This window comes from Actinoplanes nipponensis, assembly GCF_016862275.1.
Lineage (GTDB): Bacteria > Actinomycetota > Actinomycetes > Mycobacteriales > Micromonosporaceae > Actinoplanes > Actinoplanes nipponensis.
In genome coordinates this window covers 1-57,671 of the sequence record NZ_BOMQ01000004.1, presented here as the reverse complement: position 1 = coordinate 57,671, position 57,671 = coordinate 1, and the positions used below count along the sequence as shown (strand labels likewise).

44 protein-coding genes, 1 pseudogene and 1 riboswitch (1 of these 46 running past the window's edge) are annotated in these 57,671 nt (G+C 73.5%); of the genes and pseudogenes, 8 read left to right on the top strand and 37 right to left on the bottom strand.

The features are described from left to right. From dnaE to Ani05nite_RS00350, 26 genes are all read right to left on the bottom strand, one after another. On the bottom strand, positions 1-1,692 hold the 5' end (the start) of the coding sequence (gene dnaE / locus Ani05nite_RS00475) for a DNA polymerase III subunit alpha (protein WP_203762624.1). Its footprint begins 1,845 nt before the window's first position; only the first 1,692 of its 3,537 coding nucleotides appear in the window; the start codon lies at positions 1,690-1,692; its stop codon lies beyond the left edge, outside the window. 83 nt (positions 1,693-1,775) lie between these two features. Then, positions 1,776-3,350, bottom strand: a complete 1,575-nt coding sequence (locus Ani05nite_RS00470; protein ID WP_203762621.1) for a MinD/ParA family ATP-binding protein — start codon at positions 3,348-3,350, stop codon at positions 1,776-1,778. A 211-nt stretch (positions 3,351-3,561) separates the two neighbouring features. Then, positions 3,562-4,593 carry a hypothetical protein gene (locus tag Ani05nite_RS00465; protein WP_203762618.1) on the bottom strand — a complete coding sequence of 344 codons (1,032 nt, stop codon included), beginning with the start codon at positions 4,591-4,593 and terminating at the stop codon, positions 3,562-3,564. 27 nt (positions 4,594-4,620) lie between these two features. After that, complete coding sequence (locus Ani05nite_RS00460; protein WP_203762615.1) at positions 4,621-5,547, bottom strand: RluA family pseudouridine synthase; 927 nt, start codon at positions 5,545-5,547, stop codon at positions 4,621-4,623. Continuing rightward, the gene (gene lspA, locus Ani05nite_RS00455; RefSeq protein WP_377880057.1) at positions 5,544-6,155 is read right to left on the bottom strand and encodes a signal peptidase II; all 612 of its coding nucleotides are present in this window, start codon (positions 6,153-6,155) and stop codon (positions 5,544-5,546) included. The genes Ani05nite_RS00460 and lspA overlap by 4 nt, the downstream gene beginning before the upstream one ends. Next, positions 6,128-6,550, bottom strand: a complete 423-nt coding sequence (locus Ani05nite_RS00450; protein ID WP_203762612.1) for a TraR/DksA family transcriptional regulator — start codon at positions 6,548-6,550, stop codon at positions 6,128-6,130. The genes lspA and Ani05nite_RS00450 overlap by 28 nt, the downstream gene beginning before the upstream one ends. Positions 6,551-6,838: 288 nt before the next feature. Further along, a complete protein-coding gene (locus tag Ani05nite_RS00445) occupies positions 6,839-8,350 on the bottom strand; it encodes a potassium/proton antiporter (RefSeq protein ID WP_203762609.1) in 1,512 nt (503 codons plus the stop codon). Beyond that, positions 8,347-8,610: a DUF167 domain-containing protein gene (locus Ani05nite_RS40745; protein ID WP_239129067.1), complete on the bottom strand. Its 264-nt coding sequence runs from the start codon at positions 8,608-8,610 to the stop codon at positions 8,347-8,349. The genes Ani05nite_RS00445 and Ani05nite_RS40745 overlap by 4 nt, the downstream gene beginning before the upstream one ends. 235 nt (positions 8,611-8,845) lie before the next feature. Continuing rightward, on the bottom strand, positions 8,846-9,889 hold the full coding sequence (locus Ani05nite_RS42320; protein ID WP_377880058.1) for a hypothetical protein: 1,044 nt from the start codon (positions 9,887-9,889) through the stop codon (positions 8,846-8,848). A 44-nt stretch (positions 9,890-9,933) separates the two neighbouring features. Beyond that, the gene (locus tag Ani05nite_RS00430; RefSeq protein WP_203762603.1) at positions 9,934-10,749 is read right to left on the bottom strand and encodes a DivIVA domain-containing protein; all 816 of its coding nucleotides are present in this window, start codon (positions 10,747-10,749) and stop codon (positions 9,934-9,936) included. Positions 10,750-10,806: 57 nt separating this feature from the next. After that, positions 10,807-11,112: a YggT family protein gene (locus Ani05nite_RS00425; protein ID WP_203762600.1), complete on the bottom strand. Its 306-nt coding sequence runs from the start codon at positions 11,110-11,112 to the stop codon at positions 10,807-10,809. 23 nt (positions 11,113-11,135) lie between these two features. Continuing rightward, entirely contained in the window at positions 11,136-11,828 is a 693-nt protein-coding gene (locus Ani05nite_RS00420) for a cell division protein SepF (protein WP_203762597.1), read from the bottom strand. Positions 11,829-12,049: 221 nt separating this feature from the next. Further along, a complete protein-coding gene (locus Ani05nite_RS00415; RefSeq protein WP_203762594.1) occupies positions 12,050-12,769 on the bottom strand; it encodes a YggS family pyridoxal phosphate-dependent enzyme in 720 nt (239 codons plus the stop codon). 4 nt (positions 12,770-12,773) lie between these two features. After that, a complete protein-coding gene (gene ftsZ / locus Ani05nite_RS00410; RefSeq protein WP_203762591.1) occupies positions 12,774-13,904 on the bottom strand; it encodes a cell division protein FtsZ in 1,131 nt (376 codons plus the stop codon). Between the two features lie 290 nt (positions 13,905-14,194). Beyond that, on the bottom strand, positions 14,195-14,986 hold the full coding sequence (locus Ani05nite_RS00405; protein ID WP_203762588.1) for a cell division protein FtsQ/DivIB: 792 nt from the start codon (positions 14,984-14,986) through the stop codon (positions 14,195-14,197). An 86-nt stretch (positions 14,987-15,072) separates the two neighbouring features. After that, positions 15,073-16,491 (bottom strand): UDP-N-acetylmuramate--L-alanine ligase, encoded by a 1,419-nt coding sequence (gene murC, locus Ani05nite_RS00400; RefSeq protein ID WP_203762585.1) that lies wholly within the window; start codon positions 16,489-16,491, stop codon positions 15,073-15,075. A gap of 43 nt (positions 16,492-16,534) precedes the next feature. Beyond that, the gene (gene murG, locus Ani05nite_RS00395) at positions 16,535-17,644 is read right to left on the bottom strand and encodes an undecaprenyldiphospho-muramoylpentapeptide beta-N-acetylglucosaminyltransferase (RefSeq protein WP_203762582.1); all 1,110 of its coding nucleotides are present in this window, start codon (positions 17,642-17,644) and stop codon (positions 16,535-16,537) included. A gap of 65 nt (positions 17,645-17,709) precedes the next feature. Then, positions 17,710-19,137, bottom strand: coding sequence for an FtsW/RodA/SpoVE family cell cycle protein (locus Ani05nite_RS00390; protein WP_239129042.1), 1,428 nt, complete (start codon positions 19,135-19,137; stop codon positions 17,710-17,712). Positions 19,138-19,201: 64 nt separating this feature from the next. Continuing rightward, the gene (gene mraY / locus Ani05nite_RS00385) at positions 19,202-20,308 is read right to left on the bottom strand and encodes a phospho-N-acetylmuramoyl-pentapeptide-transferase (protein ID WP_203762576.1); all 1,107 of its coding nucleotides are present in this window, start codon (positions 20,306-20,308) and stop codon (positions 19,202-19,204) included. Beyond that, on the bottom strand, positions 20,305-21,702 hold the full coding sequence (locus tag Ani05nite_RS00380) for a UDP-N-acetylmuramoyl-tripeptide--D-alanyl-D-alanine ligase (RefSeq protein ID WP_203762573.1): 1,398 nt from the start codon (positions 21,700-21,702) through the stop codon (positions 20,305-20,307). Before Ani05nite_RS00380 ends, mraY begins: the two co-directional genes overlap by 4 nt. After that, positions 21,699-23,213 carry a UDP-N-acetylmuramoyl-L-alanyl-D-glutamate--2,6-diaminopimelate ligase gene (locus Ani05nite_RS00375; protein WP_203762570.1) on the bottom strand — a complete coding sequence of 505 codons (1,515 nt, stop codon included), beginning with the start codon at positions 23,211-23,213 and terminating at the stop codon, positions 21,699-21,701. The genes Ani05nite_RS00380 and Ani05nite_RS00375 overlap by 4 nt, the downstream gene beginning before the upstream one ends. A 54-nt stretch (positions 23,214-23,267) precedes the next feature. Beyond that, positions 23,268-25,814: a peptidoglycan D,D-transpeptidase FtsI family protein gene (locus tag Ani05nite_RS00370; protein WP_239129041.1), complete on the bottom strand. Its 2,547-nt coding sequence runs from the start codon at positions 25,812-25,814 to the stop codon at positions 23,268-23,270. A 3-nt stretch (positions 25,815-25,817) separates the two neighbouring features. After that, positions 25,818-26,396, bottom strand: a complete 579-nt coding sequence (gene ftsL, locus Ani05nite_RS00365; protein WP_203762567.1) for a cell division protein FtsL — start codon at positions 26,394-26,396, stop codon at positions 25,818-25,820. A gap of 8 nt (positions 26,397-26,404) precedes the next feature. Next, a complete protein-coding gene (gene rsmH / locus Ani05nite_RS00360; protein ID WP_203762564.1) occupies positions 26,405-27,463 on the bottom strand; it encodes a 16S rRNA (cytosine(1402)-N(4))-methyltransferase RsmH in 1,059 nt (352 codons plus the stop codon). Positions 27,464-27,714: 251 nt separating this feature from the next. Further along, positions 27,715-28,146, bottom strand: a complete 432-nt coding sequence (gene mraZ / locus Ani05nite_RS00355) for a division/cell wall cluster transcriptional repressor MraZ (RefSeq protein ID WP_203762561.1) — start codon at positions 28,144-28,146, stop codon at positions 27,715-27,717. Between the two features lie 453 nt (positions 28,147-28,599). Next, a complete protein-coding gene (locus tag Ani05nite_RS00350) occupies positions 28,600-29,403 on the bottom strand; it encodes a C40 family peptidase (protein WP_239129040.1) in 804 nt (267 codons plus the stop codon). A 6-nt stretch (positions 29,404-29,409) separates the two neighbouring features. Further along, positions 29,410-29,589, bottom strand: a riboswitch (cyclic di-AMP (ydaO/yuaA leader). Positions 29,590-30,051: 462 nt separating this feature from the next. Between Ani05nite_RS00350 and Ani05nite_RS00345 the strand changes: the two genes are divergently transcribed. Genes Ani05nite_RS00345 through Ani05nite_RS00335 form a run of 3 tightly spaced genes read left to right on the top strand, consistent with a single transcriptional unit; the run spans position 30,052 to position 32,832 of the window. Continuing rightward, positions 30,052-31,272 (top strand): Mur ligase family protein, encoded by a 1,221-nt coding sequence (locus tag Ani05nite_RS00345; RefSeq protein ID WP_203762944.1) that lies wholly within the window; start codon positions 30,052-30,054, stop codon positions 31,270-31,272. A gap of 32 nt (positions 31,273-31,304) precedes the next feature. Continuing rightward, positions 31,305-32,018, top strand: a complete 714-nt coding sequence (locus Ani05nite_RS00340) for a type 1 glutamine amidotransferase (RefSeq protein WP_203762558.1) — start codon at positions 31,305-31,307, stop codon at positions 32,016-32,018. Positions 32,019-32,076: 58 nt separating this feature from the next. Then, entirely contained in the window at positions 32,077-32,832 is a 756-nt protein-coding gene (locus tag Ani05nite_RS00335) for a TVP38/TMEM64 family protein (protein WP_203762555.1), read from the top strand. A 22-nt stretch (positions 32,833-32,854) separates the two neighbouring features. Here the strand turns inward: Ani05nite_RS00335 and aroA are convergent, their stop codons facing one another. Then, on the bottom strand, positions 32,855-34,111 hold the full coding sequence (aroA, locus tag Ani05nite_RS00330; RefSeq protein WP_239129039.1) for a 3-phosphoshikimate 1-carboxyvinyltransferase: 1,257 nt from the start codon (positions 34,109-34,111) through the stop codon (positions 32,855-32,857). 112 nt (positions 34,112-34,223) lie between these two features. Next, complete coding sequence (gene leuS / locus Ani05nite_RS00325) at positions 34,224-37,058, bottom strand: leucine--tRNA ligase (RefSeq protein ID WP_203762552.1); 2,835 nt, start codon at positions 37,056-37,058, stop codon at positions 34,224-34,226. A 376-nt stretch (positions 37,059-37,434) separates the two neighbouring features. On the opposite strand from leuS, the gene Ani05nite_RS00320 reads away from it, so the two are divergent. Genes Ani05nite_RS00320 through Ani05nite_RS00310 form a run of 3 tightly spaced genes read left to right on the top strand, consistent with a single transcriptional unit; the run spans position 37,435 to position 42,260 of the window. Continuing rightward, positions 37,435-38,484, top strand: coding sequence for an AAA family ATPase (locus Ani05nite_RS00320; RefSeq protein WP_203762549.1), 1,050 nt, complete (start codon positions 37,435-37,437; stop codon positions 38,482-38,484). Position 38,485: 1 nt separating this feature from the next. Further along, entirely contained in the window at positions 38,486-39,775 is a 1,290-nt protein-coding gene (locus Ani05nite_RS00315; protein ID WP_203762546.1) for a DUF58 domain-containing protein, read from the top strand. Positions 39,776-39,788: 13 nt separating this feature from the next. Next, entirely contained in the window at positions 39,789-42,260 is a 2,472-nt protein-coding gene (locus Ani05nite_RS00310) for a transglutaminase TgpA family protein (protein WP_203762543.1), read from the top strand. A gap of 1,103 nt (positions 42,261-43,363) precedes the next feature. Here the strand turns inward: Ani05nite_RS00310 and Ani05nite_RS00305 are convergent. The 4 genes from Ani05nite_RS00305 to Ani05nite_RS00290 all read right to left on the bottom strand — a co-directional run bounded on the left by Ani05nite_RS00305 (position 43,364) and on the right by Ani05nite_RS00290 (position 47,106). Further along, complete coding sequence (locus tag Ani05nite_RS00305; RefSeq protein ID WP_203762539.1) at positions 43,364-43,750, bottom strand: SCO2097 family morphological protein; 387 nt, start codon at positions 43,748-43,750, stop codon at positions 43,364-43,366. Between the two features lie 92 nt (positions 43,751-43,842). Further along, positions 43,843-45,138 carry a DNA polymerase IV gene (locus Ani05nite_RS00300; RefSeq protein WP_203762536.1) on the bottom strand — a complete coding sequence of 432 codons (1,296 nt, stop codon included), beginning with the start codon at positions 45,136-45,138 and terminating at the stop codon, positions 43,843-43,845. Between the two features lie 37 nt (positions 45,139-45,175). Continuing rightward, positions 45,176-46,363: an alkaline phosphatase family protein gene (locus tag Ani05nite_RS00295; RefSeq protein ID WP_377880051.1), complete on the bottom strand. Its 1,188-nt coding sequence runs from the start codon at positions 46,361-46,363 to the stop codon at positions 45,176-45,178. Beyond that, positions 46,360-47,106: a methyltransferase domain-containing protein gene (locus Ani05nite_RS00290; RefSeq protein ID WP_239129037.1), complete on the bottom strand. Its 747-nt coding sequence runs from the start codon at positions 47,104-47,106 to the stop codon at positions 46,360-46,362. Before Ani05nite_RS00290 ends, Ani05nite_RS00295 begins: the two co-directional genes overlap by 4 nt. 129 nt (positions 47,107-47,235) lie before the next feature. On the opposite strand from Ani05nite_RS00290, the gene Ani05nite_RS00285 reads away from it, so the two are divergent. Continuing rightward, the gene (locus Ani05nite_RS00285) at positions 47,236-47,667 is read left to right on the top strand and encodes an ester cyclase (protein WP_203762530.1); all 432 of its coding nucleotides are present in this window, start codon (positions 47,236-47,238) and stop codon (positions 47,665-47,667) included. Then, a complete protein-coding gene (locus Ani05nite_RS00280; protein ID WP_203762527.1) occupies positions 47,664-48,377 on the top strand; it encodes a TetR/AcrR family transcriptional regulator in 714 nt (237 codons plus the stop codon). The genes Ani05nite_RS00285 and Ani05nite_RS00280 overlap by 4 nt, the downstream gene beginning before the upstream one ends. On the opposite strand, the gene Ani05nite_RS00275 is transcribed toward Ani05nite_RS00280, so the two are convergent. The 5 genes and pseudogenes from Ani05nite_RS00275 to Ani05nite_RS00255 all read right to left on the bottom strand — a co-directional run bounded on the left by Ani05nite_RS00275 (position 48,364) and on the right by Ani05nite_RS00255 (position 57,040). Further along, complete coding sequence (locus tag Ani05nite_RS00275) at positions 48,364-48,744, bottom strand: SSI family serine proteinase inhibitor (protein WP_203762524.1); 381 nt, start codon at positions 48,742-48,744, stop codon at positions 48,364-48,366. The two genes, Ani05nite_RS00280 and Ani05nite_RS00275, sit on opposite strands and share 14 nt — an antisense overlap. Before the next feature lie 86 nt (positions 48,745-48,830). After that, the gene (locus Ani05nite_RS00270) at positions 48,831-52,172 is read right to left on the bottom strand and encodes an error-prone DNA polymerase (protein ID WP_203762521.1); all 3,342 of its coding nucleotides are present in this window, start codon (positions 52,170-52,172) and stop codon (positions 48,831-48,833) included. Positions 52,173-52,181: 9 nt separating this feature from the next. Further along, complete coding sequence (locus tag Ani05nite_RS00265; RefSeq protein ID WP_239129035.1) at positions 52,182-54,014, bottom strand: Y-family DNA polymerase; 1,833 nt, start codon at positions 54,012-54,014, stop codon at positions 52,182-52,184. 436 nt (positions 54,015-54,450) lie between these two features. Then, positions 54,451-54,922: pseudogene (gene imuA' / locus Ani05nite_RS00260) on the bottom strand (DnaE2-dependent mutagenesis accessory factor ImuA'); the annotation flags it as partial. A 1,629-nt stretch (positions 54,923-56,551) separates the two neighbouring features. After that, a complete protein-coding gene (locus Ani05nite_RS00255; RefSeq protein WP_203762935.1) occupies positions 56,552-57,040 on the bottom strand; it encodes an SAV_6107 family HEPN domain-containing protein in 489 nt (162 codons plus the stop codon). Positions 57,041-57,671 lie beyond the last annotated feature (631 nt).

Below are 57,671 nucleotides of genomic sequence, written 5' to 3'. Positions count from 1 at the left end.
CGTGATGATCGCGCCGTCGGCCGGGCGCCGCATCAGCGGGATGTGGTCGATGATCGGCTCGGCGCTCATGATCACCCCGGCCGCGTGCACGCCGGTCTGCCGGATCAGGCCCTCGATGCCGCGGGCGGTGTCGATGACCTTCTTGACGTCCGGGTCCTGCTCGTACAGGGCGCGGATCTCGCCGGCCTCGCTGTAGCGCTTGTGCTCGGAGTCGAAGATGCCGGACAGCGGGATGTCCTTGCCCATCACGGCGGGCGGCATGGCCTTGGTGATCCGGTCGCCCACCGCGTACGGGTAACCCAGCACCCGGGCCGAGTCCTTGATCGCGGCCTTGGCCTTGATCGTGCCGAAGGTGGCGATCTGCGCGACCTTGTCCTCGCCCCAGCGCTCGGTCACGTACCGGATGACCTCGCCGCGCCGGCGCTCGTCGAAGTCGATGTCGACGTCCGGCATGGAGACGCGCTCGGGGTTGAGGAACCGCTCGAAGATCAGCCCGTGCGGCAGCGGGTCCAGGTCGGTGATGCCCATCGCGTACGCGATCAGCGAGCCGGCGGCCGACCCGCGGCCCGGGCCCACCGCGATGCCGTTGCGCTTGGACCACTGGATGAAGTCGGCGACCACCAGGAAGTAGGACGGGAAGCCCATCTGGATGATGATCCCGAGCTCGTACTCGGCCTGCTTGAGGTGGGTCTCCGGGATGCCGCCCGGGAAGCGGGCCTTGAGCCCCTCGAACGCCTCGTGGCGGAACCAGGACTCCTCGGTGTGCCCGTCCGGGACCGGGAAGCGGGGCATCAGGTTCTTGAAGGTGAACATGCCGTCGGTGTCCACCCGCTCGGCCACCAGCAGGGTGTTGCGGCAGCCCTCGAGCCAGGCGTCGGACGAGTCGACCGCGCGCATCTGGTCGGCCGACTTGACGAAGTAGCCGGCGCCGTCGAAGCGGAACCGGTTGGGGTCGGCGACGTTGCTGCCGGTCTGCACGCAGAGCAGCACGTCGTGCGCCTCGGCCTGGGCCTCGTGGGTGTAGTGCGAGTCGTTGGTGACCAGCGGCGGGATGTTGAGCCTGCGGCCGATGTCGAGCAGGCCGTCGCGGACCCGCTTCTCGATCGACAGGCCGTGGTCCATGATCTCGAGGAAGTAGTTGTCCCGGCCCAGCGCCTCCTGGTACGCCGCCGCGGACTTCAGGGCCTCGTCGAACTGGCCCAGCCGCAGCCGGGTCTGCACCGCGCCGGACGGGCAGCCGGTGGTGCCCATGATGCCCTCGGCGTGCTCGGCGATGATGTCGAAGTCCATCCGCGGGTACTTGCCGAGCTGGCCCTCGATGGAGGCCCGCGAGTTGAGCCGGAAGAGGTTCTTGAGCCCGACCGCGTTGCGGGCCCACAGGGTCATGTGGGTGTACGCGCCGTTGCCGGCGACGTCGTCGCCCTTCTGCTCCGGGCGGCCCCACTTGATCCGGCTCTTGGTCAGCCGCGACTCGGGGGCGACGTACGCCTCGACGCCGATGACCGGGGTGACCCCGGCCGCGGTGGCCTGCTTGTAGAAGTCGTACGCCCCGTGCATGTTGCCGTGGTCGGTGATCGCCGCGGCCGGCATGCCCAGGCGGTTGGCCTCGGCGAGGAGCTCCTTGACCCGGGCGGCGCCGTCGAGCATCGAATACTCGGTGTGCACGTGGAGATGCACGAACGAGTCAGACACCCAGGGCCCCCTTTGCCGCGGCGTTTCCGGACTCGCCAGAGCCTAGTCCGGGGCGGCCCCGCGAGGCACCGCTGACACCCGATCTATTCGGCGAATGGCTCGATCATCACAGCCGCCGCGCGCAGCCACGCCTGGCGGGTCTCCGGCTGCAGCACGCTGTACTCGATCGATGACCCGACCTCGAGCGCCGGGTCGTACGGCACCACCGCGACGGCCCGGGTGCGGGTGGCGAAGTGCTTGGCGAGATCGTCGAGCAGCGGCAGCTTGCCGGGCGACGGGCAGGAGATCAACGTCACCGCGTTGGCGACCAGGTCCTCCATGCCGGTCTCGTTGAGCACGTCCAGCATCCAGTCGGCGGTGAACGCGGCGTCCTCGCGCGGCACCGTGGTGATGACCAGCTGGTCGGCGCTGCGCATCACGGTCTGCCAGTTGACGCTCTCGACGTTGTTGCCGGTGTCCACGCAGATCACGTCGTGGGTGCGGCGCAGCAGGTCCATCACCCGGCGCACCGTGCTCTGGTCCAGCCGTTGGGCGAAGCGCGGGTTCTCCTCGCCGGCCAGCACGTCGTACGAGCCGTCGGAGGCGTGCCGCAGGAAGTCGTCGAGGTGCGAGAGCATCTGCTCGCCGTGCATGTTCTCGATCTCGAGCAGCTCGCTGACCAGGTGCCGGATGGTGCGGGCGTGCCGGGCGCTGCCGGCCCGCAGGCCCAGCGTGCCCCGCAACTCGTTGTCGTCCCAGGCCAGCACGCCCCGGCCGCGCACACTGCCGATGGTGGCCGCGGCGAGCACCGTCGCGGTCGTCTTGTGCACGCCGCCCTTGGGGTTGGCGAACGCGAGCACCCGCGGCTTGCCGAGCTTGCGGCGCAGCACCGAGACCGCGCGGTCCTCCTGCTCGGGCCGCGCCTGGCGCCACTCGATCCGGGCCGGCGCGGGCGAGGTCGGCGCGGGAGCGCTGGTCACGGGCGGGGCGGACGGCGCCGGCAGGCCGGGCGGCAGCAGCCGCGCCGGCGGCGGGGCGGGGGCCACCGGCGGCGGCAGGACGGATGCCGAGCCGACCGAGGCGGCGCCCCGGGTCGGCGGCGCCTGCTCCGGCGCGACCCGGCCGATCGACGACGGCACGGCGCGGGTGGACGGGTTGAAGAAGCTGTGCGGCTCCTCGGCGGCGGCCGGGCGGGCCTGGAAGCCCTCGCCGATCCGGGACTGGCGGCGCGCCTCGGCCAGCGGGTTCACCGGGCGCGGGTCGAGCGGGCGGGGCTCGCCGGGGCGCGCGTCGAAGGCCCGCGGGTCCATCGGGCGGGTCTCCGGCGGCGGCGCCAGCGGTTCCGTCTGGCCCAGCCGCTCGCCCAGGCCGGCCCGGCCCGGACGCCGGTCCAGCGGGTTGACCGGGCGGCGCTCCGGCGGGCGCTCGTACCCGCCGCGGGCCGGGTCGCTGTGCCGGGGGTCGCTCTGCCGGGGGTCGAGCGGGTTGAACGGCCGGCCGGGCCGGCCGGGCAGCGCCGGGCCGCCCGCCGCGCGGCGGGCCTCGACCTCCGGATCCTCGCGCTCGGTCTCGGCGGCCTCGTCGGCCGCCCGGGAACCGTGCCGGGCACGGTCGAGCAGCGCCCGCCAACGCGGGGCTGGTTCCGCAGGCCGGCCCCAGCCGGTCTCGGTCCCATCCACGGCTCGTCCTCCCAGCGACTACTCGATGTGCCTACGCGATGCCTGCCCGATGTCCCGACGGGCCTCTCGTCCTGGACAGGCTACGGACGCCAACCCTATTCAGGCCACACCCGAAGCCCGCAATTGCCACGCGGTCTTGATCACCCATCGGCACAAACAGCGTGCACGTGCACCTACCCGTACGCACTACAGGACCTGGTCGTTCAGGATGTCAACGCCCGGAAGCGTCGCGAGATGCTCCCGGAGCGGTCGAGGGCTGGTCGGGACCCGGGCCCACGGGTGACGCGTGGCCGCCGGCAGTGCTCTCCTGACCTGCCGCAGCAGAAGGACCGGACCCCACGGCGGAGCCGTCGGATGAGGCAGACGTCACAGCAGCCCCGGTCGATGAGGGTAGTGGCGGGGCGGGGGCCGGGGCAACAGTCTGCGACCGCGAAGGCACAGTGGGCGCACCCGACTCGTCGTCCTCGGGCACCGTGGTGGTCTGCTCGGGCAGCACCGGGCGGAACTCGGTGCGGTCCAGGCTGCGGACCTCGGGCGCGGGGTCGACCACCCGGACCTCGGCGCGGCCGGCGAGCGCCGCCAGCACGGGAGGGGCCGCCCGCACCACGGCGGCGAAGACACAGGCGCAGTGCGCCCGGTAGGCGGCGGCTTCGAGGGCGGCGGTCCGGGCGGCGCTGTCGTACGCCCGGCGCAGCCTCAGCTCGTTGAGGCCGTCGCCCTCCAGTTCGTCACCGAGCTTGCGGTAGTCGGCCTGTTCCTGGTCCCGGGCCAGGGCGGCGTTGAGCATCCCGGCCACCACGTCCCCGGGCATCCGGTAGACGGGGATCTTGACCACCTGGGTGCGTACCCCCGGCAGCGGCGCCCGGGCGTAGACCTCGGCCACCGCCGCGCCCTGGAGCGCCGCCTGCAGTGGGTCCGGCGCGAGATAGCCGGTCAGGCTGACCAGCGCCCACGTCTCCCCCGCGACCGGCGAGCCGGAGGCGGGCAGCAGCGCGGCCAGCTCGCCGCGGCTGGAGCGCAGGTAGCCGGAGACGGACTGGCCCTCGACCACGCCGACCCGGACCAGGTCACCGGCCGGGCCGGGCGCGTCGGGCCCGTGGTCGGCCGCCCAGACCACCGCGATCAGCAGCGCGGTCGCGGACGCCACGGCCAGCCCGGTCAGGATGCGCATCCGGGACGGGGCCGTGCCGATGCGCGACAGGCCGCGGGTCAGCGGCGGCAGCATCCGTGCCCCGGGCCTCATCGAGGTCTCCCCCTCGGACGGCGGTGGTCAGCTCGCGTCGCGGAGCACGTCCAGCGCGTACCCCAAGTCGTCAGGGTAGTCGCTGACGAAGCGAACCTCGTCCTGCGTACGCGGGTGGATGAAGCCGAGTTCCCGCGCGTGCAGCCACTGGCGGCCCAGCTTGAGCCGGGCGGACAGGGTCGGGTCGGCGCCGTAGGTGACGTCGCCGACGCACGGGTGCCGCATCGCCGAGAAGTGCACCCGGATCTGGTGGGTGCGCCCGGTCTCCAGCTTGACGTCGACCAGGCTGGCCGAGCGGAACGCCTCGAGCGTGTCGTAGTGGGTGACGCTCGGCTTGCCGCCGTTCATCACCGCGTACCGGTAGTCGGCGGTGGGGTGCCGGTCGATCGGCGCGTCGATCGTCCCCCGCAGCGGGTCCAGGTGGCCCTGTACGACCGCGTGGTAGCGCTTGTCGACCTCGCGCTCCTTGAACGCCCGCTTGAGCGCGCTGTAGGCCAGCTCGCTCTTGGCCACCACCATCAGCCCGGTGGTGCCGACGTCGAGGCGGTGCACGACGCCCTGGCGCTCGGCGGCGCCGCTGGTCGCCACGTTCTGGCCCATGGCGGCCAGCCCGCCGATGACCGTCGGGCCGGTCCAGCCCGGGCTCGGGTGCGCGGCCACCCCGACCGGCTTGTCCACCACGACGATGTCGTCGTCGCTGTAGACGATCTTCATCCCGTGCACCGGGGTGGCCTCCAGCACCGGCGCGGTCACCGGCGGCGGCAGCGTGACCTCCAGCCACGAGCCGGCGGTGACCTTGTCGGACTTGGGCCGCGGGATGCCGTCGACCAGCGCGTCGCCGGACTCGACCAGGGTCGCGGCCGCCGTGCGGGACAGGCCGAAGATGCGCGACACGGCCTGGTCGAGACGCATGCCGTCCAGACCGTCCGGTACGGGCAGGGAACGGGAGGTCATGCGGTCTCGGCTTTCCTGGAGGACGCCCGGCCGCCGTCGCGCTGGCGCCCGGTGAGCTCCAGCAGCACGGCCAGGACCACGCCGACGGACAGACAGCTGTCGGCGATGTTGAAGACCGCGAAGTATTCCCCGTACGGCCCGAACAGACTGATCATGTCGACGACGTGCCCCTGGAACGGCCCGGGGGCCCGGAACAGCCGGTCACCCAGGTTGCCCAGCGCGCCGCCGAGCACCAGCCCCAGGGCGATCGCCCACGGCACCGAGCGCAGCTTGCGGACCATGAACCCGATCCAGCCGACCACCACGAGGGTGACCAGCGGGAACACCCAGGTGTAGCCGCTGCCGAGGCTGAACGCGGCGCCGCTGTTGCGCAGCAGCGAGAGGTAGACCAGCCCGCCCAGGATGCGGACCGGCTCGCCCTCGGTGAGGCCCTTGGTGCAGAGCTCCTTGACGATCTGGTCGACCACGACCGCCAGCAGGGCGGTGGCGGCGAGCACCGCCACGGCACGGCGCGCGAACCCGGGACGCGGCCCCGGGCCGGGCGCGGTCGCCGTGGTGCCACCCGCGGGCTCGTCGGCGTTCAGCGTCGTTCCTCCAACTGCTTGCAGGACACACAGAGGGTCGCGACCGGGAACGCCGCCAGCCGTTCGACGGGGATGGCGTTGCCGCACCGCTCGCACCAACCGTAGTTGCCCTCGCCGAGGCGGTCGATGGCGCGTTCCACCTGTGTGATCCGGTCGAGGAGATTGTTGGCCAGAGTGATCTCCTGCTCGCGTTCCCCGGTCTTGGTGCCGCGGTCGCCCTCGTCGTCGCCGGCGGAGTCGGTGAGCCGGTCGCGCTGCAGCTCGGTGATCTCGCTGAGCGTCTGGTCGTACTCAGCCTGGAGCTCGTCGCGGCGCTCCACCAGCGCGGTGCGGATCTTCTCGGTCTCCGCCGCGCTGCGCGCCTTGGCGGGCGCGGCCTTCGCGGTCGACGCGGACCTGGTCTCGGTTGCCTTGGCCATCGTCGCTCCCCTGAGCCGCGCTGCACGCGGCGAATCGGCGGTCTTCCAGCGGTCATGCGGAACGCGCTCGGCCAGGCGTCCCGCATCGGCTCTCCGGCCGCGCCCCCACGCGACCCGTGCACCGTCCCCCAGGTGCACAAACGGCGCGGCCCACGATCGCCGCGCACTCCGGAGGCTGGCAAGGATACGGAACGTGAAGAGCGGCGACAACACGGCGCACCGGTCCGGTGACCCGATAACCGGGACGAAGCCGGACGAACGGCAGCGTCGGATACCCGACCGCGCGGCTCAGGACCGGTCCCGCCCGTCCTCGCCGAACCAGCGGGCCAGGCGCCCGCGCCGGCTCACCGCCCGCAGCCGCCGCTCGGCCACGTCCCGCGCGGCGGCGGTGGTCACGATCAGCAGGCCGTCCCCGGTGCGCAGCCGGGTGTCCGGCCCCGGCACGAAGCCGGCGCCGTCGCGCACCACCAGCGTGACCACCGCGCCCACCGGCAGCCGCAGCTCGTCGATGTGCACCCCGGCCAGCCGCGACCCGGGCGCGACGTCGAGCTGGAGCAGGTCGGCGTGCATCTGCTCGAGCGGCGCGGTCTCCACGTGGATCTCCACGGCCTCGGCCGGCGCGGTGATGCGCAGCAGCCGGGCGACCGGCGCCAGCGTGCCGGCCTGCACCAGGGTGAAGATGATCACGAGCACGAAGACGGCGTCGAAGAGGTTCTCGGCGCCGGGCGTCCCGCTGGACAGCGGGATGGTGGCCAGCACGATCGGCACCGCCCCGCGCAGGCCGGCCCAGGACAGGAACGTCTTCCCGGTGAGGCCGAGCTGCCGGGAGCTGCGGCTGACCAGCGCCGAGAGCCAGACCGACAGCGGCCGGGCCAGCAGCACCAGCGCGCACCCGACGACCAGCGCCGGCACCAGCGCGGCGCCCAGCCGGCCCGGCGACACCAGTAGCCCCAGCAGCACGAACAGCCCGATCTGGGCGACCCAGGCGAGCGCGTCGGCGAAGCCGAGGATGGCCTGGCGGTGCGGCAGCCGGGCGTTGCCGATCACCACGCCGGCCACGTAGACGGCGAGGAAGCCGGAGGCGTGCGCGACCGCGCCGGCGGAGTAGGCCAGGAAGGTCAGCGCGACCGCCGCGATCGGGTAGAGGCCCGCGGACGGCAGGGCGGCGTGCCGCAGCAGCCAGCGCCCGGCCGCGCCGACGGCCAGCCCGATCGCGGCCCCCGCGGCCAGCTCGTAGCCGACCAGCAGCAGCTCGTACCACCAGGGGTGGGCCGCGGCGACGGTGCTGGAGAGCAGCACCACCAGCAGCACCACCGGGGCGTCGTTCATGCCGGACTCGGCCTCGAGCGTGGCCACCAGCCGGGGCGGCAGCCGCAGCACCCGCAGGGTGGCGAAGACGGCGGCGGCGTCGGTGGACGAGAGCACCGCGCCGTAGAGCAGGGCCAGACGCCAGTCCACGTCGAGCACCAGGTGCGCGGCGACGCCGACCACGGCGATGCTCACGGCCACCCCGAGGGTGGCCAGCGCGGCCGAGAGGCCCAGGACCGGGCGCAGGGTGCTCCAGCGGGCGGTCAGCCCACCCTCGGCGATGATCATGATGAGGGCGCAGAAGCCGAGGGTACGGGTGAGCTCGGCGTCGTCGAACCGGATGCCGAACCCGGCCTCCCCGATGATCACGCCGATCAGCAGGTAGACCAGCAGGCCGGGCAGCCCGAGCCGGGTGGAGATGCGGACGGCGCCCACGGCGACCAGCAGCACCGCGGCGCCGACGAGCAGCGCGAGGTCGAGCCCGCCCGTCATGGGCTGCCGTCGCGCAGGGCGGCCAGCCGCGGCCCGGCGTCAGCGGGGACGGTGAACACCTTGTCGCGGCTGGTGGCGCCGAGCTTGAGCACGACGTCGCGGGCCTTGACGCCCAGCGCGGCGGCCAGGGCCTGCCGGACGGCCTCGGTGGCCTTGCCGTCGACCGGGGGCGCCCCGACCGCAACGATCAGCGCCGGGCCGTGCGGGCCGTCGTAACGCCCTCCGACCCGGGTACGCCCCGCTCCCGGCCGGACCCGCACCGCGACGGAACACCCGCCGGACGACCCCGGCTGGCCGGGCGACCCGGTCCCGGCCGGCCGGGCGGCCGGTTCGGGAAGTCGCGCGGCCCCGCCCGGGGCGCGATCGGGCCGGGCGGCCGGATCGGGTGAGGAAACGCGCCGCTTGGCCATGCCCCATTGTGCCGATCATCGGCGGCGGCCGAATCGGGTGGTCCGCCGATGACCGACGGTAACCAGGCCGGCCGGCGGCGGGAGGTCAGCGGCGAACGCCCGCCGCGACCAGACGGTCCACCGGACGGCACAGCCCGCACGGGCTGAAGCCCAGCTCGACCGCCTCCGCGACCGGCAGCCCCTCGGTCAGCCGGCCCACCAGATGCGGGCAGTCGGCCAGGTGGTACCGCGGACGCCCGTCCACGACCAGCACCTCCGCGTCGAGGCGGGCCACCCGCACCGCGTCCGCCGGGCGGACCGCCTGGGGCAGCGGCTCGTCGTCCGGGTCGTCCGGGTCGGGCTCGTCGAACTCCTCCGCCGCGCCCGCGTCCCGGGCGTGCTCGTCGCGCGCCGCCGCCGGGACGTCCTCCGGGGCGGGGAGCGGGTCGGCGTCGTCGCGCCAGGGGTCACGCTCGGTGGCGCGGGCGCCGCCGATGACCGTCGCGGCCTGGTCGTAGTCCGCGTCGCCGGCGGTGTCGGGGGCCTCCGTCGGCGCTGGGCCGGCCGCCTGACCCGAGGAAGTCCGGCCGGCCGCAGCGTCGTCGTCGTAGAGGTCCGCTTCCGGCCGCACCCGCTGGGTCGCGTCCGGACCCGTCAGGCGCTCCTCCGTGTCCTGGCGGCCCGCGGCGTAGGCGGCGGACCGGTCGGCGTCGTCGCCGGCCTCGGCGCCGGCCCCGTCGTGGGCTCCGGCGCCGTCGAGGTCGTACTCCCCCTCGCGGTCGTAGGCGCCCACGCGGACGTCGTCCCCGTCGCGGTCGTAAGTGCCGGCACGGGCGTCGTCCCCGTCGCGGTCGTAGGCGCTGACGTCGTCCTCGTCGCCGGCGAGCGGAGCGTCGCGCGGGGCGTACTCCGGCTCGGCCAGCGGCTCGCCGCCCACCCCGGGACGGCGGGGCACGCGGGCCGGGTCGCCGGCCGGGGCCGTGGCGGCGCGCCGGGCGGCCGCGGCCTGCCGGGCGCCGATCACCAGGGCCACCGCGGCCAGCAGGCTGGCGACGATGGAACTGATCAGCAGGGTGCTCGACCCGCCCGCGAGGCCGAGCACGAGCAGCGTGACGGCGACGAGGATGAGCAGCAGACTAACAACGATCATGGCTCATCCCCGCCGCTGTGGAACCGGGCCGCACAAGCCGAGGCTCAGCGGCCGGTCTCGATGGAGTTGGCGCGGCTGCCGCCGTACGAGCCGGCGAGACCCGCGGCGGCCAGGCCGCCCGAGCCGCCGACCGAACGGTTGGCGTCCGCGCGGGTCATCTCGGCCTCCAGGCCCTGACCGCGCCCGTCGAGGTCGCGCAGCTGGCTCTCGAGGTACGCCTTCAGCCGCGTGCGGTACTCCCGCTCGAACTGCTTGAGCTCCTCGATGTGCTTCTGCAGCGCCGACCGCTTGGCGTCCAGGCCGCCCATGGCCTCCTGGTGCCGCTGGCGCGCGTCGCGCTCCAGGGCGTCCGCCTTGGCGCGGGCCTCGCGGGTGACCTCCTCGGCCTTGGAGCGGGCGTCGGAGAGGAGCTTGTCGGCCTCGCGGCGGGCGTCCGACACGTGGTCGTCGGCCGTGCGCTGGGCCATCATCAGCACGCGCAGGGCCTGCTGCTCGCCGTCGGCGCCCGTGGGCGCGCCGGCGCCGGCCGGACCCTGGGCCCGGACCTGCTCCAGCTCGGCCTGCATCTGCCGGGCAGCCTGCTCCGCGGCGGACTTGTCGCGCTGCACCCGGTCGAGCTGGGCCTTCATCTCGTTGAGCTCCGCCGCCATCCGCGGGTCGGCGCCCGGGCCGGCTGGTGCGCCACCCCGACCGCCGCGCTCCACCTGGGCGCGCAGCTCGTTGTTCTCCTCGATCAGACGGGCGAGTTCGCGCTCGACCTCGTCCAGGAAGGCGTCGACCTCCTCCTCGTCGTACCCCCGCTTGCCGATAGGGGGTTTCTTGAAGGCGACGTTGTGCACGTCCGCCGGGGTCAGCGGCATCGAAACTCCTCGGGTCAGTTGCGGCCGCGTGGGGCGCAGTCGATCAGGCGGACGCTGTCACGCGAACGCGATGATCAGACGCGCTAACACGAAGTTCAAAAGCACGAACAGGATAACCAGCAGGACCAGGGACGCCAGGTCCAAACTCACGGTACCAATTCGAAGCGGTGGGATCACACGCCTCAACGCCTTGAGGGGTGGATCAGTGACGCTCCACACCGATTCGAGTGCCGCCGACGCCCCTCGGCCCGGCTGCCACCGACGCCCGTACTGCAGCACCGCACCCAGGACGAACCGGGCCAGCAGGGTCAGGAAGAACACATAGAGCAGCAGATAGATGATCTGAAACACGATCGACAGCACGTCAGGCGGGTCCCTCGTTAGGGTCAACTCTGGTTGAAGAAACCGCCCTCAGCGATCTTGGCCTTGTCCTCTGCCGTGACCTGGACGTTGGCCGGTGAGAGCAGGAATACCCGGTTGGTCACGCGCTCGATCGTACCGCGCAGCCCGAAGGCCAGCCCGGCGGCGAAGTCGACCAGCCGGCGGGCATCGCCCTCGTCCATCTCGGTGAGATTGATGATCACCGGTACGCCGTCGCGGAAGTGCTCGCCGATCGTGCGCGCCTCGCGGTACGTGGTCGGGTGCAGCGTGGTGATCTGGTACCGCTGGTCCTCCTCGACCACCCGCTGGTGCACCTGCGTCTGCGGGGCCAGGGCGAGGTTGTCGCGGGTGGAGTAGGCGGGTTCCGCGACCGGCGCCGGCGGCCGGGTGATCGAGCGCACGCTGGCGCGCTCCTGGCGCTCCGGCCGCTCGTGCTCGTCCCGGTCGAGGTCGAGGCGGGCGGCGGCGCGCTCCAGGCGGCCGCTGCGCTCCTGCCGGGCCCGCGGCAGCGGCGCGGGCGCCTCCTCGACGTCGTCCTCCTCGTCGGCGAACTCGTCGGCGTAGCGGTAACCGGAGTCGCGGTCCCGGTCACGGTCGCGGTCCCGCTCGCGGTAGCCGCCGTCGCGGTAGCGGTCGTCGTACTGGTCGTCCTCTTCCACGAGGCCGAGCCACACGCCGGCCTTGCGCAAAGCGCTCATGACTTCACCAGCCCCTGCTCGGCGCCGAACCGCTCGTCCATGCCCCCACCTCCGTCCGCTGTGCGGCCCGCGCCCCCTCGGCGTGCCGCGTCCCCCCTTACACGGATTCCGCGATCTTGAAACATGACCACGGCCCGCTGCGACGCTGCGTCGTCCGGGCGCGTCGGCCGAGGCACGTCGCGCGTAAACAACACGTATGTAGTTTGCTGCCCGCCGCAAGGCTACCGCAGCGTGTTTCGCATCCCGAGCAAAGAAGTGCCGATCCGCACGTGTGTCGCGCCGTGCCGGACGGCCTCCTCGAGGTCGCCGCTCATGCCCGCCGAGACGGCCGTCGCGCCCGGATGATCCGCGCGCAGCCGCTCGGCCAGGGCGGCGAGTTCCGCGAACGCCCGGGCGGGCTCCCAGCCCCGGGGCGCCACCGCCATCACGCCGCCCAGCCGCAGGCCCTCGGCCTCCTCGACCGCGGCCGCCACCCGCCACAGGTCCCGGTCGGGGTCCGCGCCGGCCGCGACCGCGCCGCCGCGGGCCGGGTCGCCGTCGATGCTCACCTGCACCAGCACGTCGAGCGGCCGCTCGCGGAGCCGCCCGGCGGCCGAGGAGAGCGCCCCGGCCAGCCGCATCGAGTCCACCGACTCCACCACGTCGGCGTACGTGACCACCGACTTGGCCTTGTTGCGCTGCAAGTGGCCGACGAAGTGCCAGCGCAGCGGCACGTCCACGGCCGCCGCCTTGGCGGCGGCCTCCTGGTCCTTGTTCTCCCCGACGTCGGTGACGCCGAGCCCGGCGAGCAGCACCACGTCGCTCGCCGGGTAGGTCTTGGTCACCGCGACCAGGGTCACCGACCCCGGGTCACGGCCGGCCGCCGTGCAGGCGCGCCCGATCCGCCGGCGCACCTCGTCCAGCGAGGCCGCCAGCTCGTCGCGGCGCGCCGCTCGGTCCAACCGCTCAGGAGCCGTTCTTCAGGAAGTCCGGCACGTCCACGTCGTCGAAGAGCACCCGGCGCGGCGGCGGGGTGGTCGCGGCGGGCGCCGGCGGCGTCACGGGCACCGGCGAGGTCGGCGCGACCGCGGGCGGCGCCGTGGGCTGCTGGACCACCTTGCGGGCGGTCTCGGCCGGCTTGTACGAGGGCGTGCCCCCGTCGAAGCCCGCCGCGATGACCGTGACCCGCACCTCGTCGCCCAGCGCGTCGTCGATGACCGCGCCGAAGATGATGTTGGCGTCCGGGTGGGCCGCGTCGGTGACCAGCTGGGCCGCGTCGTTGATCTCGAACAGGCCCAGGTCGGAGCCGCCGGCGATGGAGAGCAGCACGCCGCGCGCGCCGTCCATGCTCTGCTCCAGCAGCGGGCTGGAGATCGCCTTCTCGGCCGCCTCGACCGCGCGGTTGTCGCCGCGCGCGCTGCCGATGCCCATGAGCGCGCTGCCCGCGCCGCTCATCACGCTCTTCACGTCGGCGAAGTCGAGGTTGATCAGGCCCGGGGTGGTGATCAGGTCGGTGATGCCCTGCACGCCGGAGAGCAGCACCTGGTCGGCCTGGCGGAACGCGTCCATCATGCTGATGCCGCGGTCGCCCAGGGCCAGCAGCCGGTCGTTCGGGATCACGATGAGCGTGTCGCACTGGTTGCGCAGCTCGTCGATGCCGGCCTCGGCCTGCACCTGGCGGCGCTTGCCCTCGAACGAGAACGGCCGGGTGACCACGCCGATGGTCAGGGCGCCCAGCTTGCGGGCGATGTTGGCGACCACGGGCGCGCCGCCCGTACCGGTGCCGCCGCCCTCGCCGCAGGTCACGAAGACCATGTCGGCGCCCTTGAGGACCTCTTCGATCTCGTCGCGGTGGTCCTCGGCGGCGTTCTTGCCGACGTCCGGCTGCGCGCCGGCGCCGAGGCCGCGGGTGAGCTCGCGGCCGACGTCGAGCTTGACGTCGGCGTCGCTCATCAGCAGCGCCTGGGCATCGGTGTTGATCGCGATGAATTCGACTCCCTTGAGCCCAACCTCGATCATGCGGTTCACGGCGTTGACGCCGCCGCCGCCGATGCCGACGACCTTGATGACCGCAAGGTAGTTGTGCGGAGGTGTCATCGGGCTCAGCCTTCCCTTCAGGGTTGTGGGTGTCGAGGGCCCCAGCGGTCCGGCCAAGAACCGCCATCGATACCCGCGCCGTACAAGGGAGGGCGAGGAAACCCTCACCCTCTACTAGAGGCTTAGTGTTATGTCAACTACTCGAACCTCTCGGGGCAACGTAAGCGGCGGACCGGCGACAACCAAGGACCGACGCGGCGTGTCGGCGCCCGCTTACGTGGCGGTTATCCGACTCGGCCGTAACCTTGGCGAGAATGTGCCGTTCGTGCCCCTTTGTCCGGTTGACCGCCTCAGCGGATGGTCACGACATCCGGGGCGCTCACGTCGATCGTGTCGCCCTTGCGGCCGAGCAGCGCGGTGGCCACCTGAGCCTTCGTCTCGCTCTGCGTCTCGTCGCCCCAGAACACCGTCCGGTCCTTGCGCAGCCCCAGGCTGACCTGCGCCGGCGCCGGCACCGAGATCGACACCAGCTGCTCGCGCAGCTCGGCGGTCAGCGCGGCCAGCACGGTCAGGGCGGAGCGGGTGTTGATGTCCTTCGGGCCGGGCGCGGCGAGCCGCGCCACCGGCAGGCCGGCCGGGCGGCGCGAGACGGTGCGGTAGGCGACGCCCTCGGCGTCGATCAGGACAAAGGTCTCGCCCACCGGTACGGCGGCCACGGGCGTCCGCTCCACCACCTCGATGTGCACAGCCGAGGGCCAGCCGCGCGACACCACCGCCCGGTCGACCGCGGGCAGGCCCTCGACCCGGCCGCGGATCCGGTCCAGGTCGACGCCGGCCAGCGGCTGGTTCATCCGTACGGCCGCGGCCTGCTCGATCTCCAGCGGGGTGAGCGAATCGGTGCCGACCACCTCGACCCGGCGCACGCCCAGCACCGCCGTGCCGTACACCACCCAGACCAGCGCGCCCACCACCAGCACCGCCCCGGCGGTCACCGCCCACGGCAGCGCCGCGCGCAGCCGGCGCCGCCGGGCGCGGGCCATGAACCGCCGGACCGAGGCCGGCACGGCGTCCGTGTCCGCCCGCACCAGCCGCCAGCTCCGCCCGCCCCCGCCGCCGTCGCCCACTGTGCCTACCTTTCGCATGCCCTTCTGGCCCTCACCGTCGAGACCGTCTCCGACGCACGCAGGCGAGGTTCGGTGCAGGCGGTCATGCCAGTTCCCCCGGTTGGTCAGGCCTCGGCCAAGGCGGCCAGCAGCTCGTCGCCCATCATCGAGATCGGCGGCGCGCCCATGGTCACCACGACGTCGCCGGGCCGGCTGCGCCGCAGCACCTCGGCCGGCACGTCCTCCCAGGACGGCACGAAGACCTTGTGCTCGGCCGGCAGGTCGATGGCCGCGGTCAGGGCGACCCCGCCCTCGCCGGGACCGCGCTGCTCGCCGGGACCGAAGACCTCCATGACGATGACCTCGTCGGCCAGGGCCAGCCCCTCGGCCAGCTCGGCCTGCAGGTCACGGGTGCGGTAGACCCGGTACGGCTGGAAGACCACCACCAGCCGCCCGTCCCCGGCCACCTCGCGCAGCGTGCGCAGCGCCGCCTTCACCGAGGTCGGGTGGTAGGCGTACTCGTCGTAGACGCGGACGCCGGCCACCGTGCCCTTGCGCTCGAATCGCCGCCGCACCCCCGGGAACGACGCGAGCGCCTCGGTGATCTTCTGCAGCGGGATGCCCAGGCGCAGCGCGGTCAGCACGGCCGCGGCGCCGTTGAGCCCCATGTGCCGGCCGGGCAGGGCCAGTGCGATCTCGCCGAGCGGCTTGCCGTCGAGCGTGGCCTGGTAGCGCACGCCCTGCACGGAGGAGACCACGTCGGTGACCCGCAGGTCGGCGCCGGAGGACTCGCCGTACGTGTAGACCGTGCGCCCGGCGGCCCGCAGCGCGGCGATCAGCTCCTGCACGCCCGCGTCGTCGGCGCAGGTCACCACGAAGCCGTCCGGGTCGGTCAGCTCGGCGAACTCGAGGAACCCGGCCTTGAGCCCGGCCAGGTCACCCCAGTTGTTGAGGTGGTCGCCCTCGATGTTGGTGATGATCGCGACGTGCGGCCGGTAGATCAGGAACGACTTGTCGCTCTCGTCGGCCTCGGCCACGAAGTAGCCGCCGGAGCCGTGGTGGCCGTTCGAGCCGGCCGCGGAGATCTCGCCGCCGATCACGAACGACGGGTCCTCGCCGGCGTGCTGCAGGATCACCGTCATGATCGACGTGGTGGTGGTCTTGCCGTGGGTGCCGGCCACCGCGATCGTGCGGCGCCCGGTCATCGCCGCGGCCAGCGCCTCGGAGCGGTGCAGCACCCGCAGCCCGCGCCGGCGCGCCTCGACGATCTCGACGTGGTCCTGCGGGATCGCCGTGGAGTAGACGACCGTGTCGACCCCGTCGAGGTTGGACGCCTCGTGCGCCATGTGCACCGTGCCGCCGAGGGCGCGCAGCGCGGCCAGCGCCGGCCATTCCCGCAGCTCGCTGCCGGAGACCGGCACGCCCCGGGTGAGCAGCAGCCGGGCCAGGCCGCCCATGCCCACGCCACCGATGCCGATGAGGTGGACGGTGCCCAGCTCCTCGGCGGTCAACTCGCCGGCCGGCGTCAGCTCCGCCGTGTTCACAGCACCACTCCCCTACTCTCTCGGTCCGCCGTCGTCCGGCGGCTCATCGGCGGGCCACTGCCTCGCACACGAAGTCCAGCAGTGCCTCGTCACCGTCGCGACGGCCGTGGCCGCCGGCGGCGGCACCCATTGTGGCGAGCCGCCGCGGGTCCCGCGCGAGCGGGATGACCGTACGCTCGATCCACTCCGGGGTCAGCTCCCCGTTGTCCACCAGCAGGCCCCCGCCGGCCTCGACCACCGGCCGGGCGTTGCGCTCCTGCTCCTGGTTGCTGAACGGGTACGGCACGTAGATCGCCGGCATCCCGATCGCAGTGGTCTCGGCGACCGTGATCGCCCCGCCGCGGCACAGCATCAGGTCGGCGGCGGCGTACCCGAGCTGCATGTCGGACAGGTACGGCACCACCACGTACGGCACCGGCAGGTCGCTGGGCACCTCGAACGGGTCGTTGCGCCCGCCCTGCACGTGCAGCACCTGGATGCCGGCGTGGGCCAGCTTCTTGGCGGCGCCGGCCACGGCCAGGTTGATCGTGCGGGCGCCGGAGGAGCCGCCCGACACGAACAGCACCGGCAGGTCCGGGCGCAGCCCGAAGTGGGCCAGCGCCTGCGGGCGCAGCGCGTGCCGGTCCATCCGGGTGATGGCGGTGCGCAGCGGCACGCCGACCACCCGGGCGTCGCGCAGCGACTCGGCCTGCTGGGGCTGGGTCGGGAAGCCCACCGCGATGTTCCTGGTGAACTTCATGCCCATCCGGTTGGCCACCCCCGGCGGCACGTTGACCTCGTGGATGACGATCGGCAGCTCGCGCCGCCAGGCCGCCAGGTACGCCGGCACCGAGACGTAGCCGCCGAAGCCGACCACCACGTCCGCCTGGACCTCGTCGAGGATCTGCCCGGCCGCGTGGGCCGAGCGGTACATCCGGTCCGGGGTGCGCAGCAGGTTCAGGTTGAGCGAGCGGGGCAGCTGGAACGCCGGGATCACCCGCAGGTCGTAGCCGGCCGGCGGGATCAGCTCGTTCTCCATGCCCTTGGGGCTGCCCAGCGTGGTGATGCGCACCTCGGGGAAGTGGCGGCGCAAGGCGTCGGCGAAGGCGAGCAGCGGATAGATGTGACCGCCGGTGCCTCCCCCGGCGAGCACGACCGACCGCAGCAGACCCATCACCGTCTCCTTCCCTCCCCCGCCGGATCGGTGCCCGGGATGCCCGGGGGGTCCGGGGCGCCCGCTCACCGGGTGGGTGGGCGCGACGAACCGCGCCGCCGCGGCGGGGGGAGCGGCGGCAGCGGGGCCCAGAGTAGCCGCACCCATCGCGCGGGCGGACGGGCGTGCAGGGCCCGGGCGGCGTCCGGCTCGGCGCGGGCGAAGGAGGCCAGGATGCCGATCGCGGCCAGCGTCACGACCAGGGCGCTGCCGCCGGTGGAGATGAACGGCAGCGGCAGGCCGGTGATCGGCAGCAGGCCCACCACCCCGCCGATGTTGATGACGGCCTGGGCGACCAGCCAGGTGGTGATGCCGGTGGCGGCCAGCCGGCGGAACGGGTCGTCCACCCGGCGCGCGATCCGGAAGCCGGTGTACGCGAGCACCGCGAACAGGGCCAGGATGACGGCACAGCCGACCACCCCGAGCTCCTCGGCGACGACCGCGTAGATGAAGTCGTTGTCGGCGGCCGGCAGCCAGTTCCACTTCAGGGCGCCCTTGCCCAGCCCCACGCCGAACCAGCCACCCTCGTAGATCGCCGAGCGGCCCTGCACCATCTGGTAGCAGAAGTCCGAGTGGCAGTCCTCGAGCGGCTTGAACAGCACGGTGATCCGGGCCAGCCGGTAGTTGGCCTCGCCGACCTCGCCCGAGCCCGCGCCCCGGGAGGCCGCGGCGATCAGCAGGCCGATGCCGGACAGGCCGAGCACCCCGAGCGCGGCGAAGACCCGCAGCCGCACCCCGGCCGCCCACAGCAGCCCGATCACCAGCGAGAGCAGCACCAGCATGGTGCCCAGGTCGTTGTAGCCGACCAGGACGAACAGCAGGCCGACCATCGGGAACAGCGGCATCGCCAGCTCCCGCCAGTGGCCCAGCGCCGCGCCCTTGCGGGCGATGATGTCGGCGCCCCACAGCACCACGCCCAGCTTGGCGATCTCCGAGGGCTGGATGCCGATCGGACCGAGGTACAGCCACAGCAGGTCGGCGCGCAGCGGTCCCAGGCTGACGCTCTCGGTGCCAGGGGTCACGTGGACCAGCCCGACCGCCCGCATGGCCCGCAACGTGGCCAGCACGGCGAGCAGCACGATGGCCGTGCCGAGCACGTACTTGCCGAGGAACCGCAGCGTGCTCGCCGGCAGCCGCTGGCAGACCCAGAAGCCGACCAGGCCCAGCACGGCGAAGACGAGCTGGTTGCGGATCGCGGAGAAGGCGCTGCCGTCCTCGGCGTACGCCTTGACGCTGGTCGCCGAGAAGACCATGGTCAGCCCGATCAGCAGCAGCAGGCCGGAGCTGGCGAGCAGCAGGTAGTACGAGGACAGCGGCCGGGCCAGCAGGCCGTGCACCGCGGGCAGCAGCTGCTGGCTCAGCGACTTGGGCCGGGCGGCGGGCGCGGCGGGCTGCACGGTGGCAGCCGGCGACACGGTCGCCGCGGGCCTGGTGTCTACCTTGTCCTCCCCCATGGTGACCATCATGGTGGCGCGACACGCCAGCCCCGGGATGCGGGACAGGCGTGTCGCGAGAGATCTATCCCATGACCGCCAGGAAGTCGCTGTAGAACAGGCCGAGGCCGATGGCCACGCAGATGCCGGCCACGATCCAGAACCGGACCACGATGTTGACCTCGCTCCAGCCGGCCAGCTCGAAGTGGTGCTGCAGCGGCGACATCCGGAAGACCCGCTTGCCGGTGGTCTTGAACGAGATGATCTGGATGACCACGGACATCGTGATGATGACGAACAGGCCGCCGATGATGATCGACAGCAGCGTGGTGCGGGTGGCCATGGCCAGGCCGCCGATCAGGCCGCCCAGGCCCAGCGCGCCGGTGTCGCCCATGAAGATGCGGGCCGGCGAGGTGTTCCACCACAGGAAGCCGACACACGCGCCGGCGGCCGCGGCGGCGATCAGCGCCACCTCGAGCGGGTCCCGCACCTCGTAGCAGTAGTTGGACGGGTTCGCGGCGTACGTCGTGTCACCGCACCAGTGCCGGTACTGCCAGAAGCCGATCAGCGCGTACGCGCCCAGCACCAGGATCGACGCGCCGGTGGCCAACCCGTCCAGGCCGTCGGTGAGGTTCACGCCGTTGGACATCGACATGATCACGAAGACGAACACCAGCACCGAGCCGACCTTGCCGACGTCGAGGAAGCTGATGTCGCGGATGAACGAGATGTGCTCGCTGGCCACGGTCTGGCCGTTGGTGCTGGGCACGTACAGCGCGGCGACGCCCAGGCCGCCGCCGACCAGCAGCTGGCCCAGCAGCTTGCCCTTGGCGCTCAGCCCGCCGGAGTGGCGCCGGCGGACCTTGATGAAGTCGTCGAGGAAGCCGACCGCGCCGCAGAAGACGAAGAGCCCGAGCAGGACCAGCGCGGTCATCGTCGGCTGGACCTGGGCGATCTGCTCCGACGGCAGCGTGGTCAGCGCGATGTGCCCGGCCACGTAGGCCAGCACCGTGGCGAAGATGAACGCCACCCCGCCCATCGTGGGCGTGCCCTTCTTGCCCTGGTGGGTGGCCGGGCCGACGGCCCGGATCGGCTGGCCGGCCTTCAGCGCGGTGAAGACCCGGATCGCCAGCGGTGTGCCGAACAGCGAGATGATGAACGCGACCGCGGCCGCGACGATGACTGCCCTCACGGGCTTACCTCCTGCTGGGCCGCATTCGCGCGGAGCGCGTCGGCCACCTCCCACGTCCGGTACCGCGAACCCTTGACCAGCACGACGTCGCCCGGCCGCAGGTCGCCCCGCAGCACCGCGACGGCCGCCGCCTGGTCGGCCGCGCGGACCGCCTCGCCCTGCCAGGCGGGCACCGTTGCCGCGCCGTCGAGGATCGGGGCGGCGTTGTCCGCGACCGCTATCAACCTGTCCACTCCCAGCTCGGCGGCGAGCCGCCCGACCTCCTCGTGTCCCGACGTCTCGAAGGCGCCCAGCTCGGCCATGTAGCCGAGCACGGCTGTGGTCCGCCGGCCCGCGCCCAGCGCGGCCAGGGCCCGCAGCGCGGCGGCGGTCGACGACGGATTGGCGTTGTACGAGTCGTCGATGACCGTCACGCCCTCCGCCGTGTCGAACACGTCCATCCGGCGGCCGGAGACGATGCCGGCCTCGCCCAGCGCGGCGGCCACGGCGGCCGGCGTCATCCCGGCCTCCAGCGCGACGGCGGCGGCGGCGAGCGTGTTGCCGACCTGGTGGCGGCCGGTCACGGCGAGCCGCACCGGCGCCGATCCGGCCGGGGTGAGCAGCGTGTACGCCGCCCGCCCGCGCTCGTCCAGCGTCACGTCGGCCGCGCGTACCGTGGCGGCCGCGGACTCGCCCACCAGCACCACCCGGGCGCCGGTCCGGGCGGCCATCGCGGCGACCAGCGGGTCGTCGGCGTTGAGCACCGCCACCCCGTCCGCGCCCAGCGCCTCGACCAGCTCGCCCTTGGCCTGCGCGGTCCCCTCGACGGAGCCGAACTCGCCGATGTGCGCCGCGCCGACGTTGAGCACCACCCCGATCCGGGGCGCGGCCACCTCGGCCAGGTGGCGGATGTGCCCGATCCCCCGGGCGCCCATCTCGAGCACCAGGAACCGGGTCTCCGGGGTCGCCTTCAGCACCGTGTACGGGAAGCCCAGCTCGTTGTTGAGCGAGCCGGCCGGCGCCACCGTCTCGCCGAGGCGTTCCAGCAGCTGGCCGATGTAGTCCTTGGTCGTGGTCTTGCCGGACGAGCCGGTGAGCCCGACGATCGTCAGCTCCGGCAGCCGCCGCACCACCACGGCGGCCAGCGCGGCCAGCGCCTTCAGCGGATCGTCGACCACGATCCCGGGGCGGCCGGTGTCGCGGGTGCCGAGCACGCCCACGGCGCCCGCGGCCACGGCGGCCTCGGCGAAGTCGTGGCCGTCGACGCGTTCGCCCGCGAAGGCGACGAAGAGCGCGCCCGGACCCAGCCGGCGGGTGTCGTACTCGACCGACCCGGTGACGGTCACGGCCGGATCGGCGTTGACGAGGTGGCCGGAGGTGATCGCGGCGATCTCGTCCAGGGTCATCCGGATCAAGCGGCACCGCCCGCGCGTGCGGCCAGCGCCGCGGCCAGCTCGATCCGGTCGTCGAACGGCAGCACCTGGCCGTCCACCTCCTGGCCTCGTTCGTGTCCCTTGCCCAGCACCGCCACCACGTCACCGGGACCGGCCAGGCGTACCGCCTCGTCGATCGCGGCCCGGCGGCCGGCCACCTCGATGATCTTCGCCGCCGTGGCGGCGTCCTCGGCGCCCCGGCGGACCGCGGTCCGCACCCCGGCCGGATCCTCGGTGCGCGGGTTGTCGTCGGTGATCACGACCAGGTCCGCGCCGCGCGCCGCGGCCGCGCCCATCAGCGGGCGCTTGCCGCGGTCGCGGTCGCCGCCGGCGCCGATCACGCACACCAGGCGCCCGCCGCGGGCCGTCGCCAGCTCGCGCAGGGCGGCCAGCGCGGCCACGATCGCGTCGGGCTTGTGCGCGTAGTCGACCACCCCGAACACGTCGCCGGGCGAGTCGACCCGTTCGAGCCGGCCCGGCACCCCCGGGCAGGCGGCGATGCCGTCGGCCGCCACCTGGGCGTCGATGCCGGCCGCCACCAGGCCGGCGAGGGCGAGCAGGGCGTTCGCGACGTTGTGCCGGCCGGGCAGCGCCACGCCCGCCCGCACCGCGCCGCCCGGGCCGTGCGCGGTGAAGCGCTGGCCGAAGGCGTCGCCCGCGATGTCGCCGGCCCACCAGGTCGCCGAGGTGTCCCCGGCGGCGGAATAGGTGATGGTGGCCGGCTTGCGCAGCGGCCGCAGGGCCGGCTCGTCGGCGTTGAGCACCTCGAAGCGGCACCGGCCGTCGAACAGCTTGGCCTTGGCGGCGAAGTAGTCCTCGGCGTCGGCGTGGAAGTCCAGGTGGTCGAGGCCGAAGTTGGTGTAGCCGCCGACGGCGAAGCGGACCCCGCCGACCCGGCCCATGGCCAGCGCGTGGCTGGACACCTCCATCACCACGGCGGTGACGCCGCGTTCCAGCGCGGCGGCCAGGATCGCGTGCAGGTCGGTGGCCTCGGGGGTGGTGCGCACGCTGGGCACGACCAGGTCGCCCAGGCGGGTCTCGACGGTGCCGATCAGCCCGGTGGTCAGCCCGGCCGCCCGCAGCCCGGACTCGACCAGGTACGCCGTGGAGGTCTTGCCGGCCGTGCCGGTGAGCCCGATGACGGTGAGCCGCTCGGTGGGGTCGCCGTAGATCCGCGACGCGGCGGCGCCGAGGACGGCGCGGGGGTCGGCCACGACGAGAACCGGCAGCCCGGCGGCGACCGCGGCGTCGCGGCCGGCCGGATCGGTCAGCACGGCGACGGCGCCCGCGGCGGCGGCGGCCGCGGCGAACTCGGCGCCGTGCCGGCGGGCGCCCGGCAGCGCGGCGTAGAGATCACCGGGATGCACCTCGCCGCTGGCGTGCGTGATGCCGCCGACCTCGGTGTCGGCGCCGACCAGGGCGGCGCCGATCAGCGCCGCGAGGTCGGCCAGCCGCGAGGGCCGGACTGTCTGGGGACGGGGAATGCCGGACACGGCGTCAGACCCTACCCGGTGGCCGGCATCCGACTGCGCACGCCATGGTCGGCTCTACCCCTTCAATTTGAAGGTCGGCTCCGGGTTACCCGACGGCGGCACCCGGTAGTGGCGCAGCGCGGAGGACATCATCTCGCTGAACGCGGGCGCGGCCACGTCGCCGCCGGTGCCGTCGGGCACGTCGGCGAAGACACCGATGACGAACTCCGGGTTCTCCGCCGGGGCCATGCCGATGAAGGAGCCGGCGTTGTGCTTGGTGTACTGGCCCTCGACCAGCATCTTGCCGGTGCCGGTCTTGCCCGCGACCCGGTAGCCGTCCACCGCGGCCCGGCTGCCCGTGCCGCCCTCGGCGTCGACCACCGACTCCATCATCTCGCGCAGCTGCCGGGCCGTGGTGGCGCTGAGCACCCGGTGGGTCTCCGGCTGCGGCGCCGGGGCCACCGAGCCGTCGCGGCCGGAGATGGTCGCCTTGATCAGGTGGGGCTGGACGTAGGTGCCGTCGTTGGCGATGGCGCCGTACCCGGCGGTCATCTGGATCAGGGTGGCGTCGACGCTCATGCCGATCGGCACCGAGCCGGACGCCGACCCGCTCCACTCGTCGGGCGCCAGCAGCCGGCCGGTCGCCTCGCCCGGCATGCCCTCGTTGGTGGCCTTGCCCAGGCCGAACCGCTGCTGGTACTCGTAGAGCTTGGCCTTGCCGAGCTTGTCGGCGATGCGGATGGTGCCGACGTTCGACGAGTAGGCCAGCACCCCCGGGATGGTGAGCCGGGTGCCGGCCGGCTGCCGGTGCGTGTCCACGAAGTCGTAGCCGCCGCGCTTGAGCCCGGGCCCCACCGTGATCAGGGTGTCGGGGGTGATGACCCCCTCCTCCAGGGCCGCGCCGATGGTGAACGCCTTGTGCGTCGAGCCCGGGTCGGCGATGACGCTGGTCGCCACGTCCTCGCGGTCCTTGGGCTTGAAGTCGCCCGGCTTGGCGGCGTTGTAGGCCGGGTAGCTGGCCTGGGCCAGCACCTCACCGGTCCGGGCGTTGAGCACGACGGCGGCCGCCACGGTGGCGTTGTTCTTCTCGCCCTGCTGGCTGAGCACCCGCTGCACCTCGAACTGCAGGTCGCGGTTGATGGTCAGCTGGATGGAGGAGCCGGGCGAGGCGTCGGTCTGGCGGTGGTAGCCGCCCGGGATCTCCTTGGCCAGGTCGCCCCGGCCGATCTCGAACACCCGCTTGCCGTCGGTGCCCCGCAACAGCTCGTCGTAGCGGGCCTCGAGGCCCTCCAGGCCGGTGTGGTCGTCGCCGGTGAAGCCGATCAGGTTGGCCGCGAGGTCGGCGCCCGGGATGTCCCGGCGCTCGTCGCGGTCGGAGTTGATGCCGGGGATCCGCATCGCGTGGATCTTGTCGGCGACCGCGGTGTCGACGCCCCGGGCGAGGTACTCGAAGCGCGAGGCGCCGCCGCCGGGCCGCTTCTTCTTGGCCATGAGCTGGATCAGCCTCGAGGCCGGGATGCCCAGCTCCGGGGAGAGCTTGGCCGCCGCGACCACCGGGTCCTTGATCATCTCCGGGTCGGCGTAGATGTAGCGCGCCTCGACGCTGTGCGCGAGCACCGCGCCGGAGCTGTCCAGGATGCTGCCGCGCGGGGCCGGCAGCACGACCTCGGTGAGCCGGTTCTGCCGCTGCTTGAGCAGGCTCTCGGCGGACGCGGTGGTGCCGCCGACCTGGAGCACGACCAGCCGCACGCCGATCGCCACGAACAGCGTCAGCGCGAGCACGGTGCCCAGCCGCAGCCGGCGGGTGCCGTTGGCGAGCCGGGGCGGCTCGGCCGGGATCAGCGGGGCGGGCCGCCGGGCGCCGGGCCGGGCGGCGGCCGCCGGGCGCGCCGGACGGCGGGGTCCGGGCGGGGCCGCAACCTTGCGCTCGCGGGTGGTCCGGGCGGCTGCCTCGGTACGGCCGGCAGCAGCGCCCCGCCGCGGGTTGGCCGTCGAACGAGACCGCACCGCACCCGCCGTGGCCCGGCCGCCCCGGCGGGGCGCCTCGTCCCAGTCGTCCTCGTCGCTGCGCCGCTGCGCCGCCCGGTCCTGGGCGGTACGACCCTGGGCGGTACGACCCTTGACCGCGCGGGTCTCCGCGTCGGCCCGGCCCTGCGCGGCGCGGCCCCGGACAGCCCGCTCCCCGGCGGTCCGGTCCTCGGCGGTCCGGTCGTCGGCGGCGCGGCTCCGGACCGCCCGGGCCTCGGCGGCGCGTACCCGCGGCTCCCGGGCCGGCTTCTCCGGACCCTCGTCCTTGGCGCGGCCACGGCGGGCCGGCGGGCGGGGCTCCGGCTCGTCCTCGGCCTCGCGGCGGCGCTCCCGGGCCGGCCGGCCGCCGTCCAGCACCTGCAGCGCGGGACGGAACGGATCGGTGTTGCGGCCGGTGCGCGGCGACCGGGTCCGCTGGTCGCCCTCGCGCACGGTCCGGCCGCGCGGCGTGTACGCCCGCGCGTCACCGATGCCGCCGAAGCCGCGCGCCCGGTCGTCGTCGCGCCCGGAGCCGTCGGCCGGCGGCAGGTCAGGAGACGCGCCGCGCCGGGGCTCCTGGCCCCGGCGCGGTGTCCCGTCGGCGCGGGGCGGCACGCGTTACCGCCCGGTCGCCGCGGTGGCGGAGTCCTGCGCGGTCACGGCCACCTCGCCGCGGCCCGGCTTCGGCACCCCGAAGACCTTGCCGTCGGGCAGCCGGATGTACGCCGGGTCGCCCTTGACCAGGCCCAGCCGGCGGGCGGCCGCGTCCAGGCTGCCCGGGCTGTTGTAGGCGGCGATCGCGTTCTCCAGGTCCTGCTGCTGGGAGTCCAGCTTGGCCTGCCGCTTCTGCAGCGAGTCGATCCGGAACGAGTTCTCCGCCGTCTTGGTGTTGATCAGCAGGATGCCGAGCACCCCGACCACGACGACCGCCACCACGAGCGCGATGAAGGGCGCGCGCGGGGCGTTGATCGGCGCGGGCGGCGCGACGCGCAGGCGCGGCGCCGCGATCGGGTCACGCTGCTGCTCGGCGGTGAGCTTCAGGGCGGCGCTGCCCTGGGTGGCACCGGCCACGGGGTAGTGACGCGCCCCCCGGGCGCCACCGCCCGTCGTGGTGCCCGTCGTCGTGCCGGCCGGCTTGCGCCGGCCCTTGCCAACCTGCTCCGTGGTCCGGCCCCCCGACCGCGGCGCAGTGGTCATGCGCTCGCTCAATGCCCCTCCCCCTCCTGGCGTTCCCCCGGGCGTAACCGCCCTTGTCCCCCGTGCGTTGTAGACAGTCGGGGCCGTTCGCGGGCGGCCCCGGGTGCCTGGTCGTGCTGGTCGATCCGTTCCACCGCGCGCAGCTTCACCGAAGCCGCCCGCGGGTTCTCCGCCACCTCCGCCGCGCTGGGCGGCTCCGACCCGCGGGTCAGCAGCCGCACCGAAGGGCCCGTTCCGGGCAGCTCGACCGGCAGGTCGATCGGCCCGGTGCTGCGCGCCCTCGCGGCGAAGGCGCGCTTGACGATCCGGTCCTCCAACGATTGATACGACATCACCACAAGGCGCCCTTTCGGGGCCAGGTGGTCCAGGGCCGCGGGAACCGCCGCCTCGACCGCGGCGAGTTCCGCATTTACCTCAATACGTAGCGCCTGAAACGTTCTTTTCGCGGGATTTCCACCCGTTCGCCGCGCGGCGGCCGGGATGGCGTCCCGGACCAGGTCCGCGAGCCGGGCCGAGGAGACGATCCGCTCCTGGGCCCGCTGCTTCACGATCGCCGAGACGACCCGGGTGGCGAACTTCTCCTCGCCGTACACCCGCAGGATGCGGACCAGCTCGCCCGGCTCGTAGCCGTTGACGACCTCCTCCGCGGTGATCCCCTGCGACTGGTCCATCCGCATGTCGAGCGGGGCGTCCCGGGCGTAGGCGAACCCGCGGTCGGGCTCGTCGAGCTGCAGCGAGGAGACGCCCAGATCGAACAGGCCACTGTGGAAGGCGCGGTGACCGAGGTCGGCCAGCACCGCCGGCAGCTCGTCGTAGACCGCGTGCACGAGATGCGTGCGGTCGGCGAACCGGGCCAGCCGCCGCCGGGAGTGCGCGAGCGCCTCGGTGTCCCGGTCGAGTCCGATGAGGACCACCCCGGGGTGCCGCTCCAGCACCGCCTCGGCGTGCCCGCCCAGGCCGAGCGTGAAGTCGACGTGCACCGCACCCGGCGCCGCGAGGGCGGGGGCGAGCAACTCGAGGCAGCGCTCGAGCAGCACCGGCACGTGCGTGCCGCGAAGCTCCCCCATGTCCACCCCCATTGCCTGCTCTTTCCGCGCTCACCCGGGCCGGCCGGCACCGTCCCCCGGCACCGGCACACCCACTCGTCTGTCCGTACCGCCAGATCCCCATCCGCTCGTGCCCGTTGCCATCGGGCGCGCCCGCGAAGGACACACGCCTGGCACCGGGGAAGAGGCGCCAGGAGCGGGAGCGGCTGGAGATCTCGCAGTACGGCGGCAGCGACGTCCGGGCCGTTGCACGGGCCCACAGGTGCCACGCCTCACAGTCCGCCGGGCAGCACCCCCTCCTCGATGTCGGCGAAGTCGTCCTCGCTCGCCGAGAGGTACTGCTCCCAGGACTGCTTGTCCCAGATCTCCACCCGCGTGCTCGCCCCAATCACCACGAGCTCGCGGTTGAGCCCCGCGTACTCCCGCAGGTGGGCCGGGATGGTGACCCGGCCCTGCTTGTCGGGGATCTCGTCGTGCGCGCTGGCGAAGAACACCCGGCTGTAGGCCCGGGCGGCCTTGTGGGTGACCGGCTGTTCGCGCAGCTGGCCCGCGATCCGCTGGAACTCCGGCATCGGGAACACGTACAGGCAACGCTCCTGCCCCTTGGTGATCACGACACCTCCCGCCAGTTCGTCGCGGAACTTCGCCGGAAGGATCAACCGGCCCTTGTCGTCGAGGCGCGGGGTGTGCGTGCCGAGGAACATCGGCGCACCCCCTGCCCCTCAGCGGTCGCGGACCGCCTGTCGTCGGGCCGGCAATCCCCTCGGATTCAGCTCCTCCTCAGGCCCTGCCACTGCGCTCCACTCTACTCCACTTCCCTCCACTCGCAACAAGAATGAGCGCTTCCGCGAACCCGACTCGCGGATGTATCCGCACGTCAGAGCGGGTGGGGTGGATGTGGAGGGCCGGGCGGGCCGCACCATGGTCCACTTTCCGACATGCCGCCCACGCGGGCACGAAAGTCCCCCGAAATCGGGCGTTGGGGAAGGCTCCGGCGCCCTTCGGCCGCGCGGCGGGGAGCGAAGTGGAGGGAAATTGGGGCGGACACGACAGTGGGGCGCGACCCGAACCGGGTCGCGCCCCACTGAACTGTCGTACTGCTCTTACTGGTGTTGCCGTTCTTACTGGTGTTGCCGTGCCCTACTTCCGGGTGACCCTCAGACGAGGCGCCGCACGACGTAGTTCTTGCCGTAGATCTTCTGCTTCTTGACCCGGTCGCCCGTGTGCGGGGCGGCCCACATGTAGCCGCCACCGGCGTAGATGCCGACGTGGGTGCCGTACGAGCCGGAACGGAAGACCAACAGGTCACCGGCCTTCTTGCTGCCCTTGCCGACGGCCTTGCCGTACCGCTGCTGCGAGTTGGCCTTGTGCGGCAGCTTCTTGCCGGCGGCCTTCTTGTAGACGTACATGGTGTAGCCGGAGCAGTCGAACCGGTTCGGGCCGGAAGCGCCGAACCTGTACGGGGCGCCCTTGTGCTTGGCCGCCTCGGCCAGCACCTTGGCCGCCTTGTTCCGCACGGTGATCTTCGCCTGGCTGCTGCGCACCTGGGCGAAGCCCTTGGTGCCGGCGAAGACGGTGCGGTAGTACATCGACGAGCCGGGCTTGGTCAGGAACGAGACCACGCCCTTGGAGTTGCTGGACTTGGTGACCCAGGTCTTCCACGACTTGTTGCCCCGGATCTGGAGCTTGACCTTGCCGCTGGTGACGGCCTTGCCGGTCCTCGGGTTGATCAGCTTCGCGGTCACCTTGACCGTCGAGCCGTAGGACACCGTCCTCCTGTTGTAGGAGTTGGTGAGCTTGGGCTTGACGGTCGCTGCCGCGGCCGCCGTGACGGGGGCGGGAGCGGCGGACGCTGCCGGGGTGGCGACCAGCTGGCCGGCACAGAGGCAGAGACCCAGGGACAGAGCGACGGAACCGGTGCCCATGGTGCGACGGCGCCGGTGCGAGGTGCGTTCGTGCACGGTAGAGATATCCCTCCGGCACGCCTGCGAGGTTAGCTGTCGGGTTCGGGCGGGAAGGTTGCCCGGCCACCGCTGGTGGCTTCACCCCAAGGTCCGCGGGAGGACGCCGCGAGCGGCGTTCCCCGTGGGACCGGAAATGGGTCCCCCGTCCCTGCCCCCGTATGCCTGTGTCGTCGTACGCAATCGTGGTCGTGCCGCCCGGACCGGGGCAGGGCTCGGCGTGGTCCGTGGCGGTACGAGCGGCGAGCGGTCGCTCACCGGCTCACCCTTGCTACCCGATTTCCGAGCCGACCGTCGGGTCCGGCTTGGCTACGCAGAGTATTTGGCACACGCGAGCCTGTCCGGTTTGTAACCGCGCTGTGACAAATGCCGATGCTTGTCGTGATGGTTCGATCACCGTACGTCGAAGGTTACGGGTGAAACACAACACACAAAAAGCCTCACCGGGGTCGATCATGGGCTCCCGTCAGGTCGGGAGAATGCGGCGGTAAACGCGCTCAGCGGCGCAAACTCGGCACCGGGTGGGGTAGTGGAGATCATCCGTTCGGCGGAGGCGGCGACCGTGGTCCGGCCGGTGGCGGCCGGACCCCGGGGCCACTCGACGTAGTGTCCGTTTCCGGTACCCTCGTCGCCGTGACGGACGGGAAGATGCCCCTACGGGCCAAGGTCGCGACCTCCGTGTCGCGAACCGCTGCGGCGCTCTCACGGGCGGCCGGCCGCGGCGACGGCTCGGTGATCGGCGGCTGGATCGGTCTCAAGATCGATCCCGACCTGCTGAAGAACCTGGCCGCCGGCCGGGCGATCGCGCTGGTCTCGGGGACCAACGGCAAGACGACCACGACCCGGTTCACCGCGGCCGCCCTCGGCGTGCTGGGCCCGGTCGCCACCAACTCCTTCGGCGCCAACATGCCCACCGGGCACACCTCGGCCCTGGCCAAGGCCGGCGCCACCCCGTTCGCGGTGCTCGAGGTCGACGAGCACTACCTGGCCCGGGTGATCGACGAGACCACGCCGCGCGTGGTGGCGCTGCTCAACCTCTCCCGCGACCAGCTCGACCGGGCCAAGGAAGTCGCCATGATGGCGCAGATGTGGCGCACCGCCCTGGCCGCCCACCCGGACGTGCACGTGGTCGCGAACGCCGACGACCCGATGGTGGTCTGGGCCGCGGTCAACACGGCCCACGTCGTCTGGTTCAGCGCCGGCCAGCGCTGGCACGACGACTCGTTCGTCTGCCCCGAGTGCGGCTCCCCGATCGAGCGGGCCGACGGCGACTGGCGCTGCACCGGGTGCCCGCTGCGCCGCCCGCAGGCCCAGTGGACCGTCGAGGACGACGGCGTCATCGACCCCCGCGGCGACTGGCACCTGGTCAAGCTCCAGCTGCCCGGGCACGTCAACCTGGGCAACGCCGCGACCGCGCTGGCCGTCGCCGCCGAGTTCGGGGTCCGGCCGATAGAGGCCGTCCCCCGCCTGGCCGGGGTCGCCTCGGTGGCCGGCCGGTACGCCCAGGTCGAGCGGGACGGTCGCAACATCCGGCTGCTGCTGGCCAAGAACCCGGCGAGCTGGCTCGAGGCGTTCGACATGGCCGAGGTGGCCCCCACGCTGCTGTCCATCAACGCCCGCGACCCCGACGGTTTCGACACGTCCTGGCTCTACGACGTCGACTTCTCGCCGCTGCGCGGCAGGCAGGTGCTGATCACCGGCGACCGGGCCTACGACCTCGCGGTCCGGCTGGAAGTGAACGATGTCGCCTTCCGGCACGTGCATACCTTCGACGAGGCGGTACGCGCGAGCCCGCCGGGCCGCCTCGAAGTGATCGCGAACTACACGGCGTTCCAGGACATCCGAGCGGAGTTGGACCGTGTCAACTGAGCCTGCCCGCGGCGGAGAACCGAGGAAGAACCATGAGTGAGAGCACCCTGCGGATCGTCTGGATCTACCCCGACCTGCTGTCGACGTACGGCGATCGGGGGAATCTGCTGATCCTGGGCCGCCGGGCCGCGCTGCGCGGGATCCCGGTGGAGACCTACGAGGTCCGCTCCGACCAGGCCATGCCCACCACCGCCGACATCTACCTGATCGGCGGCGGCGAGGACGGCCCGCAGGCGCTCGCGGCCCAGCGGCTGATCGCCGACGGCGGCCTGCACCGGGCCGTGCACCAGGGCGCGGCCGTGCTCGCCGTCTGCGCCGGTTACCAGCTCTTCGGCAGCTCGTTCTTCGCCAAGGGGGCCAAGTGCGCCGGGCTGGACCTGCTGGACCTCAGCTCTGACCGGGGTGAGACCCGCGCGGTGGGCGAAGTTCGCGGCGACATCGATCCCCGGCTAGGGTTGCCCCCGTTGACCGGTTTCGAGAACCACGGCGGCCGGACCCACCTGGGCCCGGGAGTGGCGCCGCTGGCCCGGGTGACCGCCGGCATCGGCAACGACGGGCAGACCGAGGGCGCCTGGCACGGCAAGATCCTCGGCACCTACGCGCACGGCCCCGCGCTCGCCCGCAACCCAGCTATAGCCGATCTGCTACTGCGCTGGGCGATCGGCGCGGATAGCCTTACACCGCTCGACGACACCTGGGCCGACCGGCTCCGAGGCGAGCGGCTCGCCGCAGCGGGCGCCGCCTGAGCTCTCCGGCGCCCGACCAGCTGACCTGGACCGACGAGATTTTGAGGGGTACGCCTGCATGACTGACACCCTGATCGCCCCGCGGGGCATCGTTCCCGCCACGGACCCTCAGGTCAGCACGCAGCACCCGGCGCACCCGGCGAGCCCGCGTCACCGGCTCGCCCGCTTCGGCATCCTGGGCGTGGTCGTCGCCGCCCTCGGCGTGGCCGCCGCGGTCCTGCCGCTGCAGGCCATCGCCGACTCGGTCGTCGCCCTCGGCCCGGCCGCCGCGGTCGCCATCGCGGTGGTGGGTGGCCTGCTCCTGTCGGTGCTGGTGCCGCGGACCGCGATCACGCTGGCCTGCGGCGCCCTGCTCGGACCGGCCACCGGCGCGGCCACCGCGCTGGCCGCGGCCGTCATCGCGGCCGTGGCGACCTACTACGCGGGCCGCTGGGCGGGCCGAGGCGCGCTCGGCGCCCGGGCCGGCGGCCGGCTCGACCGGCTCGACGGCTGGCTGAACCGCCGCGGCCTGGCGGCGGTGCTGCTGGTCCGCTTCCTGCCGCTGGCGCCGTTCGGCCTGATCGGGTTCGCCTACGGCACCACCTCGGTGTGCCGCAAGCGCTACCTGCTCGGCACGACGCTGGCCGCGGTGCCGTCGGCGGTCTCGTACGCGGTGATCGGCGCGGCGGTGGCCTCCCCCGGCTCGATGAACCCGCTGACGCTGGCCCCGGCCGTGATCGGCTTCGCCCTGACCACGACGATCGTGCTGCGCTGGCGCCTGGCCGCCCGCCGCGACGCGGCCGCCGCCGCCCTGGTCACCCCGACCGCCGCCTGACCCGACCGGTTCCCGGCCGGCCTCAGCTCAGCCGGGCGAGGTCCGTGAAGAAGTCCGGGTAGGTCTTGGCCACGCAGCCCGGGTCGGCGATCTCGATCCCCGGCGACCGCAGCCCCAGCAGCGACAGGCTCATCGCCATCCGGTGATCCTCATAGGTGGCGAACCGGGTCGGCCGCGGCCGACCCGGGTGGATCGTGAAGCCGTCCTCGTCCTCCACCGCGTCGATCCCGGCCCGGCGCAGCTCGGTGACCACCGCCGCTACCCGGTCGGTCTCCTTCCGGCGGATGAAGCCGATCCCGCGGACCCGGGTCGGGGAGTCCGCGTACACCGCCACCGCGGCCAGCGTCTGCGCCGTGTCCGAGATGTCGGCCATGTCGACGTCCACGCCGTGCAGGGCGCCGCCCGCGCTCACCGTGAGCGAGTCGGCCGAGCGGGTCACGGTGGCGCCCATCCGGGCCAGCACGTCGGCGAACGCGACATCCCCCTGCAGGCTGCCGGTCCCCAGCCCGCGCACGGTCACCCGACCGCCGGCGACCGCCGCCGCGCCCAGGAAGTACGAGGCCGCGCTGGCGTCCGGCTCGATGGCGTAGTCCGTGGCCCGGTAGCCGCCCGGTGCCACGGTCAGGCCGGCCACCTCGACGCCGAAGGCCGCCATCACCGCCCTGGTCATCTCCACGTAGGGCACCGAGACCAGCGCCGACGTCAGCTCCACGGCCAGGCCGCCGGTCATCAGCGGGCCGGCCATGAGCAGCCCCGACAGGAACTGGCTGGAGATGTGGCCGCTGACGCGGACCGGGCCGCCGGGCAGCGGGCCGCGCACGGTGGCGGGCAGGAAGTCGCCCGGCGAGACCTCCGCGCCGGCGTCCCGCAGGGCGGCCAGGACCGGCCCGAACGGCCGGGCGCGCAGCTGCGGCGAGCCGTCCACGACGGTACGACCGGGGCGCAGCGCCGCCGCGGGCAGGACGAACCGGGACGTCGTGCCGGACTGCTGCGCGTCGACCGTGGCGTCCGCCGTGCCGAGCCGCGGGTCCACGCCGGTGACCGTGACCGTCGCGGCGGCGGGGTCGGCGTCGACGGTGGCGCCCAGGGCGGCGACCGCGCCGAGCATGGCCCGGGTGTCGTCCGCGAACAGGGCGCCGGTCAGCGTCGACGTTCCCGGGGCCAGGGCCGCGCACAGCAGCGCCCGGTTGGTGATGCTCTTCGACCCCGGCGGCCGCACACTCGCGTCCGGGGGCGAGCTCAGCGGGTCGATGGTCAGCACGTCCGGGAGATCAGCCACGACGGGGATCCTCCCGGACACCCGTGGCCCCGCGCACCCGGGTTTCCCGAACGGCGCCGGCCCGCCGCGCGAGGCGACGGGCCGGTGCCGGGACTTCACTTCGGGGACGGGCTCAGACGACGACGCTGACCAGCCGCCCCTTGACCACGATCACCTTGCGCGGCTCCCGGCCGGCCAGCGCCTCGGCGACCGACTCCAGCGCTGCCGCCCGTACCGAGTCCTCGGTCGTGTCCGGCGCGACCTCGACCCGGCCGCGGACCTTGCCGTTCACCTGCACCGGGTAGGTGATCGACTCGGCCACCAGCTGGGCCGGGTCGGGCACCGGGAAGTCGGCGTAGGCCAGCGTGCCGTCGTGGCCCAGCTTGCGCCACATCTCCTCGGCCAGGTGCGGCGCGAACGGCGACATCATCAGCACCAGCGGCTCGATCGCCTCCCGGGAGGTGGCCGCCAGCGGGGTCAGCGTGTTGGTCAGCTGGATCAGCTTGGCGATGGCCGTGTTGAAGCGCAGCTCGTCCATGTCCTCACGGACGCCGTCGATCGTGCGGTGCAGCACCCGCCGGGTCGCCGGGTCCAGCGGCTCGTCGGTGACGCGGACCGCACCGGTCTCCTCGTCCACCACCAGCCGCCAGACCCGCTGCAGGAACCGCTGGGAGCCGACCACCGCCCGGGTGTCCCAGGGGCGGGACACGTCCAGCGGGCCCATCGCCATCTCGTAGACCCGGAACGTGTCGGCGCCGTACTGCTCGCTCATGTCGTCCGGGGTGACCACGTTCTTCAGCGACTTGCCCATCTTGCCGTACTCGCGGGCCACCTCCTGCTCGCCGAAGTACCACTTGCCGTCGCGCTCGACGACCTCCTCGGCGGGCACGATGACGCCGCGGGCGTCCCGGAACGCGTACGCCTGGATGTAGCCCTGGTTGAACAGCTTGCGGAAGGGCTCGAAGGACGAGATGTGGCCCAGGTCGTACAGCACCTTGTGCCAGAAGCGGGCGTACAGCAGGTGCAGCACCGCGTGCTCGACGCCGCCGACGTACAGGTCGACGCCGCCGCAGTCGGCCGCGTCCCGCGGGCCCATCCAGTAGGCCTCGTTCTCGGGGTCGACCAGCACCTTGTCGTTGTGCGGGTCCAGGTAGCGCAGCTCGTACCAGCAGGAGCCGGCCCACTGCGGCATGGTGTTGGTCTCGCGGGTGTAGGTCTTGGGCCCGTCGCCTAGGTCCAGCTCGACCGTCACCCAGTCCTTCTTGCGCGACAGCGGCGTCTCCGGCTCGCTGTGCTCGTCGTCGGCGTCGAAGGTGCGCGGCGAGAAGTCGTCGGTGTCCGGCAGCACCACCGGCAGCATCTCGTCGGGCAGCCCGACCGGCAGGCCGGTCTCGTCGTAGACGATCGGGAACGGCTCGCCCCAGTAGCGCTGCCGGCTGAACAGCCAGTCGCGCAGCCGGAACGTGGTGGCGCCGCGGCCGTGGCCGTGCTCCTCCAGCCAGGCGATCATCGCGGCCTTGGCGTCGGCCACGCCCATGCCGTTCAGCCAGTCGCTGTTGATCGCCGGGGCGTCGCCGGTGAAGGCGCCCTCGAACCCGTCCGGCGCCTGCACCGTACGGATGATCGGCAGGTCGAAGACCTCGGCGAAGGCCCAGTCGCGGGCGTCCTGGCCGGGCACCGCCATGATCGCGCCGGTGCCGTAGCCGGCCAGCACGTAGTCGGCGATGAAGACCGGGATGCGCGCGCCGTTGACCGGGTTGGTGGCGTACGCGCCGGTGAAGACGCCCGTCTTGACCTTGCCGTCGGCGGTCCGCTCCTCCTCGGTCTTGGCCGCGGCCGCGGCCCGGTACGCCGCCACCGCCTCCGCCGGGCTCGCGTGCCCGCCGGTCCAGGCCGGCTTGCTGCCCTCGGGCCAGGCGGCCGGCACGATCGTGTCGACCAGGGTGTGCTCGGGCGCCAGCACCATGTACGTCGCGCCGAACAGCGTGTCCGGGCGGGTGGTGAAGACGGAGATTACGGACTCGCCGGCAGATCCGGAAACCTCGACGGGGAAGTCGACGTTCGCACCCCGGGAGCGGCCGATCCAGTTGCGCTGCATCAGCTTGACCGGCTCGGGCCAGTCCAGCGTGTCCAGGTCGTCGACCAGGCGGTCGCCGTAGGAGGTGATGCGCATCATCCACTGCTTCAGGCTGCGCTTGAAGACCGGGAAGTTGCCGCGCTCGCTGCGCCCGTCCGGCGTGACCTCCTCGTTGGCCAGCACCGTGCCCAGCCCCGGGCACCAGTTGACCGGCGCCTCGCTGACGTACGCCAGGCGGTAGTCGTTGATCACCTGCCGGCGCTCGACGCCGGACAGCTCGGCCCACGGCCGGCCGTCGGGGGTCCCGCGCTCGCCGGCCTCGAACTGCGCGACCAGGATCTCGATCGGCTTGGCCTTGGCGTCGGACGGGTCGAACCACGAGTTGAAGACCTGCAGGAAGATCCACTGGGTCCAGCGGTAGTACTCCGGGTCGGTGGTGGAGAAGCTGCGCCGCTCGTCATAGGCCAGGCCCAGCCGGCGCAGCTGCCCGCGGTAGCGCTCGACGTTGGCCTCGGTGGTGATCCGCGGGTGGGTGCCGGTCTGCACCGCGTACTGCTCGGCGGGCAGGCCGAAGGCGTCGAAGCCCATCGGGTGCAGCACGTTGTAGCCGGCCATCCGCTTGTAGCGGGTGTAGCAGTCCGTGCCGATGTAGCCCAGCGGGTGCCCGACGTGCAGGCCGGCGCCGGACGGGTAGGGGAACATGTCCTGCACATGCAGCTTCGGCGCCCCGGCCCGCGGATGGGACTCATCGGCCAGCTCACCGGTGGGGTTGGGCGCGTGGAACGTGCCGTGGGCGGACCAGAAGTCCTGCCAGCGGGGCTCGATCTCCGCGGCCATGGCCGCCGTGTAGCGGTACGGCGGGACGTCCGCGTTGGTCTCGGACTCGCTCATCGTCACCATCTCGTTCTTTCGAAAAGTCAGTCGACCGGGATCACCTACTTCAGGGCACAAAAAAGCCCCTCTCGCAGGAGGGGGCGCCGCGCTGTTCTCTGCTAAGAGATCAGCACGGCCGGCTAAGAAGCAGGAAGGACCGAGCCATGACTGCATGATACCGGGCGTCCGGTTCCCGCGGCGACCGGTATCAACCGGGCCGATTCGTAACCCATCCGATATGCGTGTCCAGTTGACCACAAGCCGTCACTAGCGTTAGCACCGGCTCGGCAGGTTGCTGTGACCGGGCTAACCTGTGGAGACGGGCGGCGAGCGCCGGAGGCCCACGGACCGCCGGCCGCCCGCGAACCTTCGGTTGAATTCATGGAGGAGGCCCGTGACAACGCCAACCTGGGACCAGCCCGGCGGTCCCCTGCCGAGTGATGAGTTCCTCGCCGCGAGCGGGGCCATCATGGCCAACATCGAGCAGGTCATCGAGGGCAAGAGCGCGACGGTCCGGCTGGCTCTGGCCGTGCTGCTGGCCGAAGGCCACCTGCTGATCGAGGACGTGCCGGGCGTCGGCAAGACCAAGCTCGCCAAGGCGCTGGCCCGCTCGATCGACTGCTCGGTCCGGCGCATCCAGTTCACCCCCGACCTGCTGCCCAGCGACGTCACCGGGGTCAGCGTCTACAACCAGGAGACCCGCGACTTCGAGTTCAAGCCGGGCGCGGTCTTCGCCAACCTGGTGGTCGGCGACGAGATCAACCGGGCCTCCCCGAAGACCCAGTCCGCCCTGCTCGAGTGCATGGAGGAGCGGCAGGTCACGGTCGACGGCACCACGTACGAGCTGCAGGCGCCGTTCATGGTCATCGCGACGCAGAACCCGATCGAGATGGAGGGCACCTACCCCCTCCCCGAGGCGCAGCGCGACCGCTTCACCGCCCGCATCGCGATGGGCTACCCGGACCCGCGGGCCGAGATGGCGATGCTCAACGGCCACGGCGCCCACGACCCGCTGAACGACCTGCGCGCCGTCGCCGACGCCGCCCTGGTCCGCCGGCTGATCGCCACCGCGCGCGACGTGCACGCCGCCGAGGCCGTCCAGCAGTACGCGATCGCGCTGGTCACCGCCACCCGGGAGGCCCCGGAGATCCGCCTCGGCGCCTCGCCGCGGTCCACCCTCCAGCTCATCCGCACCGCCAAGGCCGTCGCGGCGCTCGAGGGCCGCGACTACGTGCTGCCGGACGACCTGCAGACCCTGGCGGTGCCGGTGCTCGCCCACCGCATCATCCCGACGGCGGACGCCCAGCTGAACAGGCGCACCACCGACGCGATCGTCGCGGAGATCGTGCACCGGCTGCCGCTGCCGCACGACCGCAACCGCTCGCCGTACGACACCCGCGCCGTCGGCGACACCCGCGGGCAGTACGAGTCCCGGGGGCGCTGACATGCGCGAGGCCCTGCGGGGACTGACCACCCGCGGCCGTTCCTTCCTGGCCGCCGGCTCGGCCGCCGCCATCTCCGCGTTCATCCTCGGGGAGAAGGACCTGCTGCGGGTGGCGATCCTGCTGGCCATGCTGCCGCTGCTGGCCGCGGCGTACGTCGGCCGCAGCCGCTACAAGCTGGCGTGCACCCGCTCGCTGGAGCCGGGCCGGGCCCCGGTCGGCTCGAGCGCCCGGGTCATCCTGCGCCTGCAGAACATGTCCCGGCTGCCCACCGGCACGCTGCTGCTGGAGGACCGGCTGCCGTACGCCCTGGGCAGCCGGCCCCGGGTGGTGCTGGAACGGCTCGGCGCGCACCAGGCCAGCTCGGTGGCGTACACGGTCCGGGCCGACGTGCGCGGCCGCTACCCGGTCGGCCCGCTGGTGATCCGGCTGACCGACCCGTTCGGGCTGTGCGAGCTGACCCGCTCCTTCCCCAGCGTCGACCGGCTCACCGTCATCCCCCAGGTCGTCCCGCTGCCGGCGGTACGCCTGGCCGGCGAGTACGCGGGCACGGGCGACAGCCGAGCCCGTTCGGTGGCCGTGCACGGCGAGGACGACGCGGCGACCCGGGAGTACCGGCGCGGCGACGACCTGCGCCGGGTGCACTGGCGCTCCACCGCCCGTACCGGCGAGCTCATGGTGCGCCGCGAGGAGCAGCCCTGGGAGAGCCGGGCCACGGTCGTGCTCGACACCCGGCTGGCCGCGCACCGCGGTGAGGGCCCGACGGCCAGCTTCGAGTGGGCCGTCTCGGCGGCCGCCAGCATCGCGATGCACCTGCGCCAGGCCGGCTACAAGCTGCGCCTGGTCACCGGGGCCGGGGTGGACGTCGACGCCACCGAGATCGGCGGCGAGGGCGCCATCCTGGACACCCTGGCCGACGTCAAGCTGACCCCGGCCGGCGACATCTCGGTGCTGGTCGACCAGGTCCGGCGGCGCTCCGACGGCGGCCTGGTGATCGGCCTGTTCGGCACGCTCAGCACGGCCGAGGCGGAGGTGCTGACCGGGCTGCGCGGCAACGGCGCGACCTGCATCGGGTTCGCGATCGACAGTTCCACCTGGGTGAACATGACACCCGGGGACCGTACCGAGGCCGACCGGGCGCACGGCTCGTCGGCGCTGGCCCTGGTCCGCAGCGGCTGGCGTTCGGTGGCGGTGGCGCACGGCGACTCGCTCGCCGCGCTCTGGCCGGCGGCCGGCCGGGGCTCGCAGGGCTTCGCCTACCGCGCGGCCATGGCGGAGACGGTCGGACGATGAGGGGAGTTCTCCGGTGACCGGGCGACGACGACTGGGGCTCGTGGCGGCGGCCGCGACCCTGCTGGCGGCGGCACCGCTGTCGGCGATCTTCGAGACCTGGACCTGGCTGATGCAGTGCATCCTGGCCGTCGGCCTGGTCGCCGGGGCGGCGGTGCTGACCCGGACCCTGCGCTTCCCCACCTGGGCGCAGGCGCTCGGCATGGTCGTCGTGCTGCTGCTGACGCTGACCTGGATGTTCCCCAGCGGCGAGGAACTGCTCTCGCTGATCCCGTCGCCGGCGACGTTCGAACACTTCGGCGCGCTGTTCAGCGACGCCGGCAACGACACCCGCTCGTACGGCGTCCCGGTGCCGGACCGCGAGGGCCTGCTGTTCGTCGCGGTCCTCGGCATCGGCGCGGTCGCCGTGGCGGTCGACCTGCTCACCGTCGTGGCCCGCCGGCCGGCCCTGGCCGGCCTGCCGATGCTGGCCATCTACTCGGTCCCGGTGGCCGTGTACGTCGACAGCGTCCCGGTGCTGCCCTTCATCGTCGGCGCGACCGGCTTCCTGTGGCTGCTGGTCGCCGACAACGTGGACCGGGTCCGCCGCTTCGGCCGCCGCTTCACCGGCGACGGCCGCGACGTGGACGTGTGGGAGCCCTCCCCGCTGGCCGCGGCCGGGCGCCGGCTCGCCGTCATCGGCGTGGCCACCGCCGTGCTGCTGCCGCTGATCGTGCCCGGCCTCAACACGGGCCTGCTCAACTCGCTGACCCAGGTCGGCAGCGGCACCGGCGCGGGCGGCCCGGGCAGCGGCGGCAGCGGCCGGATCAACCTGTTCGCCTCGCTGAGCGGCCAGCTCAACCAGGCCCAGGTCACCAACTACGTCCGGGTCACCACCACCGAGCCGGACCCGTTCTACCTGCGCTTCGGCGTCGCCGACGTGCTCACCTCCGACGGCTTCAGCAACCGCGCCCCGAACGGCCGCCCGCTGTCGCAGGGCCTGGGCGACCCCCGGCAGAGCGCCGCCTCGGCCGAGGCCCAGTACCGCCAGTACCGCGCCGAGGTGGAGATCACCAACGACTTCGGCCAGAGCCTGGCGCCGGTCTACGCGACCACCATCGACACGGACGGCCTCGACGGCGCCTGGTCGTACGACCCCAACACGCAGGTCGTCTACTCCAACCGCACGACCACCAAGGGCAAGAAGTACTCGTTCGACTACCTGCGGGCCAAGTACACGCCGGCCGAGCTGCGCACCGCGCCGGCGCTGGCCCGCGACAACCCGCTGCGCACCCAGTTCACCACGGTGCCGGACGACGCCAAGGTCGACAAGCTGGTCGGCGACCTGACCCGCAGCGAGGACACCGAGTACGACAAGATCATGGCGATCTACCGGTACTTCTCCCGGGACAACGGCTTCTCGTACAGCCTGCAGACCGCGGACCCGAAGGCCGGCGCGTCGGCGATCACGGCGTTCCTGGCCGGCAAGGCGGGCTACTGCCAGCAGTACGCGGCGGCGATGGCGTGGATGGTGCGCAAGGCGGGCATCCCGGCCCGGGTGGCGTTCGGCTTCACCCGCGGCAGCACCCGCGACGGCAACGCGTACATCCTGACCAACCGCAACGCCCACGCCTGGACCGAGGCCTACCTGGACGGCTTCGGCTGGGTCCCGTTCGACGCCACCCCGGCCGCCGCGGTGGTCGGCTCGACCCGCTCGGACTGGGCGCCGGACACGGACGCGGTCGAGGCCCCGTCCCCGACGTCCTCGGCGTCGCTCGCCCCCGGCGCCAACCCGTCGGCGGCCCCGGGCGCGGCGAACCGCCCGGACCGCGACCTCAACGCCGGCGGCCTCGACGCGAACGACCCGGCGAACCGGTCGGGCAGCTCGACGCGGGCGCTGCTGACGGTGGCGATCATCGCGCTGGTCCTGGCGCTGCTGGCGGTGCCGGCCCTGCGCCGGATCCTGGTACGCCGGCGCCGGCACGCGGCGACGGCCCCCAAGGTGACGGCGGTGGCCGCGGCGACCGGCCCGGCCCCACCGGGCAGCCGCGACATCGTGGTGACCACCGAGGCGGTCCGCGCCCGCGAGGACGCCCACGCGGCGTGGGACGAGCTGGTGGACACGATGGTCGACTACCGCGTACCGGTGGACCCGACCGAAACCCCCCGGCACACGGCCCAGCGGCTGGTCCGCGAGGCCGACCTGACCGACGGCCCGGCGGAATCGGCGGCCCTGCTGGGCCGGGCCGAGGAGCGCGCCCGGTACGCCCGGCAGCCGCTGCAGGGCGGCGAGCTGACGGTGGCGTTGCAGCAGGTCCGCAAGGGCCTGGCGAAGACGGCCACGCGGCGCACCCGGCTGACCGCGATCGTGCTGCCGCCGTCGGTGATGCTGCGCTGGCGGATGGGGGCGGGAGACGTGTCGGCCCGCTGGATGAGCGGTTTGAGCCGGGGGCGGGACCTGCTGGTGCGTTTCAGCCCTCGGCGCCTGCTGGCCGGCCGGGCCCGCTGACGGCACGACCGTCGCCGCCCGCCCGGAGCGGCGACGGTTCTCTGCTTGCCAGAACGGTCGGGAGGGTCCGCCGGGCGCGGCCGGGCCGGTGGCGGGCGCGGTCGGGTTAGTGGCGGGCGCGGCCGAGCCAGTGGCAGGCTGCGATGCGGTCCGGTCGTTGGTCGTTGGTCGTTGGTCGTTGGTCGTTGGTCGTTGGTCGCTGGTGCCTGGTGACTGTGGGCTGGCTGTCCATGGTTCAGGCGGGTGGCGCGGTCGCTGACCACGCCGTCGCAGACCGGCGCCATCGGCTTCGCGGCTGCTCAAGCGCCGCCACAGCCCGATCTCGCCACGCCTGCATCCCCGGACCCGACCTCGCCCCTACAGCGTCCACACCCCGATCTCGCCACACCTGCCTCGGAACACCCGACCTCGTCGCGCTCGGTCGCAGCACCCCGACCTCACCGCACCTACCCCGCCCACACCCCGAGTCCGCCGCGCTTTGCCACTTCGCCGTGACCGCGAAGCGCTTTGCACCAATGAACCCATTCCACCCGCGAATCTTGATGCGCCCTGACATCGACGCTTTGCCGAGCGCAACTCACCCCGGCCGCCCTCAGCCCTGGTGCACTCCGCCCTGGCGCACTCCGCCCTATCGCACCAAGATCGGGAGGCTGCGGTCCGAGCGGCCGCCGGCGTCAGCTGTGGCAAGGTCGACGGGTCGGCGCCGACGGCCGGCCGGTTAAAGCCTCTCCCGAGGTCGTTGCGCCGGCAGGCCGGGCGGGCTAAGCGGACCAGCCCGGCAACGGGCAGGGCCGTGGCCGGACGAATCGCCCGGACGCCCTCGACGGCCAAGGTGGCCCGACCAGACCGGCCCTGCAGATGGCCAAGGCGCCACCACCAGGCCGGCCCCTGCAGATAGGCCCAGGTGCCATCAAGAAGATGGGCCACTGCGGATAGGCCAAGGTGTCGTCAGGATCGCCCGCCGCGAAACGACCAGGACACCGTCTCCAGCCCGGGCGTAGCAATGAGCGGCGTCCCACCCAGGACGCCGCTTTCGTCTTCCACCTGCGGATACGGCGATGGCGGCCGGATGGCCGCCATTCGTTGCCGCTGAGTTGTGCGGGCTAGCGGTGGCCCTCGGGACGCTGACGCCAGCGGTCCTCGAGCCGGTCGATGAAGCCCGCTTTCCGGGTCTGCCGGGTGCGGCGGGTCGCGGTGCCACCGACGGCGTGCAGGTCGGGCGCCTGCCCCTTCCGGCGGCTCTGCATCGCGAACGCTGCCGAGGCCAGCATGACCACGAATCCCGCCACGCCGAGCGGCGTATTGCTGCTCACCGTGCCGTAGACAACCAGTGCGAGTCCAGCGACGATCACGAACGCGGCGACGACGAGTCGGCGCCGGGCGTGGAAACGCGGGTCGCTGGCCCGCACAGCCGAGGCGAACTTGGGGTCCTCGGCAAGCGACTGCTCGATCTGGTCGAACAGCCGCTGCTCGTGCTCCGAGAGCGGCACGGCATTCCTCCCCGGGCGCATGTCCGGCCCCCCGGCGGTGGTGCAGGCGGGCCGATGGTGCGAGACAGCCGACCGGCTGCCTTACCGCAAGTCTACGAGGGCGTTGGCGGGTCGGAAAGCGGGACGACCGTCGAGTGCGGGTGATTTTCGGTCCGGCGAAGATCGGTTTGTCCCAAAAGACTGGCCGGTCCGACGATGGAACGGCCGAAACGAGCCGCCACGGCGTCCGTCGCGGCCTCCGCCTCGCGCCAGCCACGCTCCGGCGCCCCCAGGGTGAGCTGCCGCGATGCGCCCGCCGCGGCACTGAGCCCCTCGACCCGGACGCCGACCAGCCGGATCGCCTCGCTCGCCCCCAGCGCCTCGAACAGGGCCCAGGAAGTCTCGAAAATCTCCCGTGCCACATCCGTCGGCGTCGGCGTCGTGCGGGAGCGGCCGACCGTCCGGAAATCGGCCCAGCGGATCTTGATGGAGACGGTGCGGCCGACGTGCCCGCCGGCGCGCAGCCTGGCCCCGACCTTCTCGGACAGCGCCAGCAGGCTGCGCCGGATCGTCGCCGGGTCGGTGACGTCGACGTCGTAGGTCAGCTCGGCGCCGATCGACTTCTCGGCCTGCTCGGGGACCACCCGGCGCGGGTCGCGGCCCCAGGACAGCTCGTGCAGGTGAGCCGCGGACGCCTCGCCGAGCGCGCTGCGCAGCATCCGCAGTGGCGCGGCGGCCAGGTCGCCGACCGTCATCAGGCCGAGCCGGTGCAGCGTCTCGGCGGCCCGCTCCCCCACGCCCCACAGCGCGTCCACCGGCAGCGGGTGCAGGAAGTCGAGCACCTGGCCGGCCGGGACGACGATCACGCCGTCGGGCTTGGCCCGGGTCGAGCCCAGCTTGGCCACGAACTTGCTCGGCGCGACCCCGACCGAGCAGGTCAGCCGCTGCTCCTCGGCGATCCGGGCGCGGATGTCGCGGGCGATGAGCGCCGGGCGGCCGAGCAGCCGCTGGGCGCCGGCCACGTCCAGGAACGCCTCGTCCAGCGAGAGCGGCTCGACCAGCGGCGTGACGTCGCGGAAGATGCCCATGACGGCGGCCGAGGCGGCCGCGTACTCGGTGAAGTCGGGCGGCAGGAAGATCGCGTGGGGGCACAGCGCGCGGGCGCGCATGGCCGGCATCGCGCTGCGGACGCCGTACCGGCGGGCCTCGTAGCTGGCCGAGCTGACCACGCCGCGGGGGCCGAGCCCGCCCACCACGACGGCCTTGCCGCGCAGCTCGGGACGGCGGCGGACCTCGACGGCGGCGAAGAACGCGTCCATGTCGACGTGCAGGATCGTGCACCCCGCGTCGTCGGCCTCCGGCCCGAACCGCGGATCACGCCCCCGGCCGATGGCCTGACTCCGTCCCACCCCGGAAACCTATCCGCGGGGTACGACAAAAACCGGCTCAGCGGACGATGAGCAGCGGCACAGTCATCTCGGCCGCGGTGACCGAGCCGTGGTAGCCGACCAGCTGCCCGACCGCCGGCGGCTCCCAGCCACTGGCCACGATCACCGCCCGCCCCCGGCAGATCACCACCACGTCGCCGATCCGGTCCCGGTGCGACGCCGGCACCGGGCCGTACCAGCCGCCCTCTATCGCCTCCTCGCGCGTCAGCACCCAGGCCGCGTCCCCCAGCACCCCGCGCCACGCGGCGATCACGTCCTCGCCGGCGCCGTCCTCGACGTACAGGTAGCGGACCCGGGGTTCGCCCGCGACCGCGACGATCCCGGCCGCCAGCACCGGGTCCGTCCCCAGGTCGAAGCGGCCCTCGGCCGGCACGTTGAGCTGCCCGTGGTCGGCCGTGACGAGCAGCGCCGCGCCCGCGGGCAGGCCCTCGGCCAGCCGCGTGACCAGCTCGCCGACCGCCGCCGCCGCTTCCTGCCAGGGCGGCGAGCCGACGCCGGCGGCGTGCCCGTGGTGGTCGAGGTCCGGGTGGTAGCCGTAGACCAGGCCGGGCCGGGACAGCGCCTCCAGCATCCCGGCGGACAGGGACAGCGGGTCCGCGCCGCCGGCGAAGGCGGCCCCGCGGTTCGCGGCCACGGTCAGGCCGCTGCCCTCGAACTCCGGACGCGTCACCTGGGTGACGGCCACGCCGGCCGCGGCCGCGGTCTCGAAGCGGGTGGGCAGCGGCTGCCACTGCGCCGGGTCGGGGTCGTCGGCCCACTTGATGTGGTTGAGGATGCCGCCGTCGGGCTTGCGCAGCGTGAAGCCGAGAACACCGTGCGCGCCGGGCATGGCGCCGGTGCCCAGCGTGACCAGGCTGACCGGGGTGGTGGAGGGAAAACCGGCGGTCAGGCTCCGGGTGGGCAGCTCGCGCAGGATCGGGGCGTGCGCGGCGGCGAGCGGGATCTGGTACGTCCCCAGCCCGTCCACCAGCAGCACCGCCACCCGGTCGACGCCGCCCAGCTCGGCGCCGAGGCCCAGCACGTCCGGGGCGCCGGGCACGCCGAGCACCGCGGAGACGCTCGGCATCAGATCGGCCAGGCTGGCCCGGCCGTAGGCCGGCGGAACCGTGGCGAAGGCCTCCGGCGGCAGCTGATCGGTCGGCAGCTGGTCGGTCGGCAGCTGGTCGGTCGGCAGCTGACCGGTCACGGGCGCCGGGCGAACAGGTGCAGCTGGGAGGCGATGTCGCGGAACGGCGGCCGGGCGGACAGCGCCAGTTCCAGCTCCAGCATCGCCTGCGGGTCGGCCTCCACCACCGCGGCCGGCACCAGGTCGGCGAGCACGCGTACCCCGTGGATCTCCTCGACCGTGAGGCCCGCCGCGCTCAGCAGCGCCGACGCGCTGTCGGCGTCGAAGCGCCGGCGCAGGGTGTCCCGGGCGCCGGCCCGGCCCTGCTCGTCGGCGGCCAGCGCGGCCGCCGCGGCCAGGTGGCCGTTGACCGCGCGGCCCAGCACGGCCGCGGCCCGGCCGGCGACCAGCAGGCTGAGCGCGCCGCCGGGGCGCAGGGCGGCGCCGATCGCGGCGACCACCTCGGCCGGGTCGTCGACCACCTCCAGCACGGCGTGGCAGAGGATCAGGTCGGCGCTGCCCGGCGCGACCAGGCCGGCCAGCGCGTCGCCGTCGCCCTGCACCGCGCGGACCCGGTCGGCGACGCCGGCGTCGGCGGCGCGACGGGTCAGCGCGGCGAGCGCGTCGGGGCTGGCGTCCACGACGGTGACGGTGTGCCCGGCCTCGGCCAGCGGTACGGCGAAACCCCCCGTGCCGCCGCCCACGTCCAGCACGGTCAGCTCGCGCCCGGCGCCGCGTTCGAGCTCGCGGCGCAGCACCGCCCAGACGGCGGCGGTACGCACGGTGACGGGCGGGCGGGGTGTTCGCGTCGATGCGGTGTCCACGTGCGCAGCGTATCGGCCGGGCGCCGGGCCGGGGCGCTGGAGTGCGCGGGCCACTCTTTCCATGATCGTTGCCCCGGCCGGCGGTGCGGCTGGAACGTGGTTCCAGCCGAACGAGAGGGGCGCACCATCATGAACACTGCCGAGAAGCTGGCCCGCCAGGTGTTCGAGGCCATCACCGCCGGTGACGTGGCGGCCGCCGGGGAGCTGGTCGCCGAGGACTTCGTGGACCACGGCGCGCCGCCGTGGGCGCCGCATGGCCGCGCGGGCTACCTGCAGATCCTGACCTTCCTCACCACCCGGCTGAGGCTGCGCTACGAGCTGCACGACGTGGTGGCCGACGGGGACAAGGTGGCGGTGCGGGCCACCGCGCACGGCGTGCACGACGTCGATACGCTCGGCTTCGCACCCACCGGCCGGCCGTACGCGATGCCGACCATGCACCTGTACCGCGCCGAGGGCGGCCTGCTCGCCGAGCACTGGGGCGTCCGGGACGAGCTGAGCGTGCTGTGGCAGGTCGGCGCGCTGCGGCCACCGGCGCCGATGTCCCTGAGCGAGGCATGACGAGCACAGCCCGAGCGGAGCAGGTCCGGGCCACCCGGCAGAAGGTGCTGCGGGCGGCCCGGGACCTGTTCCTGCGCCGGGGCTGGTCCGGCGCCACGATCACGGCGATCGCGAAGCGGGCCGCAGTCAGCCCGCAGACCGTCTACAACGTCGTCGGCGGCAAGGCGGCACTGCTCAAGGCGGTCTGGGACGTGACGCTGGCCGGCGACGACGAGCCGGTGCCGATGATCGAGCGGCCGACCGCGCGGGCCATGCTGGACAGCGGCGACCCGGACGAGTGCCTGCGGCTGTATGCCCGGATGGGCCGGGAGCTGGCCGCGCGGGCCGGGCCGCTGATCGCGGTGGTGTTCGTCCAGGGCGCCGGCCGCGACCCGGCCGTCCGCGCGTTCGTCGAGCGGATCGAGGGTGAGCGGGCGATCGGCACCGCCGGGGTGGCCCGGCACGTCGCCCGGCGGTTCGGGCTGCGCGACGGGCTGAGCGAGGCCGAGGCCGGCGACGTGCTGTGGGTGCTGACCGCGCCCGAGCTGCTGGACCGCTTCACCCGGCGGCGTGGCTGGAGCCTGGAGCGCTACGAGCGCTGGCTGGCCGACGCCATGACCGACGCGCTGCTCCCCCGGCCGGAAGCGGCCCCGCGGGCGGGCGCCCCGGCGGCGCGGGCGGGGCCACCGCCGGCGCCCGGCGCGGCGGGCCGCGGGATCAGAAGGCCGTGAGGACCCCGGTCGTGCGGTCCATGTCGCAGCGGTTGCCGAAGGTCCGCGACCAGTCGAGCGGGCGCCCGTGCCACCGGCCCGTGATCCGGGCGGTGATCGGCGCGTACTCCAGCGTGCACATCCTCGGGACGGGCCGCAGCCGGGCCGGGTCGCCGCCGACGCGGGCCAGCAGCCGGCAGGCCTTGACCTTGCGGGGGTGGGCGCCGCCGGCCGGGTGGCAGCGTAGCGTCACCGCGGCCGCGTAGCCCGCCTCCGCCTCATAGCTCACCGTGAGCTCGGTCCGTCGCGGCCGGGCCGCGGCCGCCGGGTCCACCGCCGGCAGCAGGGCGGCGAGGGTGGCGAGGGCGGCGGCGCTGGTGCGGATCATGGTGGTCTCCCCGACGTGGTCCCGGTGCGCATCCGGTCTACCCCATAAAAGGTGCAGGACGCGCAGAACGGAAATATAGTGTCGGCTCACCGGAAGTCGCGGGAGGCCGGGCTGATCGGCGGGGTGACCGCGTCCAGCCGGTCGGCCACCAGGTTGAGCACGCCCTCCGACTTCTCCAGCCGGCCCCGCACGATCAGCGCGGCGCTGGTCCGGGCCACCCGCCGGTACCGCTGCCACAGCCCCGGCGAGCAGGTCACGTTGAGCATCCCGGTCTCGTCCTCCAGGTTGATGAAGGTCACCCCGCCGGCCGTCGCGGGCCGCTGCCGGTGGGTGATGATGCCGCCGACCCGGATCCGGGTGCCGGCCTCGACCCGGCCCAGCCGCGCGATCGGCAGCGCGCCGGCCCGTTCCAGCTCGGCCCGGATGAACTGGGCGGGGTGCGAGTCCGGGGACATGCCGGTCGCCCAGACGTCCGCGACCAGCTTGTCCACCTCGGCCATCCCGGGCAGCGTGGGGGCGGTGGTGCCGGTGACCGTACCGGGAAGGCGGTCGGGTTTGTCCTGCGCGGCGGCCCCGGCCGCCCACAGCGCCTCGCGCCGCGAGAGCCCGAAACCCGCGAAAGCGTCGGCGGTCGCGAGGGCCTCCAGGTGGGCGGTCGAACACCCGGTCCGGCGGGCGAGATCCGCGAGATCCCGGTACGGCCCGTGCGCGCGCCGGTCGTCCTCGATGACCCGGGCCAGGTCGTCGCCGAGGGTACGGACGCTGCTCAGCCCCATCCGCACGGCCGGGCCGCCCAGCCCCCAGGCGTGCGGCGGCTCCCCGGGCGCGCTGCCCCACCGGGTCTGCGGGGTCGACTCCAGCACCGCCGCCGCGTCGCTGCGGTTGATGTCCGGGCGGCGCACCTCGACGCCGTGCCGGCGGGCGTCGTCGACCAGCGACTGCGGCGAGTAGAAGCCCATCGGCTGGGCGTTGAGCAGGGCCGCGCAGAACGCCGCCGGGTGGTAGCGCTTGAGCCAGGCGCTGGCGTAGACCAGGTACGCGAAGCTCATCGCGTGGCTCTCCGGGAAGCCGTAGCTGGCGAACGCGGACAGCTTCACGAACAGCTCGTCGGCGAGGTCCCCGGTAATCCCACGCTCGGCCATCCCGGCGTACAGGCGGTTCTTGATCTTCTCCATCTTCTCCGCCGACCGCTTGGATCCCATGGCCCGGCGCAACTGGTCGGCCTCGGTCGGATCGAACCCCGCGACGTCGATGGCGAGCTGCATCAGCTGCTCCTGGAACAGCGGCACGCCGAGGGTCTTCTCCAGGGCGTTGCGCATCAGCGGATGGGGGTAGGTCACCTCCTCCAGGCCGTTCTTGCGCCGGATGAACGGGTGCACCGAGCCGCCCTGGATCGGGCCCGGCCGGATCAGCGCGACCTCGACCACCAGGTCGTAGAACTCGCGCGGCTTGAGCCGGGGCAGCGTCGCCATCTGGGCGCGGCTCTCCACCTGAAAGACACCGACCGAGTCGGCCCGGCACAGCATCGCGTAGACCTCGGGGTCGTCCAGCCGCATGGTGCCGATGTCCAGGTCGGAGGAGATCATGTCGTACGCGTAGTGCAGCGCCGACAGCATGCCCAGCCCGAGCAGGTCGAACTTGACCAGCTCGATGGCCGCGCAGTCGTCCTTGTCCCACTGCAGCACGGTGCGGCCGGGCATCCGCCCCCACTCCACCGGGCACACCTCGATGATCGGCCGGTCGCAGATGACCATGCCGCCGGAGTGGATGCCCAGGTGCCGCGGGAAGTTCTGCACCTCGTTGGCGAAGGAGATCACCTGCTCCGGGATGTCCTCCACGTCGACGGACGCGACACTGCCCCACCGGTCGATCTGTTTGCTCCACGCGTCCTGCTGCCCGGGCGAGAAACCGAAGGCCTTGGCCATGTCCCGCACGGCCGACCGCGGCCGGTACGAGATGACGTTGGCGACCTGCGCGGTGTGCTCCCGGCCGTACTGGCGGTACACGTACTGGATGACCTCCTCGCGCCGGTCGGACTCGATGTCCACGTCGATGTCCGGGGGCCCGTCCCGCTCCGGCGCCAGGAACCGCTCGAAGAGCAGGTCGTACGCGACCGCGTCCACGTTGGTGATGCGCAGCGCGTAACAGACCGCGGAGTTGGCCGCCGAGCCGCGGCCCTGGCAGTAGATGTCCGCGTCCCGGCAGAACCGCACGATGTCGTAGACCACCAGGAAGTAGCCGGGGAAGTTCAGCTCCTCGATCATCTTCAGCTCGTGCTCGAGCTGCGCGTACGCCTTGGGGTGGGCCTGCGGCGGCCCGTACCGCTCCCGCGCGCCGCGCATGGTCAGCTCCCGCAGCCAGCTCATCTCGGTGTGCCCCGGCTCCGGGATGGGGAAATCGGGCAGCTTCGGCGCGACCAGGTTGAGGTCGAAGGCGAGATCGTCGCCGAACATCGCCGCGTTGGACACCGCACCCGGGTACGCCGCGAACCGCCGCCGCATCTCGGCGCCGCTGCGCAGGTGGGCGGTGCCGGCCGCGGGCAGCCAGCCGTCCATCTCGTCGAGGCTGCGCCGCGCCCGTACGGCGGCCAGCGCGGTGGCCAGCCGGCGCCGGGACGGGGTCGCGTAGTGCACGTTGTTGGTGGCGACCACCTCGAGGCGGCGGTCGCGGGCCAGCTCGTACAGGGCGTCGTTGCGGTCGTCGTCGTACGGGTCGCCGTGGCCGGTCAGCTCCACCGCCACGTTGCTGCGGCCGAACAGGCTCACGAGCCGGTCCAGCTCGTACCCGGCGGCGCCCACCCCGCCGGCGGCCAGCGCCCGGGGCACACTGCCCTTGCGGCAGCCGGTCAGCACCAGCACGTGGTCCCGCAGCACCGCGGCGACGTCCTCCAGGTCCCCGTACGCGGGTTTGCCCTTCTCCGCGCCGTCGAGCTGACCGCGGGAGATGGTGCGGGCGAGCCGGGCGTACCCCTCGGGGCCGTGCGCGAGGGCGAGCAGATGCCGGCCCTCGGGGTCGGCCTCGCCGTTCTGCGGCTTGGCCAGATCCAGCGACAGCTCGGCGCCGAAGATGGTGGGCAGCCCCAGCTCGCGGGCGGCCTGGGAGAACCGGACCACCCCGTAGAATCCGTCGTGGTCGGTGACGGCGAGCCCGGTCAGACCCAGGCGGGCGGCCTCCTCGGCGAGCTCCTCGGGGTGGCTGGCGCCGTCCAGGAAGCTGAAGTTGGTGTGACAGTGCAGTTCGGCGTACCGGTCGGAGCCGGTCACCCGGACCAGGTCCGGCGCCTGGTAGGGCTGCCGCTTGCGGCTCCAGGCGGGGGAATCCCCGCCGTCGCCGTCGACGGCGAGCGGATCGACGACGTGCAGGTGCTTACGGCCGGTGAGCGAGCCCTCCAGCGTGGACCACGGCATCCGCGGATTGTGGAAACTCACGCCCGCCCCCTAGTCATAGATGGCCTCGATCGCCCAGTGCCCGGACCGGAGGGAGAGCAGCAGGGCCCGCCCGTCGTCGAGGGCGACCTGGAACCGCGCCCGCCGGCGGGCCTCGGCGGGCGCCCACCAGCGCTCGTCGACCGGCCAGGGCCCGGCCCACCCGGCGATCTCGACCGGGCCGCCGGCGCCGATGAGCAGGAAGGCGGGCGCGCCGGTGAGCTCCAGCCGGGCGCTGACGCCGACAGGCGCGCGGTCGGCGTCGAGCACGACGGCGGGCAGGGCCTGGGGAAGGACCAGGGCGGGGGCGGGGCGGGGCAGGCGGCCGGGCCAGGGCGGCAGCGGTACGGGGCGTTTGGCGGCTTTGCGGGGGCGGCCCTTTTCCCTTGCCGTTTCCTTCCCGGCTGCTTCCTTCCCGGCCGGCGTCACTTCCTTCGCTGTCGCTTCTCTCCCGGCTGTTTCCTCGGTCGCTGCCGCTTCCCTCCCGGTTGCTTTCTCGGGCGGTGCCGCTTCCCTCCCGGTTGCCGGTAACGGTCGTGGCGTTGTCTCGGGCGGCGGGCCGATCGGGGCGACCACCACCGGGGCCAGGGCGGGCAGCGGGGTGGCCGGTTCGCCGCCGGGGCGGTCCGGGGTGCGCTCGTCGCCCCACGGGACCAGCCGCACCTGGTCGTCCGCGGAACGGCCCCCGCCGAGCACGGCCGTCAGCACCGCTTCCGGCCCCAGCAGGCCCTGGATGCGGCTCAGGGCGCGGTGGGCGCGTTCGCGTTCGGCGCCGGTGTCGCCCCAGAGGCCGGGCTGCAGTCCGAGGTGGACCAGCACGCCGTCGGGGACCAGCCGCAGCCGGACCAGCCCGGCGGTGGGCCGGTCGGGGGCGCCCCGCCGGGCCCCGGTGAGCCAGCCGTCGAGCTGCCACCGTACGCGCTCGGCGATGGCCGCGGCCGTGAGCATGCCCTCGTGCCGCCACACCCGGTGCAGTTCCTGCCCGTCGGCGGTGACCGCCTCGATGCCGAGCCGGGTGCAGGCCAGTCCGTGCGCGGCGAGACGTTCGTGCAGCCGCTCGGCCAGCGCCCGGCCCGCGAACGCGGCGACGTCGACGCGTTCGAGCGGCTCGTCGTAGGTGTCGCCGACGTCCAGGTCGGGCGGCGGCTGCCGGACCGCCAGCGGCCGGTGGTCGAGCCCACCGGCGAGCCGGTGCGCGAGCGCCCCGTCGAACCCGAACCGGCTGAGCACGTCGGAAGCGGGCAGCCCGGCGAAATCCCCGAGGCTCTTGAGGCCGAGCCGCCGGAGCAGGTCGGCCAGCTCGGGCCGCTCCAGCGCCTCGACGGGCACGGCGGCGAGAAACTCCCGGGTACGCCCGGGAGCGACGATCGTCCCGGTGCGCGCCGCGAGCCCGGCGGCGAAGACCCCGTCGGCGATCCCGACCTGACTCTCGACGGCACAGGCCTGGGCGACCTGCTCGACGATCCGCTCGGCGGCGAGCTCCTCGCCCCCGAAGTACCGGGCGGGTCCCCGCGCGGCGAGCGCACAGGCCCCCGGCCGGATCACCTCGACCCCGACGGCGACCTCCTCGACGGCGGCGACCACCGGCTCGAAAGCCCGGGCATCCCGCCCCGGATCATGGTCGACGACCACCAGCTGCGGACACCGGCTCTGCGCCTCCCGCCGCCGCAGCCCCCGCCGCACCCCCTCGGCGCGGGCGGCCTCCGAGCAGGCGAGCACCCGGTTGCCGTGCAGCACGGCAACGGGCTGCGAGGCGGGAACCCCCTCCACGATCTCCGCGGCGATGACCGGCCAGTCCGGACACCAGAGCAGCAGGGTCCGCACCCCGGCGGGACCGCCGCTCACGCGCACCCCGTTCCGGCCGACCGGCCCTCGCCGGCTCGCCGGTCCGCACCAGCCGACCGGTCCCCGCCCGCTCGCCGGTCCGCACCAGCCGACCGCTCCTCGCCCGCTCGCCGATCCGCACCAGCCGACCGGTTGTCGCCGCGGGAGAGTTCTTCGCCCGCCGAAGCGACCGATCCCGCCGGTGCCCAGCGCGGGCTCGGGGGTACCGGCCCCGGCCATGGTGAACCCGACTTCACGGGCAGGAGCGGCGTGACGGACGCCAGCTCACCGGCGCCCGTCGACGACCCCGCCGCGACCAGCCCCGCGGCGCCACCCTCGGAAGCCGAAGCCGAAGCCGATGGCGGTTCTTGGTCGACGGTGGCTGCTGCCGGGACAGCGGTGGGCCGGAAACGTGGGCCCGGGGCGGGGTCGGCGGGGTGCGGGGGCGCGGCGGTGAACCCCGGCATCCACATGGTGATCTCCTTGGGTCGGGCCGCCGTACCCCGGCCCCGGGCGACGACCGTGACCTTGCGCCGCCGCAGCCGGCCGTGCCCCGCGCCGAGCCCTTCCCACCATCCGTGGGTGACCTGCAACGTCACGTCCGCGCCGTCCCAGCGCCCGTAGGGCACGAGGACGCACCCCCGCTGCCGGGCCCGGGCGACCAGCCGGCTGGTGATGGAAGCGGACACCGGGCCGGGTACGGCGATGACCACGACATCGACCCCGTCGATGAGCGCGGCGACCACGGTCGGCCACTCCGGGCCGGGATTGGGCACGAGCGCCAGCCGGTCCAGGGCGATCCCGCTCTCCGCGGCGGCGAGCGCGCCCAGCGTGGGGACGCCGACCACGGCACACCAGGAACCCGCGCTGGAAGCGGCCGCGAGCAACGCCAGCAGCAGGGACGTGCTTCCGCTGCCGGGCTGCGCCGCGCCGGCGCCCCGGATGGTGGCGTAACCGGTTCCCCTCGATGAGGACGCACGAGCGGTCAACGGGAGGCCCTCGGCCGAAGAGCCCCGCGGGGTGTACGCGACCCCATCGGATGCCCAGCCGCCGGCCGGCCGCTCACCGGAACCACGCGACCATCCGCCCGGCGAGGCGGAATCTCCTCCCAACTGGACCGGGCCACCCCCGGACAGTGCTGGGTCACCTCCCGACCAAGCCGAGCCGTCTCCAGACGGGGTCGAGCCACCTCCGGACGGGGCTGGGCCACTCTCCGACCGGACCGGGTCACTCCCGGGCAGGCCCGGACCAATCCCGGGTAGAACGGGACCACCCGCCGACCGAGCCGGGCCACTCCCGGGCCGGACGGGACCACCCGTCGACCGGGTCGGGCCGTCCCCCGGCCAGGCATCCCGACGGGCCGGGGCCGGGCCTTCTCCTGGCCCGGCGCCATCGGAACTGCCGGGGGTGAACCCGCTCTCGCCCGGCCGGTTTGCGGTTCCCGCATCCCGGCCCGGAGCGGATCTTGGAGAGCTGGGGCGAGCTTCGGGCCCGAAATCATCATGATCGCGGGTGCCGGCGGGTGGTGGTGACGGGGTCGGGAGGGCGCCCTGGTGAACGGCGGGTCCGGGGGTGATGCCGATCGCGATGGTGCTCCCGCGACGCAGGCCGCGGCTCGGCAAGAGGGTGCTCAGTTCGGGGAGCACCGGCAGCACCCGGTGTGTCCCGAAGTCCCCGGTGTCGCTGCCCGGCCGAATCAGCTCAGCAAGGGCCGCAGCACCGTTGATCATGCGCCCGGCCATTTTTCCGCCCCGCTTGTGCACATACATCGAAGTTGATCTTTAAGGTTTCGGGCCGCCCGGACGATGCCGCTATCTGGTAGCGAGAACGACCATCTCCGGCTAACGGCCGGGGTACTGAACAGCCCGCTTCGCTCGAACCGGCCCTCAGGAACACCCGCCACCGGCCGAGGGCGACGGCGCCGCCCGCGACCACCACGGGATCGCCTCGCCGCGGAAGTCAGCCGCGACTCGGCCACACTGGCCAAGGCGATGGGCAACCGCGACCGCCAGCACGCCGGCCCGTGTTCGCGCCCACCAGCACGTCGGGGCGAGCCTTCGCCAGCGAGCCGGTAAGGCCCCCGCCAGCGAGCCAGCAAACCGCCAGTGGCGAGCCAGCAAACCGCAAGCCGGCCAACCGGCAGCCGGTAAGCCGCGAGCCGGCAAACCGCAAACCGCGAGCCGCGAGCCGCGAGCCGCGAGCCGCGAGCCGCGAGCCGCGAGCCGCGAGCCGCGACAAGGCCTACGCCAGCGAGCCGGTAAGCCGCGAGCCGGTAAGCCGCGAGCCGATAAGTCCCGCCAGTGAACCGGCAAGCCTCGCCTGCGGGCCGGTAGCTAACAGTCGTCAAGGCTTTCGCCAGCGAACCGACAAGGCTCACCTGCCCGTCGATCACGGTGCGCCTCCGCGCCGGCGAAACGGTGGGCCGGCGAAACGGTGAACGGTGGGCCGGTGAGCTGCTGGCCAGGAGCTGCCGGAAGAGCGAGCCGCTGCCCAAAAAGCTGCCGCAAGAAGGCGAACTGCCGCCGAGAACAAGCCGCGATCGCGGCCGCCGGGCGTCGTTAGGCGGCCTCGAGGGTGGGCTGATAGGCCACGCCCAGCGCCGATTCGACCAGGGAGACGAAGTGTTCCGCCGCGCGCAGCAGGTCGTCCGCCTCGCGGGGGCTGACCACGCGGGGTATGCCCGCCTCGGCCGCCGCTCGCTTGGTGGCGCCCAAGGCGAAGTAGCTGGCCCAGTCGCCGAACTCGGGGGCCACCAGGACGAGGAGGGACCAGGCGCTCGTCACCCTGCTGCGCTTCGTCGGCGCGGCGGGTCTGGCGCGGGCGGCGAGGACTGCCGCGGCCGCGCGCAGCGCCGCGAGGTGGGCAGCCGCGTAGCGCAGGCCGTCCGGGCGGGTGCGGGCCGCTTCCGCCAGGCCTTGGTGGGCGATGGCGAGCAGCTGGGCGGGGGTGCGGTTCGGCAGCAGATTGGCCGGCACCGTGGGCGCGGTCTGGGCTGCCGCCGTGGGCGCGTGGGCGAGCGGGCCCGGGCTCGCCGTCCGGCCCGGCATCGGGCCCGGGAAGGACTCCGGCTGTCTGAGAGTGGGCACCGGGCGGGCCTGGTTGCTCACCATGGTCGTCTCCTCGCGTGTGTCGCATCCGACGTGCTGGTCGAACCGATTCCGCTGCAGAGGAAGGCACAGCGGTGGTGGCAGCCGGCCGGGTGTGAAGCTTCCCCACACCACACCCGGCCGGTCTTACCGGCGGGTCCGTCGCCCGCCGCTCGGGGGTCGAGAACAGCGGACGACGGTCCTGCCTTTGTGCCGGCCCGGACCCGCGAATGCCCGGACCACGCATGCGGCACTTCGCGGGCGCCGCATCCGGGAGCCTCGCCGCGAACGCGACTCCCGGGGTAGTCAGCCCGAGTGCTTTACTGGCACAGGAGTTCGAACCAATCGAACACTCGTTCTAACTACGAATGAGAGTACACCCCGGGTACGACAAAAACGCAACACACGCGGGGGCGCCCGGCGGGTGTCGGGCACGGTGGGAGATCACCCGGCAGCGAGTCCTCGCGAGAACAAAGGAAACGCTGGTCAGGCCGGGTATGCCGGCCGGAACGGAAGCACCACCCGGGACCGCGGCAAACCGGGCAGCGAAGCATTCGGCCCGCTCAGCCGCCCTCCCCCGCGGCGCGGCCGG

Bases quoted from the DNA above. Each gene is read 5' to 3' on its own strand.
- Ani05nite_RS00465 (WP_203762618.1), bottom strand. From the start codon at position 4,593: ATGAGGCCCGGGGCACGGATGCTGCCGCCGCTGACCCGCGGCCTGTCG.
- Ani05nite_RS00460 (WP_203762615.1), bottom strand. From the start codon at position 5,547: ATGACCTCCCGTTCCCTGCCCGTACCGGACGGTCTGGACGGCATGCGT.
- Ani05nite_RS00450 (WP_203762612.1), bottom strand. From the start codon at position 6,550: ATGGCCAAGGCAACCGAGACCAGGTCCGCGTCGACCGCGAAGGCCGCG.
- Ani05nite_RS00445 (WP_203762609.1), bottom strand. From the start codon at position 8,350: ATGACGGGCGGGCTCGACCTCGCGCTGCTCGTCGGCGCCGCGGTGCTG.
- Ani05nite_RS42320 (WP_377880058.1), bottom strand. From the start codon at position 9,889: ATGATCGTTGTTAGTCTGCTGCTCATCCTCGTCGCCGTCACGCTGCTC.
- Ani05nite_RS00430 (WP_203762603.1), bottom strand. From the start codon at position 10,749: ATGCCGCTGACCCCGGCGGACGTGCACAACGTCGCCTTCAAGAAACCC.
- Ani05nite_RS00420 (WP_203762597.1), bottom strand. From the start codon at position 11,828: ATGAGCGCTTTGCGCAAGGCCGGCGTGTGGCTCGGCCTCGTGGAAGAG.
- ftsZ (WP_203762591.1), bottom strand. From the start codon at position 13,904: ATGACACCTCCGCACAACTACCTTGCGGTCATCAAGGTCGTCGGCATC.
- Ani05nite_RS00405 (WP_203762588.1), bottom strand. From the start codon at position 14,986: ATGCGAAAGGTAGGCACAGTGGGCGACGGCGGCGGGGGCGGGCGGAGC.
- murG (WP_203762582.1), bottom strand. From the start codon at position 17,644: ATGGGTCTGCTGCGGTCGGTCGTGCTCGCCGGGGGAGGCACCGGCGGT.
- Ani05nite_RS00390 (WP_239129042.1), bottom strand. From the start codon at position 19,137: ATGGGGGAGGACAAGGTAGACACCAGGCCCGCGGCGACCGTGTCGCCG.
- ftsL (WP_203762567.1), bottom strand. From the start codon at position 26,396: ATGACCACTGCGCCGCGGTCGGGGGGCCGGACCACGGAGCAGGTTGGC.
- rsmH (WP_203762564.1), bottom strand. From the start codon at position 27,463: ATGGGGGAGCTTCGCGGCACGCACGTGCCGGTGCTGCTCGAGCGCTGC.
- mraZ (WP_203762561.1), bottom strand. From the start codon at position 28,146: ATGTTCCTCGGCACGCACACCCCGCGCCTCGACGACAAGGGCCGGTTG.
- Ani05nite_RS00345 (WP_203762944.1), top strand. From the start codon at position 30,052: ATGCCCCTACGGGCCAAGGTCGCGACCTCCGTGTCGCGAACCGCTGCG.
- Ani05nite_RS00340 (WP_203762558.1), top strand. From the start codon at position 31,305: ATGAGTGAGAGCACCCTGCGGATCGTCTGGATCTACCCCGACCTGCTG.
- Ani05nite_RS00335 (WP_203762555.1), top strand. From the start codon at position 32,077: ATGACTGACACCCTGATCGCCCCGCGGGGCATCGTTCCCGCCACGGAC.
- leuS (WP_203762552.1), bottom strand. From the start codon at position 37,058: ATGAGCGAGTCCGAGACCAACGCGGACGTCCCGCCGTACCGCTACACG.
- Ani05nite_RS00315 (WP_203762546.1), top strand. From the start codon at position 38,486: ATGCGCGAGGCCCTGCGGGGACTGACCACCCGCGGCCGTTCCTTCCTG.
- Ani05nite_RS00285 (WP_203762530.1), top strand. From the start codon at position 47,236: ATGAACACTGCCGAGAAGCTGGCCCGCCAGGTGTTCGAGGCCATCACC.
- Ani05nite_RS00280 (WP_203762527.1), top strand. From the start codon at position 47,664: ATGACGAGCACAGCCCGAGCGGAGCAGGTCCGGGCCACCCGGCAGAAG.
- Ani05nite_RS00275 (WP_203762524.1), bottom strand. From the start codon at position 48,744: ATGATCCGCACCAGCGCCGCCGCCCTCGCCACCCTCGCCGCCCTGCTG.
- Ani05nite_RS00255 (WP_203762935.1), bottom strand. From the start codon at position 57,040: ATGCCGGGCCGGACGGCGAGCCCGGGCCCGCTCGCCCACGCGCCCACG.